Below are 57671 nucleotides of genomic sequence, written 5' to 3' on the forward strand. Positions count from 1 at the left end.
CTATAGAACTTATCATAATTACAAAAAAAATGTTTTAAATAGTAAAACGTTTTACCATCTTAAAAATATTATAATTCCCTAAAATAAAGCAAACTAAATCTTTAAAAATGATAAAAACACTTTCTAAATATTACATACTCGCTTTAATTGCTGTTGTAATTTCTGGCAATTTACAAGCACAAAAGTATACATTAACCTATACGAGTCAAGATGATACCTTAGATCCTTCAATTCAAAAAGGAATTGAGAAAATCTTTAAAAAAGTATATCCAAAACTGGTAAAGGATTTCAATAAAAATTCTCAGAAGCATGTGACCATTAAAATTGATACGGCTTATGATGGTGTTGCTTATGCACATCAGGGAGCGATCACTATTAGTTCAGCTTGGCTTCATAAAAAACCCGAAGATCTTGATTTAGTAACCCACGAATTGATGCACTTAGTTCAATCATATCCAGGCGGAGCTGGCCCCGGCTGGTTAACGGAAGGAATCGCAGATTATGTGCGCTATAAGTATGCCTTAGATAACGACGGAGCAGGATGGTCATTAACTCCTTTTAGTCCTAATCAAAAATATGAGAACAGCTATAGAATCACTGCGCGTTTCTTGCTTTGGATTACTCAAAATTATGATAAGAATCTGGTTAAGAAACTAGATTATGATTTGCGTAATAAAAAATATACAGCTCAGACTTGGAAGGACTATACAGGTAAAACTGTAGATGAACTTTGGCAGGAATATGCATCTAAACCTAGTGTGAATTCTTAATAAGCCTTATATCCTAAACCTTTTTCAAAGGGTTTGGGATATTTCAACAAAGTAACACCATGAATAATTTGAGAATAGTGAAGGGACATTCAAAAATTATATTCCACGTTGTGGAGAAAAACCAGAAATAATCAAATTTTAAATTATGAAGAAAAACAGTTTATTGATGCTGAGTCTCTTATGCGTATTTGCATACTCCTGCAAAGAGCAACAAACTACAGCCCAAAACGAAAACGATGTAATTTCAGGAAGTGCCTCTTTACGAGCTCCGGCCTATCCTCTAATTACACATGACCCATACCTGAGTATCTGGTCTATGGGTGATGAGTTGAACGGAAGCCCTACAAAACATTGGACAGAGAAAGACCATTCCCTTACCGGCGTGCTTCAGTTAGATGATAAATTCTATCAGTTTTTAGGCATGGAAAGTAAGGTTTGGGATGCTGTACTACCGGCTTCAGATGAGGAAACCTATACTGTTTCTTATTCTGAAACTAAGCCTGATGAGAATTGGATTATGACAGATTATGATGCTACTTCCTGGAAAACCGGCGAAGCTCCTTTTAGCGATAATAAAAGTATGGCTAAAACATCTTGGACGAGTGATGACTTATATTACCGCCGTACCTTTAATTTAGAAAGTACAGACCTTGAAACTCTTTATTTAAAATTAAGTCACGATGACAACGTAAAAGCCTGGATAAATGGTGTACAGGTTGCAGATATTAAAGGTTGGCTAGATAGCTACAAATACCTTCCGCTTTCTAAGGAAGCTATGAGCACCCTTAAACCTACTGGAAATGTTTTAGCGATTCACATACGCAATACTGCTGGCGGACAATTTTTGGATGCAGGTTTAGTTACCGAGGCTAAATCAGAAAATAATATAGAAATTCAAAAAGCTAAACAGCTTAATGTTGCATTAAGAGCCAATCAAACCGAGTATACATTTGATGCAGACGGTACTCAGATTGCAATCACGTTTACTTCTCCCCTGCTTATAGAAGATCTGGATATTTACAGCAGACCCATCTCGTATATCAATGTAAAAGTTTATGGAGATGAAAGTCATAATGCAAAACTTTATCTAGGTGCTTCTTCAGCAATTGCAGTTAATCAGGAAGTTCAGGAAGTTGAAGTTTCAGAATATACTAACGGAGATCTAACGGTATTAAAAGCTGGCACCACTTCTCAACCGGTTCTTGAAAAAAGAGGTGACGATTTACGTATAGATTGGGGATATCTTTATGTAGCTGCTCCATCAGCAAATACAACACAGTACATCTCAGAAACTGCCCAGGGTCTGGATGCTTTTGTCTCTGGAGAAATTTCAGATACAAACGAGAAAACTACTGGTAAAAATTTAATTTTAAATACGGTTGCAGATCTTGGTGAAATTAATAGTGAAGGTAGCGAGCAACTATTTATGATAGGTTATGATCAGGATGAAGCAGTTAATTACTTTGGAAACAATCTTAAACCCTGGTGGTCTAAAGATGGAGCAACTATGGATCAAGAGTTGACTAAGGCCTACACTGATTATGAGAGCGTAATTAGCAAAGTGCACAACTTTGACGAACAACTCTATAAAGATGCTCTGGAATCTGGTGGTGAAAAATATGCAGATCTCTGTGTCACAGCTTACAGACAAGCTATTGCTGCGCACATTCTTGTAGAAGCGCCTAATGGAGATATTCTTTTTCTTTCTAAAGAAAACAACAGTAACGGTTCTATCAATACAGTAGACGTCACCTATCCTTCTGCTCCTTTATTTCTAGTATATAATCCAGATCTTTTAAAAGGAATGCTTAACGGGATCTTTTATTATAGCGAAAGTGGAAAATGGAAAAAGCCTTTCCCAGCTCATGACCTTGGTACATATCCTATTGCTACCGGCCAAACTTATGGTGAAGATATGCCTGTAGAAGAAGCTGGAAACATGCTGATTCTTACTGCTGCCATTGCACAAGCCGAAGGAAATGCAGATTACGCAAAAGCGCACTGGGCTACCCTAACAACCTGGGCAGATTATTTAATGCAAAGCGGTTTTGACCCTGCAAACCAACTGTCTACAGATGATTTTGCCGGGCATTTAGCGCGTAATGCAAACCTCTCAGTAAAAGCCATTATGGCTATCGCCGCGTATGGAAAATTAGCAGAGATGTTAGACAATAAGGAGACAGCAGAAAAATATACGGCGGCAGCAAAAGATATGGCTCAGAAATGGAAGAATATTGCCGCAGACGGTGATCATTACACCCTTGCTTTTGAAAGTGAAGGCAGCTGGAGTCAGAAATATAATCTTGTGTGGGATGAGATTTTAGGTCTTGACATTTTCCCAAAAGACGTTCAGGAAACTGAAGTTGCTTATTATCTTAACAAGCAGGAAGCTTATGGCCTACCATTAGATAGTAGAAAAACCTACACAAAATCCGACTGGATTTTATGGACAGCTACGCTTGCTCATAATGATGCTGATTTTAAAGCTTTGATGGAGCCGGTATGGGATTTTGCAAATACTACTCCGCAACGAGTACCTTTAAGTGACTGGCACGAAACCACTAACGCAGATAAAGTAGGCTTTAAAGCTCGCTCTGTAGTAGGTGGCTATTTTATCAAAATGTTGAAAGACCAATCTAATTAATACCGGATTTTATTTAAGTATTCACTTAATGAGAATATTCTTTATTTAGCTTAATTACGCTAAACACAAAGCTTATTCAACACAAGTCAACAATTTAACTTTAAAGTAAAGGAGGGTTTGTTATTAGCGATCAAAAAGATATTATTAGCAAACCCTCTTTTTATTAATAAAAAACAATCTCAAAATGAGAATATTTAGAAAAATCAGTTTCCTTATTGTTTTAATTATCTCGACAGTATCTAATGTTTTAGCTCAGGAAAAACTTAAAGTAGTTGTTGCAGGATTAAGTCACGACCATGCGCACATCATTATGAATGCATATCGTAATAACGAAATTGAACTTCTAGGAATTGCTGAAGCAAATGAAAAACTTGTGGAACGCTATCGCAAATCTTATGGATTTCCAAAAGAAATAGTTCATAATTCATTGGAAAGTGTTTTAATTAATACAAAGCCTGATGTTGTTCTTGCATACAATCCAGTTTCAGAACATATTGATGTAGCTCAAATATGTATGCCTTTAAGTATTCCTGTTATGGTTGAAAAACCATTGGCGACAACTCTCAAACAGGCAAATAAAATGGCAGCACTTTCTAAAAAGTACAACACACCTCTACTTACTAATTATGAAACAACCTGGTATAAAAGCATTCATAAACAAAAAGAGTTGTTAGAAGACTCTAATGAAGACATCATAAGAATGGTCGCTCGTGACGGACATCAAGGTCCTAATGAAATTGGTTGTAGCAATGAGTTTCTTAATTGGCTTACTGACGAAGAAAAGAATGGAGCAGGTGCATTATTTGATTTTGGTTGTTACGGAGCAAATTTAATGACCTATTTTAAAAACGGAGAAAAACCTATTTCTGTAAAAGCAGTAACCCAGCAGCTCAAACCAGAATTATATCCCGATGTTGATGATAATGCTTTAATTGTTTTAGAATATAAAAACACAATTGGTATTATTGAAGCGAGTTGGAACTGGCCTTATAATATCAAAAATTTTGAAATATTCGGTACAAAAACTTCTTACGATGCGGTAAAAGAGAATACCCTTTACAAATATTCATCACATGATGATCCTGAGAAAGTTAGCTTAAAAAAAACCTATTACGATAGTCATATTGATTATTTAAAGGACTACTTATCAGGAAAAATTAGCCCTTCTAATGACCTTTCGTCATTAGAAAACAATTTAATTGTTATTGAAATCCTTGAAGCTGCAAAAAAATCTGCAAAAAGCGGAAAAACTATAAATCTGTAGATTACTATTTTGAATAAATTTTACAATAATCTTAAAATATTGTAAATAAAATCTAGTTATACCTAAAACGTTTTACTATATTTAAGCCTGTATTTATCAATCGATGTAGATTTACATTCAATTTTCTGAATGATATAGGCGTATTAAACCATAATTATGATAGTTAGATTTAGTGTACTTCTAATCATTTTTACCGGCTGCTTAAAATTAACTGCACAGCAAGAGCTGGCAGATTATGTCAACACATTACAGGGAACAAATTCTAAACACGAATTAACCCGCGGAAATACTTACCCAACCACTGCTCTTCCTTTTGGGATGAATACGTGGACTCCCCAAACCGGTAACAACGGTGATGGCTGGAAATATCAATATTTTAAAGAAACCATTAGAGGTTTTCAGCAAGCGCATCAATGCAGTTCTTGGAGTAATGATTATGCCGTTTTCTCTTTAATGCCCGTAACTCAAACCTTAAAATTGAATGAGAATGATCGTCAATCGGGATTTTCTCACGATAATGAAACTGCAAAACCGCATTACTATCAAGTCTCTTTAGAAAATGGCGTAAATACCGAAATGGCTCCCACAGAACGCGGGGTTCACATGCGGTTTTCTTATCCTAAAAGTCAGAAAGCATTTCTCGTATTGGATGGGTATACAGGTTTTAGCAGCATCAACATAGACGAGAAGAATAAACGCATAACCGGTTATTTACATAATGGTCGCGGTATGGATCGCTTTGAGCATTTTAAAAATTACTTCGTTATTCAGTTTGACAAGCCTTTTAAAACTTTTGGCACCTGGGATAATATAACTGGCGAAAAAAAGGGTCAAGCAATTGCTGCCGAAGGTAAAGGCAAAGGAGCGTATCTTCAGTTTAAAGATGGCGCTAAAGTTCAGGCAAAAATCGCTTCTTCTTACATAAGCCTTAAACAAGCTGAGGTTACTTTAAAAACCGAATTAGGCAAAGCCAAAAATCTTGAAGCGACAGGGGCTAAAGCAAAAAAAATATGGAATACACATCTGAATAAAATACGTGTTGAAGGAGGTTCTGAAGCCGACTTTAAAACATTCTACTCTTGCTTTTTTAGAGCGAGTTTATTCTCCAGAAAATTCTATGAAATCAATGAGGCCGGAGAGCCTTATTATTTCAGTCCATATGACGGAAAGGTTCATGAGGGCTATATGTATACAGATACTGGTTTTTGGGATACATTTCGCGCTCAATTTCCACTTAATGCTTTGCTTTATCCAGAAATGCACGGGCGCTATGTCGCAGCTCTTTTAGATGCATACGAGCAATGTGGGTGGTTACCGTCTTGGTCCTTCCCTAGCGAAGCAGGTAGTATGATAGGCAATCACGCCATCTCACTTTTAGCAGATGCCTGGGCAAAAGGTATACACACTTTTGATCCTGAAAAAGCTTTAAAAGCTTATTACCACGAAGCTACAGAGAAAGGCCCTTGGGGGCCGGCAAACGGGCGTCACGGTCATAAAGAATATTATACGCTGGGTTATGTTCCCTACCCAAAATATGGAGAGGCGACTGCAAAAACCTTGGAGTATGCATATGATGACTTCTGCGCATACAATTTGGCAAAAATGACAGGTAATGCTTTTTATGAAAATGTATTTGGTCGTCAGATGTACAACTATAAAAATGTGTGGGATGACTCAGTAGGTTTTATGCGTGGACGAAAAGCAAACGGAAGTTGGGTTGAAGATTTTGATCCCTACGAATGGGGCGGGCCCTTCACTGAAGGAAATGCATGGCATTACGTATGGTCTGTATTTCAGGACCCTAAAGGCTTGATAGATCTTATGGGAGGTGAACAGCAATTCAATACAAAAATGGACTCGGTTTTTAGTGTTCCTAATACGGTGCATGTAGGTACTTACGGCGGAAAAATACACGAAATGACGGAGATGCAACTAGCAGATATGGGCCAGTATGCTCACGGAAATCAGCCTATTCAACATATGATCTATCTTTATAACTATTCTGGTCAACCTTGGAAAACCCAGAGTCGAGCTAGACAGGTAATGAGCAAGCTTTACAACTATACAGAAAACGGATATCCCGGTGATGAAGACCAGGGTCAAACATCATCGTGGTATGTTTTGAGTGCAATGGGTTTTTATAGCGTTTGCCCAGGCACAGATGAATATGTGTTAGGAAGTCCGGTTTTTGAAAAAACAACAATAACTTTAGAAAATGGCAATGAATTTGTGATTTCAGCAAAAAACAATTCAGATAAAAATGTTTTTATCAACACAGCCAATCTCAACTCTGAAATCTTTACTAAAAACTATTTAACTTATAGCCAAATTATAAATGGAGGGTCTTTTGATCTAGAAATGACTAACACTCCAAATAAAACCAGAGGCTTAAAAGAAACAGATAAACCCTTTTCACTTACAGAAAATTAAAACTCAAAAACATGAAAGAAAACAAAAATTCCCATTCTGGTCACAGAAGAGATTTTATTAAAAAAGCATCTATTGCTTCACTAGGTATATCTATTGTACCCAGACACGTATTAGGTGGTGTAGGTTTTACAGCACCCAGTGATAAACTAGTAGTTGCCGGGATTGGTGTAGGCGGAAAAGGAGAAAGTGATATTAAAAGTTTTGCAGATTCTGGCAAGGCAGAAATCGCATTTTTGTGTGATGTAGATGATCGCAGAGCCGCAAACTCTCGAGCTCGCTTTCCTGGCGCAAAATATTATAAAGATTATCGCGAAATGCTAGAAAAAGAAGGCGATAAAATAGATGCAGTTTCAGTTTCTTCTCCAGACCATAACCACGCGGTACAAGCGATGGCTGCAATGAAAATGGGGAAACACGTTTATGTTCAAAAACCATTAACTCACGATATTTATGAAGCACGTCAACTCACTGAAGGCGCAGAAAAATATAAGGTAGTTACCCAAATGGGAAATCAGGGAGCTTCTAACAATGGTACTCGTTTAATGAGCGAGTGGTATGATGCAGGACTTATTGGCGAGATTGAAGAAGTTTATTGCTGGACAGACAGACCCGTCTGGCCTCAAGGAATCCCTTGGCCTCAAACCCCAGATACTGTTCCTAGTGAACTGGATTGGGATCTGTGGTTGGGTACAGCTCCATATAAAGAATATGTAGGTGGTTTAGTTCCTTTTAACTGGCGAGGCTGGTGGGATTACGGTACAGGTGCATTAGGAGACATGGGTTGCCACCTGGTTGAAGTTCCTGTACGTGTACTTAACCTTAAGTATCCTAAAGATGTACAGTGTAGCGTAGGAAGTGTGTATGTAGATGAATTTAAACGCGGATATTTCCCGGATAGCTGCCCTCCTTCTAGCCACGTTACAATGACTTTCCCTAAAACAGATAAGACTAAAGGCGATATCAAATTACACTGGATGGACGGTGGTATTCAACCAGCACGACCTGAAGAATTAGGTCCTAATGAAGTTTTTGGTGATGGCGGAAACGGTGTATTATTTATAGGAACTAAAGGTAAAATGATGTGTGGTACGTATTCTGAAAATCCACAATTGCTTCCTACTTCTAAAACTGAAAGAACTAAAGTTGCTGAGAAATATGAGCGCGTTCCGGGAGAAGCTAACGGGCATTATGCACAATGGGTAGAAGCTGCTCTTGCAGGTTATGGCAAAAAAGAAGTGAGTTCTCCATTTAGTGTTGCAGGACCATTAACCGAAACTTTATTGATCGCAAATCTTGCCATTAGAGGTTTTGATGTTCGTAAAGAACTTGAAGGGGGCAGAGTAGAATATCCGGGGCGTTATATTGAAATGCTTTGGGATGCCGAAAAGATGCGTGTTACAAATTTTGAAGAAGCGAATCAGTTTGTAAAACGTAATTATCGAGAAGGCTGGAAATTATAGAAATTTTGCTTTTATTATAATTCGGGGTCTGCTGCCTAAGGCTTACCCCTTTTTGAATAAAAATTTTGTATGAGTAATTGATAACCAAACACTTTTTTAAAGTTTTCTATCAATTACTCATAATTTTTATATTAAATACCTCCAATAAGAATGCTTATGAAAATTATCAGAATTGTTTTGACCTGTCTTGTCTTTGCTTTGGCATCTTGCAAATCAACTCAAAAAGCACAAAAAATAACCTCAACACCAAAAAATGTAATTCTCTTGATAAGTGACGGGACAGGTTTATCTCAAATATCCTCCGCCTTTTACTTTAAAGATCAAATGCCAAACTATGCTCGCTTTAATACAATAGGCCTCATAAAAACGTCATCATCTCAAGAAGATGTTACAGATTCTGCTGCTGGAGCTACAGCATTTGCTTGTGGCATCAAGACGTATAATGGTGCTATTGGGGTAGATGATGACAAAGCTGATGCAAAGAATTTAGTAGAACTAGTTTCGCAAAAAAATGTCAAGACCGGGATGATAGCAACTTCTTCAATCACTCATGCTACACCCGCAAGTTTTTATGCGCATACAGCAAGTAGATCTTCTGAAGAAAAAATCGCAGAATATCTCGTTGATTCTGACATTGACTTTTTTGCAGGTGGAGGCCTTCAATATTTTAATAAACGAAAAGACAATCAAAACCTACTTAATAGCTTTAAAGAAAAAGGATTTACTATAAATACAAATACTCTTGATGTTTTTGAAAATATAAAATCTAAGAAAAAAGTGGGGTATTTACTGGCAGAAGGAAGCATGCCAAAAATGGAAGATGGGCGTAAAAATTTTCTATCACAGGCTATAGACCTGGGCACTCAGTACTTGAGCAAAGACAAATCACCTTTTTTTATGATGGCAGAAGGTTCTCAAATAGATTGGGGTGGTCATAATAATGACGCTCCGTATTTAATTTCTGAACTTCTTGACTTTGATAATGCTATTGGAAAAGCATTAGACTATGCAGAAAAAGAAGGTAACACGCTAGTAATAGTAACTTCAGATCACGAAACTGGTGGTTTCACTTTAGCTGCAAAAAAGAAAAAGAGAGATGATGGTAGTGAATACAGTGACTATAGTGAGATAGGCCCTACATTTTCAACGGGTGGTCATTCCGCAACACTCATTCCTGTTTTTGCCTTTGGACCCGGTGCAGAACACTTTGATGGCATCTATGAGAATACAGCAATTTTTGATAAAATTCTGGAAGTAACAGGCTGGTAAATCTAGATATAGATTTTCATCCCTCTTGTTTATAACAACACCTAATCACGGCTAAGATTTAGACTTTATCCATTTCGTGATTTTAATGTATAAAAGTCTAAAAATTGATGATTGATCAAAAAAGAATGAAAACGTCTTTAAAACAAAAATATTTTACGCAACTAAAACGTTTTACGTTAACATATGCTTATATTTAAAACCTCAATTATATTTTATGAAAACATTATACTCAATACTTACTATATTAACCCTTACCAGCAGTTGCGCACAAAATGAAGTTGCTAATAACAATCCAGTTTTCCCCGGTTGGTATGCAGATCCTGAGGGGATCATATTTGATGACACCTATTACATCTACCCAACTTTTTCTGCTCCTTACGATAAGCAAGTTTTTTTAGATGCATTCTCCTCTCCGAACTTAACAGACTGGACCAAGCATGAGCATATACTAGATACCGCTGCAATTAAGTGGGCAAAACGTGCCATGTGGGCACCTTCAATCATAAAAAAAGACAGTAAATACTACCTCTTTTTTGGAGCCAATGACATTCAAAGTGACGCTGAATTAGGTGGGATTGGTGTTGCCGTTAGTGATTCACCCGAAGGTCCTTTTAAAGATCATTTAGGAAAACCGCTTATTGGTAAATTTCATAATGGAGCACAACCTATAGATCAGTTTGTTTTCAAAGATAAAGACGGTTCGTATTACTTGTACTATGGGGGATGGAGACATTGTAATGTGGCCAAACTGAATGATGACTTCACCGGTTTTATCCCTTTTGATGACGGAAGCATATTCAAAGAGATCACTCCTGAAAGTTATGTTGAAGGACCATTTATGTTTATCAAAGACGGTAAATACTACTTCATGTGGTCTGAAGGTGGATGGACCGGACCTGATTATAGTGTTGCCTATGCGATTTCTGATTCTCCTTTTGGACCTTTTGAACGTGTCGATAAAATATTACAACAAGATCCTGATATCGCAACCGGTGCAGGGCATCATAGTGTGATTCATGCTAAGGACTCTGAAGATTATTATATGGTTTACCATCGCAGACCCCTTGATGAAACAGACCAAAACTCCCGCGAGACCTGTATAGACAAAATGCACTTTGATGAAAACGGCCATATTAAACCCGTAAAAATCACAAATGAAGGTGTTGCTGAAGATCCGCTCCAATAAATTTAAAAATTTCACAGAATGCAAAAACTAAAGTGCTTAGCTGTCATTGCCGGTTGTCTTTTTATGATTTCCTGCGATAATTTTAAAGAACATAAACTAGAGATTTCTACTGTCGTTGTTCCCTCTGTTGCTAGCACTAATGCAAATTATGTAAGTAATCGTACTCCCCTTACACCGAGCCCACTGATTAAACTCCCGCTAGGGGCTATAAAACCAGGGAGCTGGCTTAAAGAAAGCTTACAGCGACAAGCAGATGGTCTTATGGGTAATCTGGGTGAAATAAGCGCCTGGTTACAAAAAGAAGATAACGCTTGGCTGTCTGAAGACGGTACTGGATCTTGGGGGTGGGAAGAGGTCCCTTACTGGTTAAAAGGTTATGCGAACACAGGCTATATTCTTCAGGATTCTTTGATGATTAAAGAGTCTCAGATCTGGTTTGAAGCTGCGCTCAAAAGTCAACGTGAGGATGGCAATTTTGGACCAAAAATGGTTTCAGATCGTGATGGTTCACAAGACTTTTGGTCAAATATGATCATGTTATATTGTCTTCAATCTTATTATGAAGCGACTCAAGACCAGCGTGTAATTGATTTGATGACCAATTATTTTAAGTATCAAAACAGTGTGCCTGATGACAAGATGTTATCTGGTGTGCATTACTGGCAAACACTTAGAGGGGGTGATAATCTGTACAGTGTGATCTGGTTGTACAACCGCACAGGCGATAAATTTTTACTGGATTTAGCCGAAAAAATTCATCGTACTAATGCAGACTGGACGAAGCATGACAATTCATTAGATGAGATTCATAATCATAAAGAAACCCGCGACGGATCAGAGTTTCCTGAATGGTATAGTAAATTGATTGACTGGCACAATGTAAATGTTGCACAGGGTTTTAGAGAACCAGCTCAGTACTATCAACTGAGTAAAAATAAAGAAGACTTAAAAGCTACTTATGACGATTTTAAAATCATAAGAGAATATTTTGGTCAGGTTCCAGGCGGAATGTTTGGTTCTGATGAAAATGCACGCCCGGGATACAGCGATCCGCGTCAAGGAGTTGAAACCTGCGGAATGGTCGAGCAAATGAATTCTGATGAGCATTTATTGCGCATCACAGGAGATATTTTCTGGGCAGATCACGCCGAAGAAGTAGCATTTAATACCTACCCTGCTGCGCTAATGCCAGATTTTAGATCGCTGCGCTACATCACCAGTCCTAATATGGTTATGAACGATGATCAAGATCACAGCCCGGGAATTGCGAATTCCGGACCGTTTTTGATGATGAATCCATTTAGCTCGCGTTGTTGCCAGCATAATCACGGACAAGGCTGGGCTTATTTTACCGAAAATTTATTTATGGCTACTCCAGACAACGGGCTCGCAGCTGTTTTATACGCTGCAGGTTCAGTTACTGCAAAGGTGAATGCCGGTAAAGAAGTGACGATTACTAATGATTCAAATTACCCATTCACTGAAAGTTTAGATTTTACCGTAAACACTTCAAAACCGGTTAAATTTCCGTTGTATTTTAGAATTCCAGCGTGGGCAAAAGATGCTTCAGTTGCTTTAAATGGCAACGAGCTTGAAGCTAATCCTTCTGCTAATACTTATTTACGCATTAATCGAGAATGGAATGATGGTGATAAAATAACACTAACACTTCCAAAGGAATTGAGTTTAAGAACTTGGGAAGCCAATAATAACAGTGTAAGTCTTGATTATGGTCCATTGACATTCTCATTAAAAATAGACGAAGAATATAGTAAAGAAGACAGTGCACAAACTGCTATTTGGGATTCAAAATGGCAAAAAGATGCAGAGGTTTCAAAATGGCCATCTTACGAGATACATCCTGCCTCCCCCTGGAACTATGGGTTGATTTTAGATAAAAATAATCTCGAAGACTCTTTTACGATAGAAACAAAATCTTGGCCAGATGACGATTACCCCTTCACGGTTGATGCCGCTCCACTTGTTATAAAAGCAAAGGGAAAACGCATCCCGCAATGGACTATAGATCAATATGGTCTTGCCGGCGAATTACAGCAAAGCCCTGTAAAATCTGAAGAATCTTCAGAAACAATTGAATTAATCCCTATGGGAGCGGCTCGTTTGCGCATCAGTGCATTCCCGGTAATCGGAGAAGACGACAATGCTACCGTTTGGAATATCACTAAATAAACCTTTAAACTTGTTAATTGCAAATTCACTCTTATGAAAAAACTAATTTTAGGATTGTGTACCGGCTTGATGCTTACCACAGCAAACGCACAAGATGATCTTATCACAGCTATACAAAATCCTGTTGATTATGTAAATCCATTAATGGGAACAGACTCCAGCCCGGCATTATCTAACGGGAACACTTACCCTGCGGTTGCTGTACCCTGGGGAATGAATTTATGGACTCCCCAAACCGGTACTATGGGACATGGCTGGGCGTACACTTATAATGCAAATAAAATACGCGGCTTTAAACAAACGCACCAACCTTCACCTTGGATGAATGACTATGGTCAGTTTGCATTAATGCCTGTAACCGGAGGAATGAAATTTAATCAAGATGATCGTGCAAGTTGGTTTTCTCATAAAGCGGAAGAATCTACTCCATATTATTACAAAGTTTATTTAGCAGATCACGATGTGACGGTAGAACTTACACCTACTGAACGCGCTGCTCAATTTAAAATGACCTTTCCTAAGGCAGACAGCTCGTATGTAGTTATAGACCCTTTTGATAAAGGATCTTACGTAAAAGTAATTCCTGAAGAGAATAAAATCATTGGCTATACGACTAAGTACGCCCGTGGTAAACTCACCAATTTCAAGAATTATTTTGTAATTAAATTTGATAAACCTTTTAAAGATGTAAATACTTGGGAAGGTGACTCCCTTATCGTAGGACAAGCTGAAATGGAAGGCAATCATGCGGGAGCTTTAGTAGGTTTTGATACCAAAGACGGTGCAGTAGTAAACGCAAAAGTAGCTTCTTCTTTTATAAGCTTTGATCAGGCAGAATTGAATTTAGACCGAGAGATCGGTGATGCAGACTTTGAGACAACTAAGCAAAATGCCCGTGACCTTTGGAATGAAAAATTAGGCCGAATTGACGTAGGTGGGGGTACAATAGATCAGGTTAGAACATTCTACTCATGCTTGTACAGAACCTTGTTCTTTCCAAATAAATTATACGAGATTAATGAGAAAGATGAGATCGTACACTGGAGCCCGTATAACGGAGAAATTCTACCTGGATATATGTTTGCCGGCACCGGATTTTGGGATACATTCCGAGCTTTATATCCGTTCTTAAATCTCGCATATCCTTCGATAAATAAGGAAATGCAGGCAGGTCTTGCTAATGACTTTAAAGAAGGTGGCTGGCTACCAGAATGGTCTAGCCCGGGTTATGCTAATATTATGGTGGGTAACAACTCTGCATCAGTCGTTGCAGATGCTTATATTAAAGGTTTAAGAGGTTATGATACCGAAACATTATGGGAGGCTCTTGTAAACGGTGCTAACAATGAAGGACCTATGAGTGCCGTTGGTCGTGCTGGAGCTCCATATTACAATGAGTTGGGTTATGTGCCTTACGATGTGGACATCAATGAAAGTGCTGCCAGAACGCTTGAATATGCTTATGATGACTTTGCTATTTACCAATTTGGTAAAGCAATAGGTAAGCCTAAAAAAGAAATCAAAAAGTACAAAGAGCGTAGTATGAACTATAAGAATCTTTTTGATCCAAGCTACGGACTGATGCGCGGTAAAAATCAAGACGGTAGCTGGCAAGAAGATTTCAACCCGTTTAGATGGGGTAATCCATTTACAGAAGGAAACAGCTGGCATTATAGCTGGTCTGTTTTTCATGATGTTCAGGGATTAGTTGATTTAATGGGTGGAGAGAAAGATTTTGTTAAGAAATTAGATTCTGTTTTTTCTATGCCTCCAATTTTTGATGAAAGTGTTTATGGTGGTGTAATTCACGAAATACGTGAAATGCAAATTGCAGATATGGGACAGTATGCACACGGTAACCAGCCTATACAACATATGATCTATCTTTATAACTATGCTGGTGCTCCTTGGAAAACGCAGTATTGGGCTCGTGAAACTATGGACCGTATGTATATGGCAACACCAGATGGGTATTGCGGTGATGAAGATAACGGACAAACTTCTGCCTGGTATGTATTCTCTGCAATGGGCTTTTATCCGGTTGCTCCGGCAACAGACCAGTATGTTCTGGGCGCACCACTTTTCAAAAAAATGACGTTAAAGCTTGAGAACGGTAAAGAAGTTGTTATCAACGCACCAGATAACAGCGATAAAAACCGCTATATTCAATCTATGAAAGTAGATGGCAAAACCTATGATAAAAACTGGCTGAGCCATAAAGAGTTGCTTAAGGGGGCTACAATAGATTTTGAGATGAGTGATGAACCTAATAAATCGCGTGGAACAGAAAAATCTGCATACCCATATTCCCTTTCAAACGAATAATAAAAGAACCAGAGACATTTAATACATGATACGAATTACATTAAAGAGTTTATGCACCGCCGCAAGTTTACTTGCGGCTGGTGTTTTTAACACCCAGGCACAAGAAGATCTTGCAAAATATGTAGACCCGATGATAGGTACTGCAAAAATGGGACACACGTATCCCGGTGCTACCGTTCCCTTCGGCAGTGTTCAACTAAGCCCTGACACAGATACGATTCCGTATAGCGTTAACGGCAGATATAATCCTGATGTTTATAAATATTGTGCGGGATACCAATATGAAGATTCTACAATAGTAGGTTTTAGTCATACGCATTTTAGTGGTACAGGACATTCAGATCTTGGTGATTTCTTAGTCATGCCAACTGTTGGTAAATTACAGCTTAATCCGGGCACCGAAGCGAATCCGGATAGCGGTTACCGCTCGCGTTTTTCTCACGATGAAGAAAATGCTGAAGCCGGTTATTATAGCGTAAACTTAAAAGATTATGGCGTTAAAGCAGAGTTGACTGCTACTACCCGAGTGGGTGTACACCAATATACGTTTCCTAAAAGTGAGGAGTCACACATCATTCTCGATCTCAAAGCGGGGATTTATAATTATGATGAAAAGAATGTCTGGACGATTGTTCGTGTTGAAAATGACTCAACCATAACCGGTTACCGTCAAACCAGTGGTTGGGCACGTACACGTAAGGTCTATTTTGCAATGAGTTTCAGTAAAGCTTTTAAAAGCTACGGTCAGGAAAAACAAAAAGGCCAAGTCTATCGCGGATTCTGGGGACGCTTTGATCAGGAGCATAATTTTCCGCAAATGGCCGGTAATGATTTACGCTTGTATTTCGATTTTGATACCGAGGAAAATGAAGCAATTCAGGTGAAGATGGCTTTATCTCCAGTAAGTACTCAAGGTGCTCTAAAAAATATGGAAGCAGAAGTTCCCGGTTGGGATTTTGATACAGTAAAGCAACAAGCCCGCAACAGTTGGAATAAAGAATTACAAAAAGTTACTGTTGAAACTTTAGAAGAATCTGACAAAGTAAATCTGTATACAGCAATGTATCATGCTTTTTTAGGGCCTACCGTTTATATGGATGTTGATGGCAAATATATGGGGCTTGACCGAAATGTGCATGAAGCAGACGGCTTTACCAATTACACCAGTTTCTCGCTTTGGGATACTTACCGAGCACTACATCCTTTATTTAATATCTTGCAACCACAACGCAATCAGGATATGGTGCAGTCTATGATGGTGCATCAGGAACAAAGTGTACATCACATGCTTCCTATTTGGTCACATTATGCCAATGAAAACTGGTGTATGATCGGTTACCACAGTGCTTCAGTTATTGCTGATGCGATTGTAAAAGGAAATGCTGATTTTGATCAGAATGCGGCTTTAGATGCTTGTGTACAAACTGCGAGAACACGTTATTTTGACGGAATTGGTGAGTATATAGATCGCGGTTATGTTCCTGAAGATAAAAATGGTGCTTCGGTATCTAAAACTTTAGAATACGCGTATGATGACTGGGCAATTGCTCAGGCTGCTAAAAAACTAGGCAGGGAAGAAATCTATACTGAATTTAGTAAGCGTTCTTCATATTGGAAAAATGTATACGATAAATCAATTGGTTTTATGCGTCCTAAATTAAGTGATGGTACGTTTAAAAAAGATTTTGATGCGTTAAATACCCACGGACAAGGCTTTATTGAAGGCAACAGCTGGAATTACAGTTTATATGTACCTCACGATCCTGCCGGAATGATCGAATTAATGGGCGGAAAAGATAAATTCAGCACGCATTTAGATTCATTATTTACAATGGAACTACCTGATAAATACTTTGAAAATACTGAAGATATTTCTCGGGAAGGTATCATAGGGAACTATGTACACGGTAACGAACCGTCTCACCACGTTGCTTACCTTTATAACTGGACAAACGATGCATATAAAGCTCAGGATAAAATCAGAATGATTTTAGATCAAAAATATATGACCGGTTCAGACGGCTTAAGTGGTAATGATGATTTTGGTCAGATGAGCGCTTGGTACTTATTCAGCAGTTTAGGTTTTTATCCTGTTGCTCCGGGTTCTGTAGATTATGCATTGGGTAGCCCTGCAGTAAAAGAAGCAACCCTGAATCTGGATAACGGAAACACTTTTGAGATAGAAGCAAAAAATCAATCTGCTAAGAATGTCTATGTGAGTAAGGTAGAGCTTAACGGAAAAGCTCTTAACAAGCCATTTATTACGCACGATCAGGTTATGAACGGAGGAAAGCTTACCTTTTACATGAGCAAAAAACCAAACAAAAAACTATATAACTAATTTTATGAAAAAAATTGTCCAACTTTCGACATGTGTCTTTTTTATGGTATGGGGTTCTGTTTTTAATTTAAAGGCTCAAGACTGGCCTAATTTAATGCGATATGCAGAAGCTAATGCACAGATAGCTGTTACTAATGCCAAAGAAGACCGCGTGGTCTTTATGGGCAACTCTATCACCGAAGGTTGGGTCAATAGCGACCCAGATTTTTTTACGAAGAATAATTTTATTGGTCGCGGGATTAGTGGGCAAACTACTCCACAAATGCTGTTGCGCTTCAGGCAAGACGTGATTGACTTAGATCCAGTAGCTGTGGTAATCTTGGCCGGCACTAATGATATTGCAGGAAACACCGGCCCAATGACTAATGAGCAAATTGTAGATAACATTATTTCGATGGCAGAACTCGCTGAGGCAAATGGGATAAAAGTGATTGTCTCTTCTATTCTTCCTGCCGCAAAATATCCGTGGAAGCCAAAAGTAGAATCTGTTGCTCCTATTCTTAAAATCAACACGATGCTCAAATATTATTGTAAAGGAAAAGGACTTGTCTATCTCGATTATTTTTCAAAAATGGCTAATGAAGAAAACGGTTTACCTAAAAAACTTTCTGAAGACGGAGTGCATCCTACTGAAGCGGGTTACAAAGTTATGGAGCCGTTAGCTTTAGAAGCTATTAAAAAATCGCTTGGAAATTAATTCTCAGCAAGTATAAATAAAAAAAAGCCTGCTCAATTGAGCAGGCTTTTTTATTTAGTTTGATCCGATTTGTTCAACCGCTTCATATAAATTGGTCTTGTCTAGAAAATCAAGAGCCAGCGCATAAGCTCCAAAGCAAACCGCTGTACTTGTACCTAATTTACTAATGCCAATTGCTACACGCTTTTCTTTATTATACGAGGCTTTTTTAGAGCTGAATGGTATATTAACTTCAGTTTCTGAATCTGATAAAAAGTCTGCTAAATCTTTAGGATCGTCAATGTTATAAACACCTGAAATTACTCGTGGCATAGCATTACCTTCAAGATCATAAATAGAACCTGATAAATGCTCAATAATTTTAGGAATAATAAAACGGGAAGCACCTGCAATCCCACCACCAATAACAATTGGAGCATCTATTAATGCAATCACATTAGCCAAGGATTCTGCAACAGCAACAGCCATTTCTTCAAAAGCCGTGATTGCAGCTTTTTTGTTTCCTTCAGCATCTCCACAAGCTATTTTAAATATATCTTTTGGAGAAAGAACTGCGCTATCTCCCGACTGTTCTGTATAAACACGCTGAATCGCTCTGATACTCACACTTTCTTCGACCACAGTTTTAGGTTTAATAAAGTTTCGTGTAAGCCAGATTTCGCCAGCAGCGGAATTATCACCCAAACAAACCTGATTATTAACCACAATACCACCGCCATAACCGGTACCTAACGTAATCCCGATAAGACTTTTATACCTGCGTGATAAACCAGATTCTGTCAGTGACTTGTTTATAGTAGGTAACAACCCACCAACGGCCTCGCCATAAGCAAAAAGATCTCCATCATTATTTATAAGCGTAGGAATACCAAAAATTTCTTCGAGCATAGGTCCCAAAGCCACACCTCCTCTAAAAGCAGGTAGATTTACTAAGTCTCCTATAATTCCATTTTTGTAATCTGCAGGCCCGGGAAATGCAAAACTTATCGCTTCGGGCTCCATTGTATTAAGCGATTTTTTTACCTCCTGAAAACCTTCAATTATAGTATGTAAACAAACTTCTAAATTATCAGAATTAGATGCCAAGGTAATTGGCGTTATAATTTCTTCTCCAGATTGCAATGCTGAGAAAACAAAGTTTGTTCCTCCCGCATCAAGCGTCATTACAATCCGTTTATCTTCGTAAATGTTTTTCATGTCTCGTATGGTACTCTAAAAACCTTTAATAATACCCTTCCGTTAACGTGCAAAAATAAAGCAACTAAAAGGTTTTACTAAATTTAATCCTATAATATTTAATAATAATTTGACCTTCTTTATTCCTTACAAATTCGATATTTAAGAAATTAATTATGTTCCTGTACAAAATTGATTAACAGCGGAAAAGCGGGATGTGTCATATTATGACCATAGCCTTGCATCTCGTATTGAGTAATATTTTCTTGACCAGCTACCTTCATCATTCTATAGAAATAAGCATTTTCTTCATATCTGCCCAGCATTTCCAGTTCACGATCTCCTGTAATTAATAGTGTAGGTGGTGCATCATTACGTACAAAATATAGGGGTGCAAATTCATCTATAATAGGCTGCTCTCCGGGAATACCTCGTTCTGATCTAATGGTAAAATGGGTTATAGTATGCCCACTAAACGGCACCAAACCCGCAACATCGTTTGCATCGATATCATATTTATCAAGTCGGCTTTTATCCATAACCGTCATCAACGCAAGATATCCACCAGCTGAATGACCACTCACAAAAATAGAATCTGGATCACCGTTAAAGTCTGCTATATTTTTAAAAGTCCAAGCAACTGCAGCAGTAGCATCTTCTATGCAGGTAGCAGCTTTGACTTTAGGAGAAAGTCTGTACCCTACTCCTACTATGCAATATCCCTTTTCTTTTAAAGCTTGTGGAATTTCCTTACCGCCACCGGTTAAACCACCTCCGTGAAACCATACAATTACCGGTACGTCCTTTTTGCCTTCCGGATAATAGATATCTAAGCGACACTGTGCTTTTTGATATTCGCTTAAGCCTGAAGTATCCGGGTAATAACTGATGTTTTCAACAGTTTTATAACTTAGTTCCTGACTTAAACCAATGGAAGTAATAAGCAAAAAGAATAGGCCTACCAGTCTTACTTTTATCATTTTTTTGTGTTTATCAAATTTTGACTGATCAAAATTTTACTGAATATTAAACTTTAAAATCTCGATTATTTTTTAAAGGATGCTGCCCATCCTCCATTTCTCACTAATTTAATGGTAATTGTATCAGTCGCATCAACATCAGCTTTGTTCAATTTATAATCCATTGCTTGTCTTCCGGCATTTATACCGTCTTCAAAAGAATTCATCATGTAAGTTTCTCCCTTAGTCAAAAAATCAAGTGATAAGGTAAACGCTCTTTCACTTTTGTTTCCATTGGTAATTCCACCAGCATACCAGGTATCTCCCTTTCGCTTTGCAACTAAAACATACTCCCCAATTTTTGCGTCTAGAATAACAGTCTCATCCCAAGTCGTAGGCACATCTGTTATGAAGTTAGTACACTCCTCTTCTCGGTAATAATTGGTAGGGTTATCTGCAAGCATTTGTAGTCCGCTTTCAAAAACTACAAACAATGCCATTTGATAGGCTCTGGTTCCCATTCCTGCAGAGTTGGGTCTTCTGCTGTAATATGCTTCTGGTTGCATATTAATCATCGCACCCGGTGTAAAATCCATAGGTCCTACTGCGTTGCGTATAAAAGGAAGGTAAAGACTGTTGTCTGTTGTTGCGCGTTCCATCTGCTCAAGCCCTAAAACCCCTTCATACGAAAGAATATTAGGATATTTGATCTCTAAGCCAGCTGGTTTAAATGAGCCGTGAAAGTCTACAAAGAGTTGATGTTTTGCCGCTTCTTTAGCAACACGCTCGTAATAATTAACCATCCATTGATCGCTTCGATCCATAAAATCAATTTTAACACCAGCGATTCCCCATTCTTGGAATTTTTCAAAAAGCTCAAAATTATTCTCTACTGTTAACCAGGTAAGCCATAAAACAATCTTTACATCGCGCTCTTTTGCATAATCTATCAATGCAAAAAGATCAATATTTGGATTAGGTGTATACGGGTCTGTAGTAGACTTTGCCCAGCCTTCATCCATAATGATATAGGGAATCTCAAATTTTGAAGCAAAATCAATAAAGTATTTGTAGGTCTCTTCATTAAAACCGGCTTTAAAATCTACGTGATAAGGAGAAGCTCCGTTCCACCACTCCCAACTTACTTGTCCCGGTTTTAACCAATCTAAATCTCCTAACGCATTAGGCTGCGCTAATTTAGTTGTGAGGGTATTTGTCAATATGTCGCCGTCAGTTGAGGTGATTAAAAAGTAGCGCCACGGAAACGAGCGTTTTCCCGAGGTTTTTGCAATATAATCAGCTCTCTTTAAAATCTTTACACTCCGGTCACCGTCATCACCAAACTCTAGCGGATATAAAGGAAATTCTCCTGAAAGTGTATTGGGCTTTTCGGTATTTAAAAACATTGCAGGATAATCTGTCAAATCAGATTCCGAAATCAAGACTTTAATGGCATTGCTTTCAAGCAACACCGGAAGTGTAGATTTATTAGAACCTGCTTTAAACTCTGATGTTTTAATATGTGAATACGGGTACTCATAAGAGGTTTTGAACGAAGGGGTCTGCTGTAAATGTGCTGTAAATTCTTCGGCTAGATTTACCGTAAAATCTTCAGATTTCACCTCAATAGCTCCTTTAAAACCTGTTATGAATCGATAAGCAACTCCTTCATCAAAAACTCTGAATTCTACCGAATAATCTCCTTTAAAATTGATGCGTATCCCTTTATATTGATAGTTAAGAACACTAAATTTTAAAGGAACTACAGGTTGTGATTCTTCACGAGCACTTGTTTTTTTACTGCTTTTCACTTTAGGCATTTCCCCAAGTTTGCGGCCAGAAATAGTTAATGCTAACGTGTTATTCTCTAAAACAGTAGTACCTCTTTTTTTAACGGAATATGAAATCGCATCTCCAATCGAAATGGATAGTTCTAGATCACCTTTAGGAGAAACTACTTTATAGCTTTGCGCAGTAATTGTATTAATAAAAAATAAACTGACTAATAATACTAACGTATGCTTCATAGTTCTTGATGTATTTAATTTACTGCGTCTTTAAAATTAGTTTACCACCTTGTATAAGTTGTTCCTGACTTAAGAAATATCCATCAACAGGCAATCCATTATATTCTATTTCCTTTAATTTTCTTGATGTTCCTTCTTTTGATACTTCTAAAGAATTTCTTCCCAAATTCCACTTTACATGATCAAAGATAGGAAGGCTCACAAGATATTCATTATCTGCAGGTGATAGCGGGTACAATCCCGAAGCTGCAAAAACATACCACGCACTCATTTCACCGGCATCGTCCATTCCGCTAAAGGCTAAACCGGTCGTTCCAACGCCATAATAATCTTTAAGAAGGGTATCTATAATGTTCTGTGATTTTTCAGGTTTATCGATAAAATAATAAGCAAAAGGTGCCTCGTGATCGGGCTGATTTCCGTGGCAATATTGCCCTAGAAATCCACTAACATTCCTAGCTATATGGTTGGGATTCCATGGCAGTGAAAACAAAGAATCAAGCTTTGCTTCAAAAGCAGTGTTGTTTTCATATAAATCTACAAGACCCGGCATATCGTGTGGTACATAGAATGAAAGCTGCCACGCGTTTGCCTCCCGATACATATACTCGTAATAAGGATATTCTGAATCAAAAGGATTTATGAACGATCCATCTTGCAGCTTACCGCGCATAAAATGCGTCTTAGGGTCAAATACATTCTTGTAATTTTTAGAGCGCTTGGCTAATTCTGCTGCGTGTTGCTGATCCCCTAAAGCTTCAGCTAAAAGCGATAAACTGTAATCATCAAGTGCATATTCTAAGGTTTTTGAAACCCCCGCATTAGCTTTGGTTTCGGTGTTAGGGTTTTTAACGTCTGGATCTGATATAAAACCTTTCTCAATATATTCTTTAATGTGGGGCCGCGTTCCTCCCTCTTTGTATGCATTATTCAGCAGTAGCTCATAGGCCTTTTTTACGTCAAAGTTTTTGATGTCTTTTCCATAAGCTTGTGCTATAAAAGGAGCCGCATGATCCCCGTGAAAAAATGTAGGCATAAAACCGTTATGCTCGCCTTTATCAATCAACGATTGAATGATATCTCCGGTAACCTGGGGTGCAAGCAAACTGAGTAAAACCAACTTGTTGCGGTAGGTATCCCAAAGTGAAGGATTTGTATAATACCTGAATCCTTTATTCTGAACTTTTCCTTCAGCATCTGTAAAATCTCCGTTTATATCACTTCGCAAAGCTGGCCATTGCATACTGCGATATAAGGAAGAGTAAAAAAGTTCTTTCTCTTTTTGGCTTCCGCCGGAAATCTGAATTTTTGATAAAACCTCATCCCAGATGTTCTCACCCATACTCTTGACCTCTTCAAAATTCCTTTCTCCTATTTCCTGCTGAAGATTTTCTTTAGCATTTGCTGTGCTCACAAAAGACAATCCGATTTTTAAAGTTACCGGCTTGTTTTTAGCGTGCAATTTTAGCATTGCATAACCATTAGACTCACCGGGATTAACCGTTAACAGCTCACCGACATCTTCATTTAACACTGCCGAAAAATAAATTTTATCGCCTCCCGTTCTCTGAAACCCTTCTAAGGTATTTTGGCTTGTTTGTCTAATCTGCCACTCGTCAACCCGGTGATTGGCATGGCCTAAATCAAAAAGGATGGTATGAGCTTCATTATCATCAAAGGTATATCTATGAAACCCTGCCCGCAGTGTAGAAGTGACTTCAACCTCTACACCATAATCTTTTAAAAATACAGTATAATATGCAGGAGAAGCTTTTTCTGTCTCCTTATTAAAGGAAGATCTAAAAGGTGCCGAAGCATTTTCAGCAATGGGTAAAATAGGAATGTGGCATAAATTCCAGTGCCCCTTATTGGTATGTGTAAACCCTAAAATTTCAGTATCCTCATACTCGTATCCTGCGCCACTTCCATACTGAGTGATGGGACTCAGCTGCACCATCGCATTGGGAAGCGTTGAACCGGGATAGGTTAATCCTGCCCAGACCCGCCAGCCGTCTGGTGGAGTATAACCTATAAAATCAGGATCTGTAAGTGGTGCGGTACCGTGAAAAGGATTTACGTAGGTAACAGGGTTCTCTACGTATGCTTTTTGTTGTTGAGCAATTAAAAGCTGTTTTGCACTTGATAAAGTAAGTACAAAACAACATAATAATTTTAAATGGAAGGCGCTGGCGTTTTGTTTCATCTACCTTTAAGCTTTAAATAGTATTGAGTAGTTTTGGTTTTTCCTGATAGGTTTTCCATAAAAGCTCGCCAAACAAGGTGTTAGCCCATGCAAACCAGCTTCTGGAGAAATCCTCTGGATTATCTTTATTAAAAGACTCGTGCATAAAACCGGTTCCTCCGTGTGTATTCTTAAGCATCGTGATGCATTCTTTAATTTCGGCATCAGAAGTACTTGTGAGTCCGCGCATGGTGATTGCCATAGGCCAAATCATATCCATACCTACATGGGGTCCGCCTATACCTTCAGCCGCTGTTCCTTTAAAGAAAAATGGATTATCTAATGACCAAACAAAATCACGCGTGTTCTGATAAATAGGATCATTGACGTCGATGGCGTCCAGATAAGGTAACGAGAGTAGGCTAGGCACATTGGCATCATCCATCATCAGGTGATTCCCAAAACCATCGGTCTCAAAAGCATAGATTTCTCCATATTTTTCGTGCTCTGTAACTCCGTATTTGCCGATTGCTTCTTTAACTTCTACAGCCAAAGCTTTCAGTTCAGTTGCAAGTTGATCTTCATCCTGAAGCGTTTCAACCATCTCTGCAGCCTGATTCAAACTTACTACAGCAAAAAAGTTAGACGGAATTAAAAAAGAATAAACTGTAGAATCATCACTTGGCCTAAAAGCGCTGCAAATAAGACCTACTGGTTTCACAGGGTATCCTTGTCCTTTTAAAAAGCGTGTATCTGTGCCGTTTGTAGTATTACGAGTAAAACTATAGGGGTTAGTGCCGTCTTTTTCTTGCTGCTCTTTAAAAGTTTTTAAAATATTCTTGATAGCTGCAAGCCATTGTGTGTCAAAAGGAGCGGTATCTCCCGTAGTTTTCCAGTAATTGTAGGCCAGTCGTATAGGATAACATAAAGAATCTATCTCATATTTACGTTCGTGAACTCCTGGGAGCATTTTAGTATTATCAGACGTCCACTCTCCTTTTTTATTAGGATCGTTATAAAAAGCATTGGCATACGGGTCTTTTAATATTTGACGTGTCTGGCGATTAATCACACCTGCAATGAGGTGTTTTAGATCTTTATCTTCATCTGCGAATTGCATATAAGGCCAAACCTGCGCCGAGCTGTCGCGCAGCCACATGGCATCAATATCACCGGTAATCACATAGGTGTCTGGTGCTCCGTTATGTTTTGAATAAGTCACTGTAGTGTCTAGCGTGTTAGGAAAACAGTTGTTAAACAACCAGGTCAGCTCATCATTATCAACATTCTTTGAAAATTCTTTAATTGCTTTTTCAATGGCTTTACTTTCAAAATTGCGTTGCCCTTGAGGCACACGTACTGTTGGGAATTTTTTAAAAGCTGTATTGGCAAAAATACCTGTAGGATTAACCATGGTTAATCCTCCTGCCATCGCTGTATTCTGAATAAACTTTCTTCTTTGCATAGTAGTAAATTTAGCTGCGATAAATTTTAATTGTTCTTATTCTGGTGCAGCGAAAATGATATATAATCGTACTGGTGAAAATAAGTAAAACGTTTTAGTGAGGCAAGTTTTATGAATTCTATTTTACTTAAACACATTTTTAAAACGATTATATAATTGATTTTTTGAGGTCATATTTAAAAAATATGACCTCAATATTTTATTACCAAATATTTTCTATTCTGTTAGTAATCCCTCAGCCTCTAGCTTTGCCATGGCTTCTACCAGCATAATCCCGCTCAGTTGTGTTTTAAGATCAACACGGTCTGGTGGAGCATTTCTCCAATCTGGACTAGATAACATTCCGGGATGACTCAATCCATTATTATAAAAAGTTTCACCATTAAAAATCAAAAAATCTAAGAAGTCATTGTAGTCATCTTCACTAATGTCATCTTCCAGAATCATTTCTGTAAAATAGCGAACCAGTATTCCTTTAAAAAGACCTCCATCTCCCTGGCCTTCATCCCTTAAAACTCCTTGGGTAGTAAGTTTTGGACTCGTTAATGTAGTTCTTGCGGATTGTAAAGCATCATTAAGGTAACCTTGCTCTCCCGTTTCATTATACAATCTGAGTCCGGCTCCAATCCATGTTCCCATATTGTAAGTAAAAACCCAGTCTTTTTGTATTACCGGATTACCATCTATAAGCTGTATGTTATCCCAAACTTCCCCATTTGTTGGATCTACGAGATTAGCCTTTTCCCACTCATAAAGATCTTTTGCCCAATTGAGATACGTCTCATCTCCTGTGGCATCGTATAAACGCATTCCAAGAATGATTGTTGGTCCGTTTGAAACTGCATTTTTAGAAAATGGCGTATCCTTTTTCCATGCTATTCCTCCCCCAAGAACTTCGCTATAACTTAACAGAACATCATCCCATAGAAATTTTGCAACATCTAAATATTCTTCATCACCAGTAGCGTTGTATGCACGCATCGTACTGTTACCCAACCACAGCATATCGTCATTAAATACATTACTGTATGTGTCTCCATTTTTGGACTTAATGCCTCGTAATAAAGACTTCATTTTTGGCAAGTATGATCCATCTTGTGTCCTTACATAAGCATCTACTAACACATGCAGTACGTGAGCATTAGGCCAATATTGAAAGGTAGTATTACCCTGGTTATCGGTAACGTAAGTCCCTTCACTTCCTAAGTAAATATTATAAGAAGCATCCTGAATAGAATCTGCCGTTGCAGCCCAGTCTATCGGCACCTCCTCACCCGCAGTTAGTGAGGGGTCCCTCAAAGGTATGGGATCGTCATCACTACAGGATATGAGTACTCCTCCTAACAATGTAAGAAGAAGCACAAAAGTTATATTAAATTGAAATCTCATAATTATTTTTTTTTTAAAGCACAGTAATTTCGTGTGTATATTCAGGTACATCTGCATTGAAATAGATTTTTAGGTCTACATTAGCCATATCTACTTCTTGTCGAAATTTGAAGGTATAATTATAGTCTTCGCCCGGTGATTGTGGAACCATATAATAAAAAGAATCAGCGGTATCTAGTGTAGGTGCTTGAGAGTTATCTACATTTACGCTACCATACCATTCTTCCAGAGTACCACTTTCTGTTGTTACAGTAAACTTAAATTTATAACGTTCATCTCTACCCCAAGTCTCCTCTTTAAACTCTATATATTTATCTAAAGCCTCCCACGTTCCATTACCCGCATAATCCAATGAAAACAGGTAGTCTCCGTTTGGAGGAAACCAAAGTTCTACTTTATCAATAGTTGCCATGCTAGTTGTACCGTCACTAAAATCAAGACGAATTCTGTATACTGCTTCAGTGCCACTAAAAGTAGTTTCACCATCCTTTTTTAATTTACTTTCACTATCTATATAAAATGATTCAGGTTCCCCAGAATTGCGGGTAACCATTTTATAAGTTCCGGGTTTTAGCTTTGTATAGATCTCATAAGTAGTAGCCCCAGTTTTCACAAAAGGCATTGCTGCAGCAAGGTCCTCTCCTCCTTCCGAAGCAGCTCCTGTTAAGAATAATTCATCTGGAGTAGGAAAACCGGCAGGTCTTTCTACTTCTATGGTACGTATTTCTGAAGATTGTTTCACATTTAATCCTTTTGAGCTCCATACTGTCCATTGTAATTTACCAGTACTTTCAGAAGCAATACCTGCCATAGTAGCAATTTCATTTAAGCGGGTAAATGAAAGGTTTAATTTATTTGAAAACCCTTGTCCGTCTGAAGGAGTAACATATAGAGGTTCTGAAAAATCCCCTCCCTCTTCATCAAATACTACATCATACAGCACCACCCCATTATCTGCTGATTTTGATGCCTGCCATTCAAAAATTGCAGCGCTTTGCGCGCCCAGGTTATAAAAAACATTATTTTCTGGACTGTATAACGCCTCTACCTCTGATACTTCTGCTATGTTTAAAGAATCATCATCTTCACAGCTCACAAGCCCCAAAAACAGGGCAAATACTACTAAAATTTTACCGATTGCACTTTTCATATGTATATTATTTTATTTTTCTGTATTTCCTTTTTAATTACCAACCCGGGTTCTGTGTTAGATTAGGGTTTATAAGGCGCTCATCTCTTGGAATTGGCCACAAATAATGTCTTGAGGGATCAAAAGTTCTTAAATTAACCCGAAGATATCCATCATCTATATCATCTGGTCCAAACTGAGCACCATGAGCATAACCGTTTAAAACATCTTCTGCTGTTTTCCATCTGCGGATATCAAAAATGCGTAAACCTTCCATTGCCAATTCTACGCGTCTTTCATTTCTGATCTCTGTACGCATCTGTTGCTCACTTAACCCTGATGGGTAGGTTAATGCAGCTGGATCTGTAAAGCCTGCACGCGACCTTAATAAACCTATCGTATCATCCCAAATCGTTTCAGAAAATTCTCCCATTTCAAGTTTTGCTTCAGCATACATAAGCAACACATCTGCATAACGTATGAGCATTAAATTTGTGCTGATAGCGATACCCGCCTCGTGGTTTGGATCAAAATATTTACGCACATAATATCCAGTAGAAGTCGTTGATCCTCCTGGAGCATACTCATCTGTATTATCATCACTGGGGTCTGAACCTGGTTCTATATAAATTGTAGAAGTACCATCAAGATCCTGCCATTCATAATTGTTATAGACTACTGTTGCTGTTAATCGCGGATCGCGATTTTCATAAGGATTATCTTCATCAAAACCAGAACCGGTTTCTTGAATATCCTGACCGTTGATCATTTTATAACTATCTACCAGCTCCTGAGTTGGAGCAAGAGCATTTACCCGACCCCCAACTGAAATAGGTATCATATCAAAAAGTTCACCCCAGGTTCTATTTATTGGCGCGTATTGTAGACTTAAAATATCTTCTGAACTGAATTGATTTTGAGCTGAAAATAATCCCGAATACGAATTGAATAATCCATAATCACCAACGCTTCCATTCATAATCATTTCACAATACGATGCAGCCTGAGACCAGTTACCTTCGTACAAATGAATTCTTGCTAAAAAGCCAGCCACAGCCCCGCGACTAATTTTACCCCTCTCTCCTTCGGTATAATCAGATTTTACCGGAAGGTCATCTAAAATATCTGTAAGCTCAGCAATAACAAATTGAAGAACTTCAGCTCTAGGTGTTCTGGTTATAGTTTGCGCCTCCTCAATAGAGGGATCACTTTCCAATAAAGGAATATCGCCAAACCAAGTCATCAAGTAAAAATGCTGCCAGGCTCTTAAAAACCGAGCTTCAGCAATCATTCTGGCTTTAATAGCTTCATCCATATCAGGTACCCGATCAATATTTGCCAAAATAAGATTGGTGGTCTTTATTCCTCCGTAGCGCTGGTCCCATTCAGACTGCATTCTTCCTAAAGAAGAATCATAGGTACCCGAAGCTATTGATGCAGCTCCTGCGTTATCACCTCTTCCGTTATAGGCATTATCTGATAAGCCTTCATTATAAAAAAAGTGACTGCTACTCATCATCTGAGAATACGCTGTATTCAAAAATGTCTGTGCCTTCTGGGTTGATGTCCAGTAAGTCTCATCTGTAAATGTATTTTCTGGTACAAGGTCTAGCTTTTCACAATTTGTAAAAACTAAAGCCAAGCAAAGACCAAAAATTATTCTGTAGTTATTTGTCTTCATTTTCATTGCTTTTTAAAAAGTAATATCCAGTCCTAATCCATAGTAAATCAACGTTGGGTATGCTCTTGCACTATTAGCCCCTCCATTATTTAAGTTCGAATCAAACTCAGAAAGTTCAGGGTCCAACCAGTCCGTTTTTGCCAGAGTAAGTAAATTACTACCTGACACATAAAACCGCACTTTATTTAAACCCATTGCCTCTGTACTTGTTTTTGGGATAGTGTATCCCAACTGTAAGTTCTTTAAACGTGCATAAGCTCCATCGTAGAGGTACATATCTGACCCTCTTCTAAAATTGTTGGTATTAGACTGTGTACCATTATTAGCTAACCTAGGATAATAAGCGTCTGTGTTTTGAGGCGTCCAATAATCAAGTTGGTGCGTGTACATAGTCGCTCCATAATTAAAATGAAAAGGTTCTACCTGTTCTCCACGAACCATCATTGTACGCTTACCTACTCCCTGAACAAAGACGCTCAGATCGAATCCTTTAACCTCAACATTATAAGTCAATCCAAAAGTGTATCGCGGAAATGGATTACCAAAAATGAACTTATCATCATCATCAATAACACCATCTTCATTAAGGTCAACATATTTATTATCGCCCGGAACCGGAGATAAGCCTACCGGTACAGCACTGTTCTCAATCTCATTAAAACTTTGAAAAATACCTTCACGCTTGAGCCCTACATAAGATCTAAAAGGGACACCTTCTCTCAGTATAACTTGTAACTCCTCTACTCCGGTAAGAATTTCATTTCCTTGAAACTCGAGCACTTCATTTTGAGTATCTCCAATATTTGCTGTAAGGGTATGACTAAACAGCTTTCCGGTATGGCGATAGGTAGCAGATAATTCCCACCCATAGCTTCTTACTTTCCCTGCATTGAAATCAGGAAGATCTGTACCGTATACACCCGGAACTGCCGGAGCAACAAGTATATCTGATGTGATTTTATTAAACCAATCAAAAGTGACAAACAAGGATTTATTAAAGAAGTCAAGATCTACACCCAGGTTTAATGTTGCTGCGCGTTCCCATTGTAAATCAGGATTGGCAAAATTAAAACCGGTACCGCTTACTGCAGCGTTATTATATGCGTAAGCATTCTGGAAGGTGAAATAAGTCGTCTGATATTGAAAATTTCCTACATTCTGATTTCCTAAAACTCCGTAAGAACCTCTGAATCTAACCCCTCCCCACTTATCTTTATAATCTTGCATGAAATCTTCATTAGTCACATTATAAATAAGTGATGCAGAAGGAAAGAAACCCCATCTTAGGTCTTTTCTGAATTTTGAAGACCCATCATATCTAAAACTAAACTCTGCTGTATACCGGTCATCAAATGTGTAAGAAGCTCTACCAAAAGCTGAATTTAAACTGTTCTTTGAAGAACTCTGGTTAGAATTATACGAACCTTCTTCTATGGTTGTTTCGCTAGTAGGAGTTCCTAAATCAGGATCTGTATTAATTCTAAAAATACCAATCCCGCGATCGCTGTGATTTTCATTAGACACACCTAATAAAACATTTACATCATGTTTGTCTGCAAACGTATTATTGTATTCTGCTAAAAACTGTGTGTTTAAATCTAAACTCTTACGCATTTCATCACGCGTATTTCTGTTTTCACCATATACTCCTCCAGGAATAAAATCTACTCGAGTAGTTCTTGCGTATAGAGAATTGTTGTAAAGTCTTCCTCCAAAAACCCCTCGTATTTTAAATTTATCTGTGACCGCATATTGTAAGGACAGTGATCCAAACAAATCATCGTTATCATAATGTCTAAATCCTCCTTGCTCTAAAACACCTAAAGGATTGAATTGTCCCAAAACATCATTGGTTAAATAATTGCCTTCTTCATCTTTTTGTGTGTAATATAATGGCGTTCTAAATGCATCCACCATTAACGTACTGGTATTAAAAGAATGATCTTTGATTTTCTGTTTAGCATAAGATAATGTGGTTTCTATTCTAAACTTCTCAAACTCGCTGGTCAGATTTACTCTGTAATTGTAACGTTTCAACCCTTTTGAAGGGCCAACAAAAATGTTTTTTTCATCAGTATAGCCCAGAGAAACTCTGTAGGTTGTATTCTCGTTTCCTCCAGAGATTGCTAAACTGTGATTCTGTTGTAAAGCTTCCTGCACGATCTCTTCTGCAAACCATTCTTCAGAACCATCTTCACGAAGCTGTCTGATACGTTCCGGAGAAAAAACAGCACTGCTTACGCCATCAGAATTAAAAGCAGCTTCATTTCTTAAGATTGCATTTTCATAACCTTCTACCGGTTTTGTAAAGAAATGTGGATTGTTAATTCCGCTAAGACCATTATATTGTATAGTCATAGCACGCCCTTTTTTACCTTTTTTAGTTGTAATTAAAACCACCCCGTTATTTGCACGCGAACCATATATTGCCGCACTACCGGCATCTTTTAAAACTGATACACTTTCAATATCAGATGGATTGAGTGAATTAAGATCTCCACCTACTATACCATCAATTACGATAAGCGGACTATTATTTCCTAGTGTACTAATACCCCTAATGTTAATATTGAGTCCTGCTCCTGGTTCAGAATTGCGTTGCTGTATAACAAGCCCTGGAGATTTACCCTGTAAAGATTGTGTGACATTAGCTGAAGAACGTCCTTCAAAATCCTGAGCACTAACCTGATCTACAGCTCCTGCAACTTTTGAACGCACTTGAGTACCATAACCCACTACCACCACTTCATCTAAAGCAGCTACATCGTCTGTTAGAGATACATCGATTGAGTTTCTAGCCCCCACTACTTCCTCAATCGTTTTCATTCCTACATATGAAAAGACGAGCACACTCTCTGCACTTGCTACGGTAAGCGAGTAATTTCCATCAAAATCTGTCTGGACTCCGTTATTGACCCCTTTTTCAATTACGGTTACACCCGGTAAAGGCAAACCGTTCGAATCACTAACCATCCCTGAAACCGTTATTTCCTGAGCTTGAGCTACAGTATTCAGAAATAGAAATACAAGAAAAATCCAGTTAAAGCTCTTGGTCAAAAGCTGCAGAGCAACTCTCTTTTGCCAAAAGATCTGGTAGAATAGTTGTTTTTTCATGAATTGTTATTTGTTAATTAAATCTTATTACATCGTTGTAGCAACTATGATAAAACGATATATGTTGTTTTTATAAAATGTTAATAATAAAGTAGTTTTCAACTATAATGTTCTAACATTACAACAAATATAATAAAACGTTTTACTTGCGCAATAATCTTGTTATATTTTTGATTACTTAGAATTGTTAAAAATTGATTTTCTCTTTTAGATCGAGGTTATTACCCATAATCAATTCTAGAACTCATATCATGAATTTTAAGAATTAATCGTTTGTAAAGCTGGATGATGCTGGACATAACTATGGAATTTTAATAGTTTTATTTAAACCATTCTTTATTAGCTTCTGAACCCAAGCTATACTCAATATCAGTTCCTTCTTTCAGCTTTTCTAGACTTATACTATTTGTATGATAGGCTTCCCCATCAACCATAACCGATTGTATATAATAATTATCTTCTAGATTATTTTTAGCTTCAATATTAACTGTGCTTCCCCATCCTGTAGTAATTTCAATATTATCAAATATCGGACTGGTTAGCTGAAAGGAAGGATTGATCTCAACAAGCCCCTTAACATCAAACAGACCTATTGCTGCCATATTATACCAAGCGCCTAATTGCCCCTGGTCTTCATCTTGCCCATAACCATACCCGTGTATAGGTTCAACACCATAAAATCCATCACAAATTTTTCGAATCCATTTTTGGGTTAGCCAAGGTGAGTCTGTATAATTAAACAGGTATGCGATATGCAAATTGGGCTGATTACCCTGATTGTATAAATAATTCAGTCCGGCAAATGCATCTATATTCTCTCCTCCAAATTTTGTCTTTTCTGAAACCGTAAATATGGAATCAAGTCTCTTAACAAATTTCTCTTCTCCCATTTTCTCTACGAGCTCTTCAGGCTGATGGGGTACGTAAAAAGTATATTGCCAGGCATTCCCTTCCTGATAACCTATCCATGGAGCAAAAGGATCAAAATTTGATAAAAAGTTTCCATTAGCATCTTTAGGTCTTATAAAATCAGTCTCTTCATCATATAAATTTTTCCAGTTTTCAGAAAGCTTCATCAATTCTTCATACTCCTTTTCTTTACCTAATGCCTTCGCAAATTGGGCTACTGCATAAGAGCTATAGCAGTATTCTAGCGTATGGGAAACAGAAAAAGCTGAACCCTCAGGAGAAGTACCCCTACCCTCAACATACGTTATGTAACCATCCTCAACAAAACCCTTTAAATCGGTTTTACCAGCACCTTCAATACGATCTTTATAACGTACCTCATTCTCATAAGCAGCTTTAAAAGCAAGCTCTACATCATAATCTCTAATTCCTGCCTGATATGCTGAAGCGATGATTAGACTAACAAAGTTTGTTCCTACTCCAGAAACAAAACGGGAGTTTGCCAAACCGTCTCCTAACCAGCCTGAGTTTTTATACACTGCCAAATGGGTTTGAACCAAATCATTGTAATATTCCGGCCAGACCAACGTCCACAATTGTGTTAGATTCCAAAAAGCTCCCCAAATTGCATCAGTATTGTAAAAGTTGAATTCTGGATCTCCATTCTCATCAAGAGGAATCTGACCAATGCTTCCGTCATTTTCAGGAAACTGCCCGTTTACATCACTTGCAAGTCCTCTTCCTAACAATGCATGAAAAAGACCCGTATAAAACTTGGTTTTATTAGTTGAAGAAGAATCAGTAATCTTAATTTTTGACAGTTCATGCTCCCAAGTTGATGTAGCCTGTGATAATGCATCCTCAAATGTCATATCCTTTGCTTCAGCTTTCAGGTTTTCTTGTGCATTTTCTAATGAAGTAAAAGAGAATCCGGCTTTAATTTCAACCTCTTCATTTTCTTCGGTTTCAAAGCGCAGATAAAGCCCTACACCTTCCCCCTTATTCTTAAGCTCATTTTTAAATTGCTTCTCGTGTAAAAAAGTACCGGCTTCAACAGGTTTTTTATTCACCTCTCCAGATACAAACATTTTTACCTCAGCACCTTCCTGATACTTCTGCACATATTTAGGGTAAGTTGTAACCCAGCCATTAAATGTCTGGTTTTCTGCATCATATTCAACAGCAGCATCCTTAACATCCCCACTCTCTCCCAATTCATTACCTATATCAAGTATTACATACGAACTATCACTTTTTGGATAGGTATATTTATGAAAGCCTACACGTTTAGTTGCCGTTAATTCTGCAGTAACCCCATAATCTTTAAGGTTAACTTTATAATATCCTGGACGAGCAACTTCTTCTTCTCTGTCAAATCTCGAGCGATATCCTGTTTCTGGTTTATCTATTTCGCCGGGAACGGTTTGTAAATTTCCTGTAGTACCGGTGAACATAAAAGCACCTATCTGAAATTCGTGAAGGTTAGCAAACCCCTCAATAGTATTATCTCTGGAGTCATAGCCTGTAGCTTCCCAACCTTGTTCATTACCCAAACTTCCGTTTGTTGAAGGTCCTAATTTTGCCATACCAAATGGCATGGAAGCTGGAGTATAAAAAAACCAGCGACTATGAGCTGTTCCTATATTAGGATCTACCCAGTTTAAAGGGGATTCCTTATCAACAACCCTTTGTTTTTCCTTGTTTGAAGTTTCACAAGAAACCAATAAAATGACAACAGCAACTATGACTAACTTATACATTATTAATATTTTTTTTTATTATGAAGTAAGTAGCAAATACATAACCAGCGGCTATAACAAGTACTACAAAACTAAGTTGAACACTAAAGAATTTATTTACTAAGCCCATAAGAGGTGGTATTACTGCTCCTCCCACTACTGCCATAATCATTAAACCTGATATCTCATTAGCCCGTTGCGGTATTCTATTTACCGTAAGCGAAAAAATTAATGGAAAAAGATTACCTGAACTGATACCTAACAAGAAGAGAAGTATATATGCTGTTGTACTGGAGGGTGCCAAAATTAGTCCTATAAGTAATACTGCAGTTAAAGCAGAGGACCAGTATAAAAATTTAAGGTTATCGATTTTAGAAAAAAGTATTGCTCCTAGAAATCGAGTGACCATCAATGCTGTAAAATACAAACTGATACCAAGTGATGCTTGCTCCAGACCAATACCAAATCTCTGTGTTAGTAAATTCTGAATATTTGTATTTATCCCTACATCAAGTCCTACAATTAGAAAAATGGCTAAAACCATTGATGCTATAAAAGGTTCTTTTAAAAGGCTTAACGTAGATCTAAAAGTTGCTTTAAATGTTGATGATGTTTCTTTAACAGGTGTAATAACAAGCCATAAGCCCACAAACACTGAGGTAAAGCCGTATACTAAAAAAACAAGTTTCCAATCATCATATTGAGCCACAAAAAAGGTGACAATTACTGGCCCTAAAAGTGAACTTATAGCTTTTATAAATTGAGATAAACTCATATAGCTCGAAAACTTTTCCTTGAGCACCACATCTTGCAACAGTGGATTTGAAGAAACCTGTATTATGGTATTCCCTATACCTAAGAACACAAAACAAACTAACAATACAGGGTAAGAATATTGTAGAAAAGGTAAAAACATGCCGAGCGATGTAAATAGTATTCCAAATAGTAAAACCTTTCTTTTACCAATATTGTGCTGCACCACACCAATAGGAATAGAAAGAATAAAAAACCATATAAAAACCATTGAAGGTAATAACTGTGCCATCTCCGGTGAAAGGTCGAAATCTCGCTTTGCAAATCCTGTAGAAACCCCTACAATATCAACAAACCCCATTACTATATAGCACAACAGAACAGGAAGCATAACTCTAAAATTCACTTTTTTGTCATTCATCACATCAACTTTAAAGTATCTTCAATTTTTTTATAGAACATCTCATCTAGTAAAAGTGCACTTCCTATTATGGCTGCTTCTTCTCCAAATTCTGAAACATATATTTCTTCAAGAAAGGCGAGTTCTTTTTTTAATGAATTACCAAAAACATCAAAAGCTCCAGAGATTTTACCTCCCAAAACAAGGGTTTCTGCCTCAAACTCCTCCAAGTAAGGTTTTATAAAATCTCCTAATTGACTACCAAAATTTTCAAAAACAAGTTTAGCTTGGTTATCTAGACCTACCTTATCAAACAGCTCTTTAACATTTTTAATTTGTTCTCCTGTCATTTCCCTGTAAGCTTCAATTATACCACGTGTTGAAAACAACTCATCTGCAAGAACATTGTTATAATATTGATTATAGAGATAACCACTATCTGGAACGTTTTCACCTTTTAATATTGGCATTCCATTAATTGCAAAGCTTGCTCCCAGTCCTGTACCCAGTGTAATAGCAACAATTCTTTTATATGCTGAAGCTTTTCCTAAAGCAGCTTCAGCAATTGAAAATGCCGAAGCATCATTTATAAAACGTACCTGAGAAGGTTTCAGGTTGAGACTTTGAGCTATTTCTAATCGTAAGCTCACGTTATATAATGCTTGTAATTTAGCTACTTCCTTTATTTTGCTAATACCCCTGTAATAATCAAAAGGTCCGGGCATCGCTAAACCAACACCAGCTATATTTCTATCTAAATGCGCTACCGATTCTTTTAGTGCGAGTAACCACGTTTTTAAAATCTCATCTTTTGTACCATGAGGATTAACTTTTTTATATGAAAAAGTCTCTTTCAGTAATTCTTTACTGGTGTGATCAAAAACACAGCAAGCAATATGACTCCCCCCTATATCTACCCCTAAACTTAACATGTGAATTATACTTTGGTAAATTTGTTACACTTTTCAATCGTTATAGCTCCAACAGAATTAGAGCCACATTTGATATTTTTCTATTTTAAGTATGCATTAATAACTTTAGCTCTGCCACTTCCTAAATTTTTAAGCTTAAATATTTTAGCTGCAGCCGGTACTACAAAAGTTTCTGCATAGCTTAGCTTTTGGCTTTTACCAGTTTCTGTTTCCAGTTCAATTTGTTCTCCTTCAACCAACATCATAACATGACATGACCCTAAGGTTTCAATATTCATGGTTGTTTCAAAATCAAATCTTCTCACATCGTAAAAGTGTTCTTGATGTGTGGGATAATAAATAATTTCAAAATCTTTACCTTTTTCAATCTGCTGTGTATGAGAAAAAAGTTCTTTTTCTACTTTATCTCCCTTAAAATCAAACCTTAAATTATTGAAAGCGTGATCAATATTAATAGGTCTTGGGTTACCATCAAGATCTAACCTTAACCAATCATACATCTTAAATGTAAAAATATAAGGCGTAGCACTAATCTCAAGAACCATATTACCAGCTCCTGCACTATGCACTGTTCCGTTAGGTATTAAATACAAGTCGTGCTTCTTAGAGGGGTGCTGTTGTACATAATCAGTAATAGTAAGTTCAACGTTCTCTTCTTGACTTCTCACAAGCTCAGATCTGAACTTTTCAGCATCAATATCTTCCTGAAAACCTAGATATACACTTGCATTTTCATCGCAATCTAAAATGTAGTAACACTCGTCCTGCGTTATATTTTCACCAAATTTTTCTTGAATATATTTTAAACTAGGATGGCACTGTACAGAGAGATTACCCCCTTTATAGGTGTCTAAAAAATTAAAGCGAATAGGAAACTCATTACCAAATTTTTTATGATGTTTTCCGAGAATATTTTCTGCCTCCTGATGCATTAGAAAATCAAAAGAAAATTCCAGAAGGTGATTATCACTCTCAAGGATTAATCCATTTTCCGGGACTATCAAAGAAAAAGCCCATGCATAATTAATGACATCTTTATTTAAACCTTCAATATGCTCCTTAATCCATTCTCCTCCCCAGGCTCCTGGCTCAAACCAGGGTCTTACTCTAAAAGATGTAGTACTCATTTGTTTAAGAGCAGCTTTGACATCTTTCATAAATGCCCAGCTTGGCTCAAGTTGGTTTTGAGAATCAATTAGTACATCTATATATTTTGATAATCTGCGTTTTTCTGCATTCAATACTACCCAATCCACAAAATAATACTGCTTATACATCTTAAAATTCTCTTTAGTAGCAGTTACTCCAAGATTAGAGACTTCCCCAGCACGCATGCGGTATTGAAGTTCATTTTTAGGCAGATCAAAATAGAGCAGAGTATGTTCAAAATTTACTAAAGAGGCCCCAGATCCAAAAACAATAGTTACATCAACCTCTTCATCAACTTCAAGTGCATTTAACTTAGCATTATCAAAAAAATCTCCTATTTCAAGATTGCATCTGGTACCCCAAATAGACTCTTCGCCCCCAAGAAAAGGTCCTATCATTTCCTGAATTTGATCTTCGGGCTTTAAACTTTCTGAAATATCAATGAGATTAAATTTTAAATCTTTAGTGTTTAAATGAGTGGCAACCTGTTCTATTATCTGGCTCCAATTAACACCTGAAAAACCATCTAAACAAACAGTTTTTTTAGTTGCTATGTAATTTGCAAGACTATCAAACCCTCTAAATATTTTTTCTGAGCCCAAATCATGAGAAGGATACAAATCAAAATTTGAGTGTTTATTCTGAGTTTCTCTTACCTCGGGGATTAAAAACTGTTCTGTTTTTCTTTTTAGAACTGAGGGTTCTAGGTGATAATTTTTTTCCAATTCCTGCATAAAAGAAATTTATTTATTGTTCTTATGTACAAACATAATAATTAATAAGTAACAATATCATTATTTATTAATTATTTCAAAAAAAAGTTTTTATTAATTATGAGATATTAATAATGCTACCTATTACTTTCTACAGAATAAATAAAACTATCTGATTTGTAATACCCTAAATTATATTCAATTGGCCTTTCTCCCTGATCAAACACAAATCGTTTCCTGAATAAAACAGGGGTTTCTTTTTTAATCTTGAGTTTGTTTGAGATAAACTCGTCTGAAGCGGTTGCACTTATTTCTTCTTTAGACAAAGATGCTATGATTGCATGTTCCTGCTCCAGCATTTCATATAATGGTAATTTAAAGTCTTCCTCCCCTGTCAACCCCACACGTGGATGAAAGTAGGAGACAAAGTACACAAAGGGCTCATCTGTTTTACCTCTAACTCGCTCCATTTTCAATACATTCTTATCTTTAGAAATTTCAAAAAACCGGGCGATGTCATCTGAAGGCTTTACCCAGCTTAGATTTAATTCAAAATTTCTGATAGTAATTCCCCGCAATTTCATTTCCTGAGAAAAACTCAACCAGTTGTTTGACTTAGAGCTTACAGGTTTGGGAGCGACCTTTGTACCTGCCTTCTTTTTCCTAATCAATAAACCTTCAAAAACGAGTTTTTTAATAGCCTGCCTTACCGTAGATCGAGAAATCGCTAATCTATTACTAATCTCTACTTCACTGGGTAAAACTTTCCCTTTTTGATATTCCTCCTGTTCAATTAACGCTCTTAACAACTCTTCAACCTGAGCGTGAAGAGGAACAGGACTTTTGTGATCTATAGTAAATTTCATAAGCTTGATTAATGAGGTCTTTTTATTTTAATGTATAAACATAATTCAAATGTAACAATTCAAAAAAAAAAAAACCATTTAGTATTTCATCAATAAGAAAATGAAGTTTCTTTTTAAATATAAAAAGCCACCTACTGAAATCATATAGGTGGCTTTGGCTAAGTAAGACCTTCAAATAAATATTAAAGACCTTTTCTAATTATAATCTGATTTAAAATAAATCAAAACTTACCGCTAATTAATTAAAATGGCAAGAGAAATAATCTCCATTCAGACATTTGAAATAAACTTGATCCTCCATTACTCAGCACATTAAATCTGTAAAATTTGTATGCAGTATTGTTATCAAAATAGAACTCACGAGTCTGTGTACGGTCAGAAAAACTCATGTTAGTTCTACTGTCTAAAGTTGTCCAGTTTTCGCCATCTTGAGACCCTTGAATTTCCCAGTCTTTAGGATCTCTTCCCGGAGCATCATTTCCTGATGTAAATGAATAATATCCCGCAACAATAGGTTCTTCAAATTCAAGGTTTACCCAAAACGGAGTTACAAATCCAGATAAATACTTAGTACTTGTATCATTATCTATAAGTTTGGGAGAACCTTCACCGCCAGTAGGGCCGTTACTGTTCTCACGGTTAACCGAGATCGTACTTTGGTCTGTAATGTCAACAGGAGGGCCTGCAATCACTTTAACAGAAGCTGTTGCAGTTATTGTCTCATCATCTGCTGCAGTTATACTTAAAACTGTTTCACCAGAACCTGTAGCAGTAAGTGTTACAGATTTATCTTCATTTTGAACCAAATCTGCTACACTAGGATCATCTACCTCCCAAATGTAATCACGCTGAGGTGCAACATTGGGTTCAAAAATCGCAGTCACATCTAGCGAATTACCAGATTCTAATAAAATAATGTCATAATTATTAAGGTTAACACCGGTTTCTATGATATCATCAAACTCTCTTCTTCCCTCACAAGCCGAAAAAGCTATGAGAACGAATAAGAATAATGGTCTTATGTAATTTAATATTGTTTTCATAATATGGTGTTTAGTATCCAGGATTCTGAACAAGATTAGGGTTTGCTTGTAATTGTCTAAAAGGAATAGGATATAATGTAAGATTAGGATCTCCTGAAGGCTCATGATCCCACCAAGAATTGGTAGTAAATGCTCCAAAGCGAATTAAATCTGTACGTCGCTTTCCTTCAAAAATAAACTCTCTACCACGCTCTGCAAGAAGTTCTTCCATAGTAAGAGTTGATGTAGTATAGGCCTCGTCCACCCAATCATCTGCAGTAAAATAACGCACCTTACTTTGATTGATAAGATCTACAGCTTCTTGAGTTGCATTACCATTATTTAGTCTCATTAATGCTTCGGCCTTGTTGAAATACATCTCGGTGAGTCTATAAATAACATAGTCTCCTTCAAGATAATTAGGATCATCTTGTGTACCTGAGCGATATTTATGAAAACGAGCTCCACTATTCTCTTCTCCATCTGTCATAGAACCTTCACCAGTTTGTCCTTCGGTATTTCTACGGATATTATTTACATAAATAAACGGCTGACCATTATATTCTTCTGAACCTAAAATAGGTTCATCTGTACCCAGCTTATACTGTGGACCAAATAAGAACCACTCCTGCTTACGGATATCGTTTTCCTTATATGCATTGAATGCTGTAGGCACTACCACAAAAGCATTATTACCGCTGTAATTAACATCTAATGCTGCAGTCATATTAGAGAAGCCCATATAGAAAGACCTCCAGTCATAACCAAAGTCATTTTTACGGCTAAACGGAAACTGAAAAATATTCTCAGGAGAATCTTCATTTGTATTATTAAAAGGTCCTAAAGGGTCTTGATCTAATGCTATGTTTCCGGTTAAGGAACCACCGTCTCCGTTGATTACCTTATCAGAATACATAACGCTTTCTTCCCAACGAGGAGTACCTGACCATACTTCGGCATTAAGGTATAATTCAGATAAAATAGAATATCCTACCGCTCTACTCATACGACCGATTAACTTAGGTGATAAAGGCTGAAGTTTCTCTACATTTTCGAGTAATTCTTGCTCAATAAATGCAAAAACCTCTTCTCTAGTTGCAGTTGCAGGATTATTAGGCTCTCCTACCGTTGTTACAATAGGTACATTCCCCCACATATCCATAATTTTCATATAGTGATAGGCCCTCAATACTTTAGCTTCTGCTACAATAGAGGCCAATCGCTCTGGAGTTACCCCAATAGAAGCTGCATCTACAGCTTCTATACTTTCTATTGCTGTATTTACAAAACCTAAACCAGTCCACATCAACCTCCAGGCACTGTTTAAACGCCCTTCTTGCTCAGTCCACGTATGATAATGCTGTCTAATATGATCTGCATTATCATAACCATGACGGCCTTTTTGTGGCCAAGCTGTCTGATCTGCTGAAAGTTCGTTATGATAATAGTAACCATCCTGACCAGACCAGGCTAACCAAGCCTGCATATGAGTAAAAGGTCTTAAATTGGCCTGAACGAGCTCTAGTTCAGTTTTATAAAAGTTAGATTCTGAAAGTTCAGAGTATGTAGTTTCTTCAAGATCTGTACACCCAATGGTAAGTAACACCCCCATTGCGCAAGCAGCCTTCTGAAATAAGTTTATCTTTTTCATGTATTTAATATTAAAAATTAACATTGACACCTGCAGTAACAGTAACTGTTCTTGGGTAGAAGTTTCTATCGTCAATACCAGGATATAGCCCAGTATCCTGAACTTCTGGATCACGACCTGTGTAACCCGTGAACGTTGCTAGGTTTCTCGCGCTTCCAAAAATGCGTAACGCAGTAAAAGGACTAGCTTCTGAAAGATTGAAATTATAACCTAGCGTAAGGTTATCTAATTTCACAAAATCCCCGCTTTCAAGGTAATAGTCTGAATATTGCGGAGCCTCACTAATCATACTGTATTGACCCAATGCAGAAGTAAGCACGTTGCCTGGTAATAAGCTTGGGTTTCCATAGAATAAGTCTACTGTGTTTAGAATATCGTATTTAAACTTACCTCGTAATAATACTGTAAGATCAAAATTCTTATATCTGAAGGTATTTGTTAATGAAGCGTAATACTTAGGTAAACCATTACCTATTATCGCTTTATCCTCTTCAGTCATATCACTCCCTCTCCCTATAGAACCATCTGCTTTATGAAAAAGCCATTGACCATCAACTGTAAAACCGGCAAAGCGTTTTCCATAAAAGTTTCCTATAGGTCCTCCTTCAGTATTTCTAATCGCATTTCCTAAATTTCCCGGGTTTCCTATATTACCACCATAGAGCTCACTAACTGAGAAAATTTGGTTTGAAAGTGTAGTAAGTTCGTTTTGCTGATAACTACCTACAAGATCTACACTCCACTTAAAATCACCATCATCAATTACTCTATAGTTAAGTGCTACTTCAACACCATTATTAGTAATATTCCCTACATTAGTATAAATACTTCCCTGTACAAAAGGAGGTTGAGGCACGTCATAGCTTAGCAATAAGTCTTCAGTACGTCGGGTATAGTAATCTATAGACCCACTTAATTTATTATATAAAATACCGAAATCAAGACCTATGTTGAATTCTTTTTTAGTCTCCCATTTTAGATCTGGATTTGGGTTTTTGACCGGTCCATACGTTTGATAATAGGTAGCTCCATCAGCACCGTCTAAAAAAACCGGATATTTACCACCTGTGCCTAAGGTTACAATAGATTGATAATTAGGGATTCCCTGGTTACCGGTAATACCATAGCCTGCACGCAGCTTTAAATTATTTAACCAAGTTGCATCCTGCACAAAATCTTCATCAGAAATCAACCAAGCACCAGATATCGCAGGGAAACTTGCCCATTTATTATTGGCTCCAAAACGTGAAGAACCCTCATGTCGTACAGAAGCCTGAAGAAAATAACGATCCTTATAATTATAACTTAATCTCGTGAAGTAAGCTATAAGTGTATTGTCTTCCTTAAAACTAGAAAGATTAGGTCTTGGTAAATCTGTATCTGTAATTGCATTTCCTGCTCCAAAATTCCAATCTTCAAAACCATCTGTAGTAAAACCACTATTATCCATCGAGTAGTTTTCGGTAGTTGAATATTGATAGCTATACCCCCCCAAAAGCTCAAAACTATTTTCACCTATATCTTTAGAAAATGTTATAGTAGGCTCAACCGTCTGTGTAAAATCTAGATGGCTTCCTTTGTAGGCATAACCCGTCCCAAAATAAGGACTACCCGTATTGTATTGCTGATAATCCTGAGTAGAACGGTAAAAACGATCATCCCAAGAATTTCTTTGGTAAGAACCAAAAACTGAAGCAATCAAACCAGGAAAAATTTCATATCCTACTTTTACATCTCCAGAAAATGTAAGTTGTTTACGCTGATTAAATCGGTTTGCATATTCAGAAAAAGGATTGTATCCGTTTTCTGGTTGGTAAAATCCATAACGCCCTTGATTGAATAAAACACCTTCTTCTGAAGTATTAAACGGTGCATAAATAGGCGCAGTAGGATTCCAATCAGTAACAATACCAAATTGACCACCACCTAATAGATTTGCATCATTAATATTAACAGCAGCACTTGATGAAAAGGTTAATTTGTCATCAAAACCCGTCTGATTAAAACTTGCACGTACACCAAATTCTTCTCGACCATTTTCAAGTGCTATTCCTTGAGAATCCTTATAATACAGCGAAGCTCTATAATTACCGGTCTCACCACCACCCGAAGCTACAAAGTTGTGGTACTGAGTAAGATTTGACTTGTTTATTAACTCATCAAAAATATCTGTAGAAGCTCCTAAGTCGTTATTTGCACCTATAATCCCATCGGCAATTGCTTCTCTAAATTGATCAGCAGATAAAAAATCTGGTTTACTATTCACATAATCTCGTGAAACAAAAGTTGAGTAATTAAAAGTACTTACTCCTTTTTTACCTTTTTTAGTAGTAATTAAGATAACACCATTTGTACCCCGAGTACCATAAATTGCTGCCGCAGCACCATCTTTTAACACATCAAAAGACTCTATATCATTTTGCTGAAGTAAATCAAGATTCCCTCCAGGAATACCATCAATTACGATAAGTGGTGAAGTTGACCCTGTAATTGAAGTAACTCCTCTAAGCTGAATTGCTGTCCCGCCATTAGGATTGTTACCGCCAGCTCTTGTTATTTGAAGACCTGCAACTTTACCCTGAATCAATTCTACAGCTGAAGATACAACACCTTGATTAAAATCTTCAGTTTCTACCTTAGTAACCGCCGTTGATACAGCTTTACGTTCTTGAGAACCGTAACCTATCAAAACAACTTCGTCTAGGGATTGCTCATCAGATTCCATCGTTATAGTTAATGAATTTTGAGTACCTACCACCTGCTCAGTAGTGGTCATCCCAACATAAGAAAATTCTAATACCGAATTGTTAGATGCTACATCAATACTAAAGTTCCCATCAAAATCAGTCGCCACACCATTATTGGTTCCTTTTTCCTTAACCGTAACTCCTGGAAGAGGCATCCCCCCAGAGTCTGTGACTGTCCCGGTCACGGTCTTACTTCCTTGCGCAAGTATGTTTTGAGTGGTGATCATACCCATCGCACAGAAGAAAATCATAATAAATTTTCTTAGTTTTTTGTTCATAATTGTTTTCTTGTTTTACGGAATTTTAATTCCAATTGTTTCACATGTTTATTTATCAAAAAGTTTTTACAACGTTAAAGTAAAACGTTTTAGCAATTTTAATAAAACGTTTTACTATAATTGCAATTAAAATGGTTAAATTTAGATAAATTAACATAATAGATGTTTTTAACAAGTAATTATTAATATTTGGCAATTATTATGATTTTATACGCCAAATAATTAAACATAATTTAAATTTTTAGTATCCTTACTTTATGCAAATAAAAGAATCATCAAAAATCTACGATGTCATCATTGTCGGCTCTGGTGCCGGGGGTGGTATGGCAACAAAAGTTCTGGCAGATGCCGGACTCAAGGTTGCAGTGATAGAAGCAGGTCCTTACTTTGACCCTGCCGCCCCAGAACAACGCACTCAATTAAAATGGCCTTATGAGTCTCCCAGACGTGGTGCTTCTAACCATAGACCTTTTGGTGATTTTGACAGTGCATACGGTGGTTGGGAGATAGAAGGAGAACCTTATACTCAAAAAGATGACACGCAGTTTGACTGGTTTAGATCTAGAATGCTGGGTGGGCGTACCAATCACTGGGGGCGTATTTCTTTGCGTTTTGGAGAGCGAGATTTTAAACATTATAGCTATGATGGGCACGGTGATGACTGGCCTATAGGTTATGAGGATGTCAAGCCTTATTACGACAAAGTAGATAAACTTATAGGTGTTTTTGGTACTAAAGAAAATATAGAAAATGAGCCTGATGGCTTTTTCTTACCCCCACCCAAACCCAGACTTCACGAACTTTTCTATATAAAAGGAGCACGTAAATCTAACATACCAGTGATTCCATCACGCATGTCTATGCTTACTAAAAAGATAAATGACGATCGCGGTATTTGTTTTTATTGTGGGCAATGCTCTCGTGCGTGTGCGGTATATGCTGATTTTTCTGCAGGAACATGTTTGATCTTTCCTGCTCAAAAAAGTGGAGGTCAGATTGATCTTTTCGTGAATTCTATGGTACGTGAAGTAACCACAAATGAAGAAGGAAAAGCTACTGGGGTTTCTTACATTAGCAAAGACGATCGTAAAGAATATAAACTCAAAGGCCGTGTCGTTGTGCTAGCAGCTTCTGCTTGTAGTTCTGCGCGAATTCTTTTAAACTCAAAAAGCGAGCAACACCCTAATGGTTTGGGTAATAGCAGTGATATGGTAGGTCGATATTTGCACGATTCTACCGGCGCTAGCCGTTCAGCTTTTATTCCAGATTTAATGAACCGGGATACCTATAATGAAGATGGTGTAGGCGGAATGCACGTATATACACCTTGGTGGGGCGATAATAAGAAACTGAATTTCCCTCGTGGATATCATATTGAAGTTTGGGGAGGTCTGGGAATGCCAAGCTATGGTTTTGGTTTTAACCCTAATGACCTCAATCGCTTTTTTAATCAGAAAGTTGGCGGCTATGGAAACAGTCTTCGTAAAGATATCAAAAAATATTACGGCTCTACCATAGGTATGGCTGGCCGTGGCGAGTCTATCGCTATGAAAGACAATTATTGCGAGATAGATCCTACCACGGTAGATGAGTTTGGTATTCCTGTGCTTCGTTTTAATTATAAATGGTCTGAACACGAAGTTAACCAAGCCAAACATATGAACGATTCTTTTGAAGAAATTGTGCACAATATGGGAGGTACTATGCTACAAGATGCTCCTTCAAAAGCGTCTAATTACGGATTAGAAAATCCTGGCCGTATCATTCACGAAGTAGGAACTACCCGTATGGGAAGCGATCCTAAAACTTCAGTAGTAAATGAATTTCAACAATTGCACGATGTAGACAATGTGTTTATAGTAGACGCCGGTCCTTTTGTATCTCAAGCCGATAAGAATCCAACCTGGACTATTTTAGCGCTTTCGTGGAGAGCTTCAGACTACATCATAGAACAACTTAAACAGCAAAATATTTAGATTATGGACAGAAGAGACAGTTTAAAATCTATGTTTTTAGGTTCTCTAGGAACCGGTCTTTTACTTACTGGATGCAATACTGATGTGTCTGCTCCAACTCCAGAAATTGCAAAAGCAGCTGAAGATTATTTTGGCCGAACCCCTAAAGAAGCTGCATTAATAGAAGAATTGAATTCTGAACAGTTTTTTAATGAGCACGAGATGGAAACCTTAAATATTTTGTGTGCGCTCATTTTACCGGCAAACGATGAGTACGGGAGTGCTACAGATGCCGGGGTACCCGATTTTTTAGAATTTATTGTTAAGGATATGCCCCATTTAAAAACTCCAATACGCGGGGGGTTGATGTGGCTGGATCACGCTTCTAATTCCACATTTAATACTGAATTTCAAGAGGCATCTGAAGAAAACCAAAAAGCTATTCTTGATACCGTAGCTTTTCCTGATCCTGATAAGCCCGGTTGGGAACAACCCGTACAAGTACAGTTTTTCTCTTTGATGCGAAATCTTACGATGACAGGATATTATACTTCCGAAATGGGTATTAAAGATCTGGACTATAAAGGAAATCAACCAAACATTTGGGATGGTGTTCCCGAAGAAGTTTTACAAAAGCACGGCGTAAGCTACGATCCGGAGTGGATTGCGAAATGTGTTGATCAAAGTCAGCGTGGGGTTACAGCAGAATGGGACGATGAGGGAAATTTAATCACCTAATAAAGTTTTAGCTATAGCACATAAAAGCCTCCTGATACAGGAGGCTTTTGTATTTATAAAAGAATTTAATGACTCTAGTAAACTCTACCTTAAGGAAAAACCGTGACGCTTTTAAAGCTCGATTATCGAGTAAAACCTAGGATCAATTAAAGTTGAACGATTAAATAGTATGCTTAGGATTCCATTGTACAATTTCATTATTTAGCATAGAATCTAGAGCCATCTGAACGCATATAGCCGTGTTTGCACCGGTTTTTAAGTCAGACAAAGGTTTTGTGTTATTCTTGATCGAATCTCTAAAATCCATTAAAGCTTGTTTACTGGGATCTGCGTGACTAAACTCAAACGGAATACCTTTACCAGCTTCCCAAGGTATTGTTGCTCCTGCAACACCATCTACATCTGCGCGTTTTTTAGTATAGTTTCCTTCCGGGTAAAACCATCCATTTACATAATCTAAAATGATGGTACCTTTATCACCCATTACTTTAATTTGGTAATCGTCTTTTGCATTTGTAGTGAGACAGGTAAATGTAGCCTCTACCCCGCTGGGATATGAAAACAGGTGGTGTACATTATCATAAGTTTCCCTGCCGTCCTTCCAGTAATCAATTCCACCGGTACCAAAAACTTGGGAAGGTGTTTCTCCTAGAACCCAGTTTACAAAATCAATTTGATGCGAACACAATTCTGCTGTTAATCCACCTGAATATTCCCGGTACATACGCCAGTTTATCATACGCTCTAATTCTGGTTTGGGAACATTACGTCGCCAATTACCACTGCGATTCCATTGACACTCAAATGCGGTTATCTTACCAATTTTTCCATCTTTGATAAGATCTACAACATGAGTATACAATCTGGAACTGTGATACTGATGACCGGTTTGAAAAACCAAATCTCCTTTTTGAGCATCAACTACATTTAAAATATCTTCATAACCCTTAGCCATGGTTTTCTCTCCATAGACGTGCTTCCCAGCTGCCAAAGCATCTAATTCTATCTGACCATGAGTACTGAACGGTGTGGAAACTAAAACTGCATCAATACTCTTATCTTCCAGCAATTTTCGGTAATCGGTATATGCTTTTGCAGAATCACCAGCTCTCTTCATTCCATTATCTAAACGAAACGGAATAATATCACAGCAACCGGCAACTTCTATCCCTTCGATACCATTCATTACCGAAATCAATCCACCACCCCGATCTCCGGTCCCAATAACGCCGATGCGTATGGGCGCATTAGTTCCTATGTGTTTATTGATATAAGCAAATCCCGGACTCACAGATGAAACTGCCGCCGCCGCGAGACTGCTTTTTATTACAAAATCTCTACGCTTCATTTCTCACTAAATTTTGGGTTCCCAATTAGATTCATAATCCCGACTCCAAAGTTGCATAGCATCCCGATCATAAATTCGACCTGTTTTATCATCTATGTCAAAACCGTGACCTACCCGGTATGCCATATTTGCATAATGCACCATCGCCATACTTACTGAAGCATCTTCAATGGGTGCTTTCAAGGTTTCTTTTCCGCGAATGCTTTCAAAGAAATTAACCATATGTGCAGTTGAAGAGTCACCTCCACCCCCCAGTGCGAGTCCACTTTCATCGGTCTCATCGCTCTGCTTGATTACTTTTCCGCCGCGATCCATCAACAGATAATTAGAACGATCTACAAGTACTGAACCTTCGGTTCCAAAAATTAACGTACCGCGACCACGACCGTAAGTGTTATACCCATTGCGACTTTTGCCATCCCAATTGATGACTTTATCGTCTTCAAAGTTGAACGTTGCATACATTGTATCATACATCTCCCAGCCATCGTTTTTAAAATGTCTTTTTTCAGCTTGAACCTCAGCGTATTTTGGAAAATTTACGCCTAATGCCCAACGTGCAATATCCAATTCATGTGTTGCATTATTCCCGGTTTCTGCCGTACCATATGCCCAACCATACCAGTGCCAATTGTAATCCCAGGTTTCACTGGTATACGCTCTTCTTGGTGCCGGCCCTTGCCATAAATCCCAATCGAGTCCGGCCGGTACAGCGGCCTTTTGTTGAATTGGCGTTTCTCCCCGTGCATTAGAATAAAAAGCCACTGCTTTATATACGTCGCCAATTACACCTTTATGAATCTGACTGATAACATCTATCGTATGTAAAGAAGAGCGCTGCTGATTGCCCATTTGCACTTTTTTATCAAACTTTTTTGCAGCTGCTACCAGCAATTCGTTTTCATCCATATTGTGACTACACGGCTTTTCTACATAAACATGCTTTCCAGCTTTTAAAGCCATAACAGAGCCCGGAGTATGCCAGTGATCTGGTGTTGCATTAACCAGAATATCTACATCTTGATCATCAATAACTTTACGTATGTCGTTCTCGAGTTTAGGACTGTAATCAATATGCTCTTTAAAATTCTTAAGCGCATTAAGTCGGCTTTTTTCCATCACGTCACATAGATATACTAAACGCACATTAGATTCTTTACGAGCTATGGGCGCATAATAGGCCCCCAGGCGACGACCAAGTCCTGCAACAGCAACATTAAGTCTATCATTTGCTCCTATAATATTGCGATAACTACTGGCAGCCATACCCATTGTGGTGTTACTCAAAGCCAAAGCCGTACCGCCTAAAAGTGATTTATTTAAAAAAGATCTCCGTGTTGTCATAATTAAAGTTCTTTGATTTTGATGTTTTTAAAAGCTACACGATCTCCATGATCCTGAAGGAGTATGTTTCCCTTTTCAAATGTTCCGAAGCCTGGCCAGTCTTTATATTTACTTTCTTGAACCAGTTGTAAAAAAGCATCGGTATTTCTATCATATTCAAGCACTTTTACATCATTTAACCAATGCGCTACATGATTATCCTTACTCACAATTCTTGCGGTGTTCCATTCTCCTATAGGATTCACTGGCTTAGCAGGGTCTGCCTGAATTAAATCGTACAAAGAAGCCAATGTGCGACTGCCTTCGTGATTACCTAACTTAGCATCTGGATGACGCATATCATCTAAAATCTGATACTCTAAACCAATTGAAGAACCTTCTCCTTTATTCAAGTCTGTATCTACATAATACTTAATACCACTATTTGCACCTTCAGTGATTTTAAAATCTACTTTGAGTTCAAAATCCTGATATTGTTTTGCAGTCACAATATCTCCTCCTGCCGCAGACTCTTCACCTCCGGTAGCAAGTACAATAAGTTCTCCATTCTCTATAACCCACCCCTTTTCAGGGAAATGATCTAGTTTTCCTCCACGCCAACCATCAGTGGTTCTACCATCCCATAATAATTGCCAACCGCTATCTTTTTCGGCTTGTGTTAAACTGTTTTTCGTATTGAATGCCTCCAGACCCATTGGCTTTGCATACTGTTGTACATTTTCTGTAATAATGTTGATATTCTTCCAACGAATTTCTTTACCCGGCTTATCGTTATTTCCGATTGAGTGAACCTGCAGTGCTATAAAACCTGATGCGGTCTGGTCATCAATTAAGTGCGCAGCTTCCACCCCATTGATCCAGGTTTTTAAAGTATCACCCAAAGCTTCTACCCGATAGTGATTCCATTCTCCTTGCTTAAAAGCTTGCTGTGCTTTTGTATTTCCTGTTAACGGATATAGCCATCCCTTGCGCGCCTCATCATAAATACCAGCACTCCAGGCCCGGTCTGAAGGATCAATCTCGATCTGATAGCCATGTACTCTTCCATCCTTAAAATCAGGTTCGCTTAAACTGCGGATTTGTATTCCGGAATTCATAGTAGAATCTACTTTATAGTCTAATTCTAAAATAAAATCTCCATAATTCTGAGTCGTTGCCAAAAAAGAATTAGGAGTATTCGCTACTGTAGTTCCCACAATTTCATCCCCCTCTATTTGATAATCTGCTTTACCATTCAACTGCTCCCAACCGGCAAGAGATTCTCCATCAAACAAAGGTTTCCAGGGTTCGTTACTGTCTTGATTTGATTCTTTACAGGAATTTAATACGAGCACTCCTGCTATAAAGAGTGGCAAGAGCTTCAAATTCTTTGTAATCATAAAATAGTTTTTAGTTAATATATAGTCTCTTTAAATTTACGCAATCAACCTTGTAATACTTATAAAAAAATAGCGGAAGCCTCTTTAGGTTCTTCCGCTATTTAACTTAGTTTAATTCAACTGTTGTTATAAAAGAATGGGTTGTTCCCCAACCCGTATTAGGTATTTTACTGGTTTCGATAATTAAGTTTCCGCCAGATTGTATTTCCTGATGTGTCAACCAGTTTCGGTTTATAGGTTTACCGTTTAAACTAGCTGATTTCACATAAAAATGGTCTTTATTGTAATTCTTCACTGAAATTTTAAAGGTTTTACCCGGAGCTATATTCAGTTTTACTTCCTCAAAAATGGGCGCTGTCAAATAATAAATAGGGCTCCCAACATTTGCTACCGAAAGACCGATACTGTGTAACACAAACCAGGAAGACATGGTCCCTGCATCGTCATCCATCGTGCGTAAATAGGCTTTGGGTTTATTTTGATATATGCGCCCGATATACGGATCTATCCCTTTACTATTGTCATTAAAATACGTCTGCACTACGGTATCCAGAAGAATTTCTCTAAATAACTTTTGTGACTTCCAAGGTTGGTTTGTGGCGTTATACAATCCTGGGACTTGCAAGTCTGGCTGATTGGCATGATTGTAATTGAACTGTTCAAAAAATTGATCTAACTGATTTGTAAAATTTTCTGAACCACCTGCCAAACTTTGTAATCCTTTTATATCCCAGGGTACAAACCAGCGATATTGCCAAATAGTTCCCTGATAGAGCCCCCTTGCCTGCATACGGTCTACATCATTTTTAGTCAGATCTTTAAAATCCTTATCCCAATAAGCTTTATAATCTAAAGCTTTATTCAAATATTCTTTGCCAGAACCTGTATCGCCCATCTCCTTAAGGATCTCACTCATTGCCCACAAATCGTAAGAAGATTCTAAAGCTTTATCCGGCGCACCAAAATCGAGCGTTTTACTCTCATCTATTAAAGAATCTTTTATCGCTTTAAAATCTACCTGATACCCTTTTTTATAGGCATCAAGCAAAACAACCATTGCATGTTCAGTACGAACGGTAGGCGAAGTTTCATGTTCTGTTGCCCAATTCTTTTTCCCGAAGCGATACAGGTTTGCAATGCTCGTAGTGATATCTTGATAAACATCAGGATATACCAGAGAAAGTAGGGGCAACTGCTCTCTGTAATTATCCCAGATTGCCCAACCGTTATACACCTTATAATCTTCATTCTGAACAGAGCCATCTGTTGCTCTAAAGGTACCATCTTCTTCGGAAACTAAAAACGGAGACTGTGCCGTACGATACAGTAAGGAATAGAATAAATCTAAGCGATCCTGCTCACCTTTGACCTCAATATGATTCAATTGTTTTTCCCAACTTGCCGAAGCTTCTTCTTTAAGTTGACTGAAGGATTTAGAAGTAATTCTCTTTTTTGCATAACCTTCATTTACTGAAGAAAAACCAACCTGAACTTGAGCTGCTACCCCAACTGATTTAACAAGCAATCTGTGTGCATCAAGCTCTTGAATAATCGCTGTTTCCGGCAATTTAATCGCGTAATAAATACGGTAAGTCCCCGCGTGGCAAGTTGTTTTAGTATCTACATAACCCGAAATTAAATTTCTTCTGATCTCGTGAGTTTCTGAAACAAAGCGATTGCTCAACGCAAAAGACAGATCAATGAATAAACCGCTGTTTGTATTGGGAAAACTGTAGTTGTGCATCCCCAGATTTTGAGCAACGGTCATTTGTGCTTCAATTCCATTTTCAAAGTTCACCTCATAAAAACCGGGTGTTGCTTGCTGCTTGGTGCGTATCAAATCAGTCTCAGCATCTGCATTGAGTATGGGTTTTATAAGAATATTACCACCGCTTCCGGTACAACCTACACCTTCCATTCTGGTATGTGTAAAGCCATCAAATTCTTTAGCATAATACTCATACCCCGTATGCTGGTGTGGATTAGTCTGCGGCCCCAGATTCATCATATTAAAAGGCGTAGTCGCTGAGGGGGACATCTGCCCGTGATCGCCACTCGTACCTAAAAAGACGTTTACAGATCTATTTTTTTGTTGCTGTGTATAACCGGATAGTGCAAGAAAACAAAGGAGAATCGGGATAACTTTATTCATTAAATATTGTTTTGATTTTAAACTTTAAAAATAAAGTTTTGCTGCACTTAGGCTATTTCGGCAATGTTATGTTTTTTATGAATCCACATCCCATAAATCGCGACACTCACAAAACAGATAACGGGTAGTAAAAAAGACAAGTTCATTTCTGATAGCCCCATTATGGTAATGTCATTTACTTCTACTCCTCCTAAATCTATAATCATTCCTTGTAGCTTAGGTAACAATGCTCCACCTACGATTGCCATAACCAGACCTGCAGCGCCTATTTTAGACTGGTCTTCTTTTAAACCTTCTAAAGCGATACCGTAAATAGTAGGGAACATAATCGAAAGAAAAAGGGAAACCATCACCAAACTGTATAAACCAGCATCTCCCTCTAAAACGACTGTTCCTAAAGCAAATAGACCTCCTAATGATGAGAAATAAAATAACAATTTGCCCGAACTTATAAACTTCAATAAATAAGTACCTATTGCACGCCCTACCGTAAACAGGATAAAGGCAACCAATTGATAGTTTGCAGCTGTAGAACTGGAGATCCCTTTGGATTCAGCATATTGGTAAATGTAGGTCCAGCATCCTATTTGCGCACCCATATACAATACTAGCGATATCACGCCCAGAGTGTATTTCTTATTTTTAAACAACTCACCAAAGGTATCTTTAATGCTAGGCATAGCCCCATCTCCTTTAGCCTGCGGCATTTTGTTCACCGCGATTAGGATTAAAATAGCCAAAACAACCAGACCTAAAATCACATACGGGTTCCGAATCACCATCAAATCAGCAGATTTTATAAGGAGCTTTTGAGCTTCCGGCAGTGCCGAAAAATTCTCCACATCATCGGATTGTAACAAATCAAGAACAAAGAATTTTGCTACCATCAAGCCCACAATCAACCCAACCGGATTGAATGCCTGCGCCAGATTTAAACGCTGTGTGGCTGTTTTTTGATCTCCCAGCGCAAGAATATATGGGTTTGCGGTAGTCTCTAAAAATGCCAGACCAAAAGTAAGAATGTACAATCCTAAACAGAAAAACCAGAATTGCCCGGTTGTTGCTGCAGGGTAAAATAATAAGGCGCCACCGGCGTAGAGCGTGAGACCAACCAAAACCCCTGACTTGTACGAGAACTTACGTACGAAAAGTGCCGCCGGAAGCGCCATGCAAAAATATCCTCCATAAAAAGCCATCTGTACCCATGCGGCTTGTGAATTGGATAATTCTAATACTTTTTTAAAAGCCTGAACCATTGGATCTGTTACCGCATTTGCAAACCCCCATAGTGCAAATAAAGATGTAACCAGAATAAAAGGGAGTAGTAATTTTTTAGGGACAACCGGAGTTGCTTGAGATGTATTCATTTATTTAATATTAAAACCATTGCATTTCTGAAATCGAACCCACACAATCGTTGTAGTTGAGTACTTTCAGAAATTTCAAAACGATGTTTGTGTAAAACCTGAATTAGCGAAAACGATATCTAAAAATACCACTAAAACGTTTTACTTTTGTAAATCTATATTTTAAAAGTCAAAAATAAAAGTGCAATTATTTATTTCTCAAAATAGGAGTTAAAAAATACCAATTGGTATTTGATAGCATTACGCCAAAAATCCCAGGTATGCCCTCCTGGACTTGAGATAAACGTATGCGGTATATTAGTGTATTCAAGCTTCTCGTGCAGGTTTACATTAACCTTGTAAAAGAAATCAGATGTACCACATTCTATAATTAGTTTTAATGAATCAGGCGTTAACAGGTTTGTAAGGTTGATCACCGTATTGGCCTCCCATCGCTCTTTATGTTCTGCATACGACCCCAGATATGAAGCCAGTTCCCAATTGTTAGGAAATGGAGTTATATCCACGCCGCCGCTCATACTACCGGCAAGT

The 57671-nt window shown here is 37.8% G+C and carries 36 protein-coding genes (1 of these 36 running past the window's edge); 13 read left to right on the forward strand and 23 right to left on the reverse strand.

Annotated features, from left to right (window positions below; translation table 11 throughout):
• The first annotated feature begins 107 nt into the window (after positions 1-107).
• The 11 genes from DSM02_RS03370 to DSM02_RS03420 all read left to right on the forward strand — a co-directional run bounded on the left by DSM02_RS03370 (position 108) and on the right by DSM02_RS03420 (position 18576).
• Positions 108-770 carry a basic secretory protein-like protein gene (locus DSM02_RS03370; protein WP_128764343.1) on the forward strand — a complete coding sequence of 221 codons (663 nt, stop codon included), beginning with the start codon at positions 108-110 and terminating at the stop codon, positions 768-770.
• A gap of 145 nt (positions 771-915) precedes the next feature.
• Positions 916-3414: a glutaminase family protein gene (locus DSM02_RS03375; RefSeq protein ID WP_240673969.1), complete on the forward strand. Its 2499-nt coding sequence runs from the start codon at positions 916-918 to the stop codon at positions 3412-3414.
• 184 nt (positions 3415-3598) lie between these two features.
• The gene (locus tag DSM02_RS03380) at positions 3599-4678 is read left to right on the forward strand and encodes a Gfo/Idh/MocA family protein (RefSeq protein WP_128764344.1); all 1080 of its coding nucleotides are present in this window, start codon (positions 3599-3601) and stop codon (positions 4676-4678) included.
• 156 nt (positions 4679-4834) lie between these two features.
• Positions 4835-7108 (forward strand): GH92 family glycosyl hydrolase, encoded by a 2274-nt coding sequence (locus DSM02_RS03385; RefSeq protein WP_128764345.1) that lies wholly within the window; start codon positions 4835-4837, stop codon positions 7106-7108.
• An 11-nt stretch (positions 7109-7119) separates the two neighbouring features.
• Positions 7120-8568, forward strand: a complete 1449-nt coding sequence (locus DSM02_RS03390) for a Gfo/Idh/MocA family protein (protein ID WP_128764346.1) — start codon at positions 7120-7122, stop codon at positions 8566-8568.
• Between the two features lie 156 nt (positions 8569-8724).
• Positions 8725-9837, forward strand: a complete 1113-nt coding sequence (locus DSM02_RS03395; protein WP_128764347.1) for an alkaline phosphatase — start codon at positions 8725-8727, stop codon at positions 9835-9837.
• Between the two features lie 214 nt (positions 9838-10051).
• Positions 10052-11023, forward strand: a complete 972-nt coding sequence (locus tag DSM02_RS03400; protein ID WP_128764348.1) for a glycoside hydrolase family 43 protein — start codon at positions 10052-10054, stop codon at positions 11021-11023.
• A gap of 18 nt (positions 11024-11041) precedes the next feature.
• Positions 11042-13213 carry a beta-L-arabinofuranosidase domain-containing protein gene (locus DSM02_RS03405; protein ID WP_128764349.1) on the forward strand — a complete coding sequence of 724 codons (2172 nt, stop codon included), beginning with the start codon at positions 11042-11044 and terminating at the stop codon, positions 13211-13213.
• A 33-nt stretch (positions 13214-13246) separates the two neighbouring features.
• Complete coding sequence (locus DSM02_RS03410; protein ID WP_128764350.1) at positions 13247-15538, forward strand: GH92 family glycosyl hydrolase; 2292 nt, start codon at positions 13247-13249, stop codon at positions 15536-15538.
• Between the two features lie 25 nt (positions 15539-15563).
• Positions 15564-17879, forward strand: coding sequence for a GH92 family glycosyl hydrolase (locus DSM02_RS03415; RefSeq protein ID WP_128764351.1), 2316 nt, complete (start codon positions 15564-15566; stop codon positions 17877-17879).
• Positions 17880-17883: 4 nt separating this feature from the next.
• Complete coding sequence (locus tag DSM02_RS03420) at positions 17884-18576, forward strand: SGNH/GDSL hydrolase family protein (protein WP_128764352.1); 693 nt, start codon at positions 17884-17886, stop codon at positions 18574-18576.
• A 54-nt stretch (positions 18577-18630) separates the two neighbouring features.
• On the opposite strand, the gene DSM02_RS03425 is transcribed toward DSM02_RS03420, so the two are convergent.
• The 17 genes from DSM02_RS03425 to DSM02_RS03505 form a co-directional block, all read right to left on the reverse strand.
• The gene (locus DSM02_RS03425) at positions 18631-19773 is read right to left on the reverse strand and encodes an ROK family protein (RefSeq protein WP_240673970.1); all 1143 of its coding nucleotides are present in this window, start codon (positions 19771-19773) and stop codon (positions 18631-18633) included.
• A 149-nt stretch (positions 19774-19922) separates the two neighbouring features.
• Positions 19923-20732 (reverse strand): alpha/beta hydrolase, encoded by an 810-nt coding sequence (locus tag DSM02_RS03430; protein ID WP_128764353.1) that lies wholly within the window; start codon positions 20730-20732, stop codon positions 19923-19925.
• A 65-nt stretch (positions 20733-20797) separates the two neighbouring features.
• Complete coding sequence (locus tag DSM02_RS03435) at positions 20798-22738, reverse strand: glycoside hydrolase family 97 protein (RefSeq protein WP_128764354.1); 1941 nt, start codon at positions 22736-22738, stop codon at positions 20798-20800.
• Positions 22739-22757: 19 nt separating this feature from the next.
• Positions 22758-24941, reverse strand: a complete 2184-nt coding sequence (locus tag DSM02_RS03440; protein ID WP_128764355.1) for a GH92 family glycosyl hydrolase — start codon at positions 24939-24941, stop codon at positions 22758-22760.
• 13 nt (positions 24942-24954) lie between these two features.
• Complete coding sequence (locus tag DSM02_RS03445) at positions 24955-26385, reverse strand: glycoside hydrolase family 125 protein (protein WP_128764356.1); 1431 nt, start codon at positions 26383-26385, stop codon at positions 24955-24957.
• Positions 26386-26601: 216 nt separating this feature from the next.
• A complete protein-coding gene (locus DSM02_RS03450; protein ID WP_164918222.1) occupies positions 26602-27774 on the reverse strand; it encodes a glycoside hydrolase family 76 protein in 1173 nt (390 codons plus the stop codon).
• 13 nt (positions 27775-27787) lie between these two features.
• Positions 27788-28924, reverse strand: a complete 1137-nt coding sequence (locus tag DSM02_RS03455) for a SusE domain-containing protein (RefSeq protein WP_128764358.1) — start codon at positions 28922-28924, stop codon at positions 27788-27790.
• 37 nt (positions 28925-28961) lie between these two features.
• On the reverse strand, positions 28962-30584 hold the full coding sequence (locus DSM02_RS03460; protein WP_205875073.1) for a RagB/SusD family nutrient uptake outer membrane protein: 1623 nt from the start codon (positions 30582-30584) through the stop codon (positions 28962-28964).
• Positions 30585-30596: 12 nt separating this feature from the next.
• Complete coding sequence (locus DSM02_RS03465) at positions 30597-33698, reverse strand: SusC/RagA family TonB-linked outer membrane protein (RefSeq protein WP_128764360.1); 3102 nt, start codon at positions 33696-33698, stop codon at positions 30597-30599.
• Positions 33699-34018: 320 nt separating this feature from the next.
• Positions 34019-36367: a GH92 family glycosyl hydrolase gene (locus DSM02_RS03470; protein ID WP_128764361.1), complete on the reverse strand. Its 2349-nt coding sequence runs from the start codon at positions 36365-36367 to the stop codon at positions 34019-34021.
• The gene (locus DSM02_RS03475; RefSeq protein ID WP_128764362.1) at positions 36360-37520 is read right to left on the reverse strand and encodes an MFS transporter; all 1161 of its coding nucleotides are present in this window, start codon (positions 37518-37520) and stop codon (positions 36360-36362) included. The genes DSM02_RS03470 and DSM02_RS03475 overlap by 8 nt, the downstream gene beginning before the upstream one ends.
• Positions 37520-38431 (reverse strand): ROK family protein, encoded by a 912-nt coding sequence (locus DSM02_RS03480; RefSeq protein WP_128764363.1) that lies wholly within the window; start codon positions 38429-38431, stop codon positions 37520-37522. The genes DSM02_RS03475 and DSM02_RS03480 overlap by 1 nt, the downstream gene beginning before the upstream one ends.
• Before the next feature lie 80 nt (positions 38432-38511).
• A complete protein-coding gene (locus tag DSM02_RS03485) occupies positions 38512-40314 on the reverse strand; it encodes a class I mannose-6-phosphate isomerase (protein ID WP_128764364.1) in 1803 nt (600 codons plus the stop codon).
• A 116-nt stretch (positions 40315-40430) separates the two neighbouring features.
• On the reverse strand, positions 40431-41159 hold the full coding sequence (locus DSM02_RS03490; RefSeq protein WP_128764365.1) for a GntR family transcriptional regulator: 729 nt from the start codon (positions 41157-41159) through the stop codon (positions 40431-40433).
• A gap of 242 nt (positions 41160-41401) precedes the next feature.
• Entirely contained in the window at positions 41402-42202 is an 801-nt protein-coding gene (locus DSM02_RS03495) for a discoidin domain-containing protein (protein WP_128764366.1), read from the reverse strand.
• A 10-nt stretch (positions 42203-42212) separates the two neighbouring features.
• Positions 42213-43832, reverse strand: a complete 1620-nt coding sequence (locus DSM02_RS03500; protein WP_240673971.1) for a RagB/SusD family nutrient uptake outer membrane protein — start codon at positions 43830-43832, stop codon at positions 42213-42215.
• Between the two features lie 10 nt (positions 43833-43842).
• On the reverse strand, positions 43843-46857 hold the full coding sequence (locus DSM02_RS03505; RefSeq protein WP_128764367.1) for a SusC/RagA family TonB-linked outer membrane protein: 3015 nt from the start codon (positions 46855-46857) through the stop codon (positions 43843-43845).
• 257 nt (positions 46858-47114) lie between these two features.
• Here DSM02_RS03505 and DSM02_RS03510 point away from each other — a divergent pair, with 257 nt between their 5' ends.
• Complete coding sequence (locus DSM02_RS03510; RefSeq protein WP_128764368.1) at positions 47115-48833, forward strand: GMC family oxidoreductase; 1719 nt, start codon at positions 47115-47117, stop codon at positions 48831-48833.
• Between the two features lie 3 nt (positions 48834-48836).
• A complete protein-coding gene (locus DSM02_RS03515) occupies positions 48837-49550 on the forward strand; it encodes a gluconate 2-dehydrogenase subunit 3 family protein (RefSeq protein WP_128764369.1) in 714 nt (237 codons plus the stop codon).
• A gap of 160 nt (positions 49551-49710) precedes the next feature.
• On the opposite strand, the gene DSM02_RS03520 is transcribed toward DSM02_RS03515, so the two are convergent.
• The 6 genes from DSM02_RS03520 to DSM02_RS03545 form a co-directional block, all read right to left on the reverse strand.
• Positions 49711-50898, reverse strand: a complete 1188-nt coding sequence (locus tag DSM02_RS03520) for a Gfo/Idh/MocA family protein (RefSeq protein WP_128764370.1) — start codon at positions 50896-50898, stop codon at positions 49711-49713.
• A gap of 6 nt (positions 50899-50904) precedes the next feature.
• The gene (locus DSM02_RS03525; RefSeq protein ID WP_128764371.1) at positions 50905-52242 is read right to left on the reverse strand and encodes a Gfo/Idh/MocA family protein; all 1338 of its coding nucleotides are present in this window, start codon (positions 52240-52242) and stop codon (positions 50905-50907) included.
• Positions 52243-52244: 2 nt separating this feature from the next.
• Positions 52245-53621: a 3-keto-disaccharide hydrolase gene (locus DSM02_RS03530; protein WP_128764372.1), complete on the reverse strand. Its 1377-nt coding sequence runs from the start codon at positions 53619-53621 to the stop codon at positions 52245-52247.
• 106 nt (positions 53622-53727) lie between these two features.
• Positions 53728-55773: a glycoside hydrolase domain-containing protein gene (locus DSM02_RS03535; protein WP_128764373.1), complete on the reverse strand. Its 2046-nt coding sequence runs from the start codon at positions 55771-55773 to the stop codon at positions 53728-53730.
• Between the two features lie 47 nt (positions 55774-55820).
• On the reverse strand, positions 55821-57140 hold the full coding sequence (fucP, locus tag DSM02_RS03540; protein WP_128764374.1) for an L-fucose:H+ symporter permease: 1320 nt from the start codon (positions 57138-57140) through the stop codon (positions 55821-55823).
• Positions 57141-57331: 191 nt separating this feature from the next.
• Positions 57332-57671: the 3' end of an alpha/beta hydrolase gene (locus DSM02_RS03545; RefSeq protein WP_073100616.1), read on the reverse strand. It continues 470 nt past the right edge of the window; 340 of the gene's 810 nt are visible here — the last part of the coding sequence; the start codon falls outside the window, past its right edge; it ends in the stop codon at positions 57332-57334.

The sequence above is a fragment of the Leeuwenhoekiella polynyae genome (genome assembly GCF_004104075.1).
GTDB lineage: Bacteria > Bacteroidota > Bacteroidia > Flavobacteriales > Flavobacteriaceae > Leeuwenhoekiella > Leeuwenhoekiella polynyae.

Bases quoted from the DNA above. Each gene is read 5' to 3' on its own strand.
- DSM02_RS03370 (WP_128764343.1), top strand. From the start codon at position 108: ATGATAAAAACACTTTCTAAATATTACATACTCGCTTTAATTGCTGTT.
- DSM02_RS03375 (WP_240673969.1), top strand. From the start codon at position 916: ATGAAGAAAAACAGTTTATTGATGCTGAGTCTCTTATGCGTATTTGCA.
- DSM02_RS03380 (WP_128764344.1), top strand. From the start codon at position 3,599: ATGAGAATATTTAGAAAAATCAGTTTCCTTATTGTTTTAATTATCTCG.
- DSM02_RS03385 (WP_128764345.1), top strand. From the start codon at position 4,835: ATGATAGTTAGATTTAGTGTACTTCTAATCATTTTTACCGGCTGCTTA.
- DSM02_RS03390 (WP_128764346.1), top strand. From the start codon at position 7,120: ATGAAAGAAAACAAAAATTCCCATTCTGGTCACAGAAGAGATTTTATT.
- DSM02_RS03395 (WP_128764347.1), top strand. From the start codon at position 8,725: ATGAAAATTATCAGAATTGTTTTGACCTGTCTTGTCTTTGCTTTGGCA.
- DSM02_RS03400 (WP_128764348.1), top strand. From the start codon at position 10,052: ATGAAAACATTATACTCAATACTTACTATATTAACCCTTACCAGCAGT.
- DSM02_RS03405 (WP_128764349.1), top strand. From the start codon at position 11,042: ATGCAAAAACTAAAGTGCTTAGCTGTCATTGCCGGTTGTCTTTTTATG.
- DSM02_RS03410 (WP_128764350.1), top strand. From the start codon at position 13,247: ATGAAAAAACTAATTTTAGGATTGTGTACCGGCTTGATGCTTACCACA.
- DSM02_RS03415 (WP_128764351.1), top strand. From the start codon at position 15,564: ATGATACGAATTACATTAAAGAGTTTATGCACCGCCGCAAGTTTACTT.
- DSM02_RS03420 (WP_128764352.1), top strand. From the start codon at position 17,884: ATGAAAAAAATTGTCCAACTTTCGACATGTGTCTTTTTTATGGTATGG.
- DSM02_RS03425 (WP_240673970.1), bottom strand. From the start codon at position 19,773: ATGAAAAACATTTACGAAGATAAACGGATTGTAATGACGCTTGATGCG.
- DSM02_RS03430 (WP_128764353.1), bottom strand. From the start codon at position 20,732: ATGATAAAAGTAAGACTGGTAGGCCTATTCTTTTTGCTTATTACTTCC.
- DSM02_RS03435 (WP_128764354.1), bottom strand. From the start codon at position 22,738: ATGAAGCATACGTTAGTATTATTAGTCAGTTTATTTTTTATTAATACA.
- DSM02_RS03440 (WP_128764355.1), bottom strand. From the start codon at position 24,941: ATGAAACAAAACGCCAGCGCCTTCCATTTAAAATTATTATGTTGTTTT.
- DSM02_RS03445 (WP_128764356.1), bottom strand. From the start codon at position 26,385: ATGCAAAGAAGAAAGTTTATTCAGAATACAGCGATGGCAGGAGGATTA.
- DSM02_RS03450 (WP_164918222.1), bottom strand. From the start codon at position 27,774: ATGAGATTTCAATTTAATATAACTTTTGTGCTTCTTCTTACATTGTTA.
- DSM02_RS03455 (WP_128764358.1), bottom strand. From the start codon at position 28,924: ATGAAAAGTGCAATCGGTAAAATTTTAGTAGTATTTGCCCTGTTTTTG.
- DSM02_RS03460 (WP_205875073.1), bottom strand. From the start codon at position 30,584: ATGAAGACAAATAACTACAGAATAATTTTTGGTCTTTGCTTGGCTTTA.
- DSM02_RS03465 (WP_128764360.1), bottom strand. From the start codon at position 33,698: ATGAAAAAACAACTATTCTACCAGATCTTTTGGCAAAAGAGAGTTGCT.
- DSM02_RS03470 (WP_128764361.1), bottom strand. From the start codon at position 36,367: ATGTATAAGTTAGTCATAGTTGCTGTTGTCATTTTATTGGTTTCTTGT.
- DSM02_RS03475 (WP_128764362.1), bottom strand. From the start codon at position 37,520: ATGAATGACAAAAAAGTGAATTTTAGAGTTATGCTTCCTGTTCTGTTG.
- DSM02_RS03480 (WP_128764363.1), bottom strand. From the start codon at position 38,431: ATGTTAAGTTTAGGGGTAGATATAGGGGGGAGTCATATTGCTTGCTGT.
- DSM02_RS03485 (WP_128764364.1), bottom strand. From the start codon at position 40,314: ATGCAGGAATTGGAAAAAAATTATCACCTAGAACCCTCAGTTCTAAAA.
- DSM02_RS03490 (WP_128764365.1), bottom strand. From the start codon at position 41,159: ATGAAATTTACTATAGATCACAAAAGTCCTGTTCCTCTTCACGCTCAG.
- DSM02_RS03495 (WP_128764366.1), bottom strand. From the start codon at position 42,202: ATGAAAACAATATTAAATTACATAAGACCATTATTCTTATTCGTTCTC.
- DSM02_RS03500 (WP_240673971.1), bottom strand. From the start codon at position 43,832: ATGAAAAAGATAAACTTATTTCAGAAGGCTGCTTGCGCAATGGGGGTG.
- DSM02_RS03505 (WP_128764367.1), bottom strand. From the start codon at position 46,857: ATGAACAAAAAACTAAGAAAATTTATTATGATTTTCTTCTGTGCGATG.
- DSM02_RS03510 (WP_128764368.1), top strand. From the start codon at position 47,115: ATGCAAATAAAAGAATCATCAAAAATCTACGATGTCATCATTGTCGGC.
- DSM02_RS03515 (WP_128764369.1), top strand. From the start codon at position 48,837: ATGGACAGAAGAGACAGTTTAAAATCTATGTTTTTAGGTTCTCTAGGA.
- DSM02_RS03520 (WP_128764370.1), bottom strand. From the start codon at position 50,898: ATGAAGCGTAGAGATTTTGTAATAAAAAGCAGTCTCGCGGCGGCGGCA.
- DSM02_RS03525 (WP_128764371.1), bottom strand. From the start codon at position 52,242: ATGACAACACGGAGATCTTTTTTAAATAAATCACTTTTAGGCGGTACG.
- DSM02_RS03530 (WP_128764372.1), bottom strand. From the start codon at position 53,621: ATGATTACAAAGAATTTGAAGCTCTTGCCACTCTTTATAGCAGGAGTG.
- DSM02_RS03535 (WP_128764373.1), bottom strand. From the start codon at position 55,773: ATGAATAAAGTTATCCCGATTCTCCTTTGTTTTCTTGCACTATCCGGT.
- fucP (WP_128764374.1), bottom strand. From the start codon at position 57,140: ATGAATACATCTCAAGCAACTCCGGTTGTCCCTAAAAAATTACTACTC.